56 protein-coding genes (2 of these 56 running past the window's edge) are annotated in these 57,671 nt (G+C 35.8%); 24 read left to right on the top strand and 32 right to left on the bottom strand.

Annotated elements, in window-relative coordinates; genetic code table 11:
- The 9 genes from DAY19_RS14245 to DAY19_RS14205 form a co-directional block, all read left to right on the top strand.
- Nucleotides 1-236, top strand: partial view of a Na(+)-translocating NADH-quinone reductase subunit A gene (locus tag DAY19_RS14245; protein ID WP_115363624.1) — the end only. The gene continues 1,108 nt to the left of window position 1, outside the view; only the last 236 of its 1,344 coding nucleotides appear in the window; the start codon falls outside the window, past its left edge; the stop codon is at nucleotides 234-236.
- Nucleotides 236-1,441, top strand: coding sequence for an NADH:ubiquinone reductase (Na(+)-transporting) subunit B (locus DAY19_RS14240; protein ID WP_115363622.1), 1,206 nt, complete (start codon nucleotides 236-238; stop codon nucleotides 1,439-1,441). Before DAY19_RS14245 ends, DAY19_RS14240 begins: the two co-directional genes overlap by 1 nt.
- A 10-nt stretch (nucleotides 1,442-1,451) precedes the next feature.
- Nucleotides 1,452-2,225 (top strand): Na(+)-translocating NADH-quinone reductase subunit C, encoded by a 774-nt coding sequence (locus tag DAY19_RS14235; RefSeq protein WP_199506665.1) that lies wholly within the window; start codon nucleotides 1,452-1,454, stop codon nucleotides 2,223-2,225.
- Nucleotides 2,225-2,842 (top strand): NADH:ubiquinone reductase (Na(+)-transporting) subunit D, encoded by a 618-nt coding sequence (locus DAY19_RS14230; RefSeq protein ID WP_115363618.1) that lies wholly within the window; start codon nucleotides 2,225-2,227, stop codon nucleotides 2,840-2,842. Before DAY19_RS14235 ends, DAY19_RS14230 begins: the two co-directional genes overlap by 1 nt.
- Before the next feature lie 13 nt (nucleotides 2,843-2,855).
- Nucleotides 2,856-3,467 (top strand): NADH:ubiquinone reductase (Na(+)-transporting) subunit E, encoded by a 612-nt coding sequence (gene nqrE, locus DAY19_RS14225; RefSeq protein WP_115363617.1) that lies wholly within the window; start codon nucleotides 2,856-2,858, stop codon nucleotides 3,465-3,467.
- Nucleotides 3,468-3,492: 25 nt separating this feature from the next.
- Nucleotides 3,493-4,719, top strand: a complete 1,227-nt coding sequence (gene nqrF / locus DAY19_RS14220) for an NADH:ubiquinone reductase (Na(+)-transporting) subunit F (protein WP_115363615.1) — start codon at nucleotides 3,493-3,495, stop codon at nucleotides 4,717-4,719.
- Between the two features lie 427 nt (nucleotides 4,720-5,146).
- A complete protein-coding gene (locus DAY19_RS14215) occupies nucleotides 5,147-6,427 on the top strand; it encodes a sensor histidine kinase (RefSeq protein WP_158536923.1) in 1,281 nt (426 codons plus the stop codon).
- A 53-nt stretch (nucleotides 6,428-6,480) separates the two neighbouring features.
- A complete protein-coding gene (locus tag DAY19_RS14210; RefSeq protein ID WP_115363611.1) occupies nucleotides 6,481-7,341 on the top strand; it encodes a hypothetical protein in 861 nt (286 codons plus the stop codon).
- 74 nt (nucleotides 7,342-7,415) lie between these two features.
- Nucleotides 7,416-8,810, top strand: a complete 1,395-nt coding sequence (locus DAY19_RS14205; protein ID WP_115363609.1) for a sensor histidine kinase — start codon at nucleotides 7,416-7,418, stop codon at nucleotides 8,808-8,810.
- Between the two features lie 62 nt (nucleotides 8,811-8,872).
- Here the strand turns inward: DAY19_RS14205 and DAY19_RS14200 are convergent, their stop codons facing one another.
- Both DAY19_RS14200 and DAY19_RS14195 read right to left on the bottom strand, forming a co-directional pair.
- Nucleotides 8,873-9,499, bottom strand: coding sequence for an iron-containing redox enzyme family protein (locus DAY19_RS14200; protein WP_115363607.1), 627 nt, complete (start codon nucleotides 9,497-9,499; stop codon nucleotides 8,873-8,875).
- On the bottom strand, nucleotides 9,474-10,148 hold the full coding sequence (locus DAY19_RS14195) for a calponin homology domain-containing protein (RefSeq protein ID WP_115363605.1): 675 nt from the start codon (nucleotides 10,146-10,148) through the stop codon (nucleotides 9,474-9,476). The genes DAY19_RS14200 and DAY19_RS14195 overlap by 26 nt, the downstream gene beginning before the upstream one ends.
- Before the next feature lie 187 nt (nucleotides 10,149-10,335).
- Between DAY19_RS14195 and DAY19_RS14190 the strand changes: the two genes are divergently transcribed.
- Complete coding sequence (locus DAY19_RS14190; protein WP_115363603.1) at nucleotides 10,336-11,718, top strand: sensor histidine kinase; 1,383 nt, start codon at nucleotides 10,336-10,338, stop codon at nucleotides 11,716-11,718.
- A gap of 54 nt (nucleotides 11,719-11,772) precedes the next feature.
- Complete coding sequence (locus DAY19_RS14185; protein ID WP_115363601.1) at nucleotides 11,773-13,527, top strand: DEAD/DEAH box helicase; 1,755 nt, start codon at nucleotides 11,773-11,775, stop codon at nucleotides 13,525-13,527.
- Here the strand turns inward: DAY19_RS14185 and DAY19_RS14180 are convergent.
- Entirely contained in the window at nucleotides 13,522-14,130 is a 609-nt protein-coding gene (locus tag DAY19_RS14180) for a hypothetical protein (protein ID WP_115363600.1), read from the bottom strand. The genes DAY19_RS14185 and DAY19_RS14180 overlap by 6 nt on opposite strands.
- Nucleotides 14,131-14,203: 73 nt before the next feature.
- Here DAY19_RS14180 and DAY19_RS14175 point away from each other — a divergent pair, with 73 nt between their 5' ends.
- The 4 genes from DAY19_RS14175 (at nucleotide 14,204) to DAY19_RS14160 (ending at nucleotide 19,082) form a co-directional block, all read left to right on the top strand.
- Nucleotides 14,204-16,441: a toprim domain-containing protein gene (locus tag DAY19_RS14175; RefSeq protein ID WP_115363598.1), complete on the top strand. Its 2,238-nt coding sequence runs from the start codon at nucleotides 14,204-14,206 to the stop codon at nucleotides 16,439-16,441.
- A 25-nt stretch (nucleotides 16,442-16,466) separates the two neighbouring features.
- Entirely contained in the window at nucleotides 16,467-17,933 is a 1,467-nt protein-coding gene (locus tag DAY19_RS14170; RefSeq protein WP_115363596.1) for a DNA gyrase subunit A, read from the top strand.
- Nucleotides 17,934-18,233: 300 nt separating this feature from the next.
- On the top strand, nucleotides 18,234-18,644 hold the full coding sequence (locus tag DAY19_RS15465; RefSeq protein ID WP_115363751.1) for an integration host factor subunit alpha: 411 nt from the start codon (nucleotides 18,234-18,236) through the stop codon (nucleotides 18,642-18,644).
- A gap of 3 nt (nucleotides 18,645-18,647) precedes the next feature.
- Entirely contained in the window at nucleotides 18,648-19,082 is a 435-nt protein-coding gene (locus DAY19_RS14160; RefSeq protein WP_115363594.1) for a MerR family transcriptional regulator, read from the top strand.
- Here the strand turns inward: DAY19_RS14160 and DAY19_RS14155 are convergent.
- From DAY19_RS14155 to DAY19_RS14095, 13 genes are all read right to left on the bottom strand, one after another.
- On the bottom strand, nucleotides 19,041-20,030 hold the full coding sequence (locus tag DAY19_RS14155) for a polyprenyl synthetase family protein (RefSeq protein ID WP_115363591.1): 990 nt from the start codon (nucleotides 20,028-20,030) through the stop codon (nucleotides 19,041-19,043). The two genes, DAY19_RS14160 and DAY19_RS14155, sit on opposite strands and share 42 nt — an antisense overlap.
- Before the next feature lie 48 nt (nucleotides 20,031-20,078).
- Entirely contained in the window at nucleotides 20,079-21,020 is a 942-nt protein-coding gene (gene gspN, locus DAY19_RS14150) for a type II secretion system protein GspN (RefSeq protein WP_115363590.1), read from the bottom strand.
- Nucleotides 21,020-21,637 carry a hypothetical protein gene (locus tag DAY19_RS14145; RefSeq protein ID WP_115363588.1) on the bottom strand — a complete coding sequence of 206 codons (618 nt, stop codon included), beginning with the start codon at nucleotides 21,635-21,637 and terminating at the stop codon, nucleotides 21,020-21,022. Before DAY19_RS14145 ends, gspN begins: the two co-directional genes overlap by 1 nt.
- Nucleotides 21,638-21,640: 3 nt before the next feature.
- On the bottom strand, nucleotides 21,641-23,218 hold the full coding sequence (pilM, locus tag DAY19_RS14140) for a pilus assembly protein PilM (protein WP_115363586.1): 1,578 nt from the start codon (nucleotides 23,216-23,218) through the stop codon (nucleotides 21,641-21,643).
- 77 nt (nucleotides 23,219-23,295) lie between these two features.
- The gene (locus DAY19_RS14135) at nucleotides 23,296-24,666 is read right to left on the bottom strand and encodes a type II secretion system protein GspK (protein WP_115363584.1); all 1,371 of its coding nucleotides are present in this window, start codon (nucleotides 24,664-24,666) and stop codon (nucleotides 23,296-23,298) included.
- The gene (locus DAY19_RS14130; RefSeq protein WP_115363582.1) at nucleotides 24,650-25,585 is read right to left on the bottom strand and encodes a PulJ/GspJ family protein; all 936 of its coding nucleotides are present in this window, start codon (nucleotides 25,583-25,585) and stop codon (nucleotides 24,650-24,652) included. Before DAY19_RS14130 ends, DAY19_RS14135 begins: the two co-directional genes overlap by 17 nt.
- Nucleotides 25,575-26,087 carry a type IV pilus modification PilV family protein gene (locus tag DAY19_RS14125; RefSeq protein WP_115363580.1) on the bottom strand — a complete coding sequence of 171 codons (513 nt, stop codon included), beginning with the start codon at nucleotides 26,085-26,087 and terminating at the stop codon, nucleotides 25,575-25,577. Before DAY19_RS14125 ends, DAY19_RS14130 begins: the two co-directional genes overlap by 11 nt.
- Nucleotides 26,072-26,737: a pilus assembly FimT family protein gene (locus tag DAY19_RS14120; RefSeq protein WP_115363578.1), complete on the bottom strand. Its 666-nt coding sequence runs from the start codon at nucleotides 26,735-26,737 to the stop codon at nucleotides 26,072-26,074. The genes DAY19_RS14125 and DAY19_RS14120 overlap by 16 nt, the downstream gene beginning before the upstream one ends.
- 19 nt (nucleotides 26,738-26,756) lie before the next feature.
- The gene (gspG, locus tag DAY19_RS14115; protein WP_115363576.1) at nucleotides 26,757-27,224 is read right to left on the bottom strand and encodes a type II secretion system major pseudopilin GspG; all 468 of its coding nucleotides are present in this window, start codon (nucleotides 27,222-27,224) and stop codon (nucleotides 26,757-26,759) included.
- Between the two features lie 45 nt (nucleotides 27,225-27,269).
- The gene (gspF, locus tag DAY19_RS14110) at nucleotides 27,270-28,478 is read right to left on the bottom strand and encodes a type II secretion system inner membrane protein GspF (RefSeq protein ID WP_115363574.1); all 1,209 of its coding nucleotides are present in this window, start codon (nucleotides 28,476-28,478) and stop codon (nucleotides 27,270-27,272) included.
- A 3-nt stretch (nucleotides 28,479-28,481) separates the two neighbouring features.
- A complete protein-coding gene (locus DAY19_RS14105) occupies nucleotides 28,482-30,215 on the bottom strand; it encodes a GspE/PulE family protein (protein ID WP_115363572.1) in 1,734 nt (577 codons plus the stop codon).
- 24 nt (nucleotides 30,216-30,239) lie between these two features.
- Nucleotides 30,240-32,639 carry a type II secretion system secretin GspD gene (gene gspD, locus DAY19_RS14100; protein ID WP_115363570.1) on the bottom strand — a complete coding sequence of 800 codons (2,400 nt, stop codon included), beginning with the start codon at nucleotides 32,637-32,639 and terminating at the stop codon, nucleotides 30,240-30,242.
- A 16-nt stretch (nucleotides 32,640-32,655) separates the two neighbouring features.
- The gene (locus DAY19_RS14095) at nucleotides 32,656-34,143 is read right to left on the bottom strand and encodes a type II secretion system protein N (protein WP_115363568.1); all 1,488 of its coding nucleotides are present in this window, start codon (nucleotides 34,141-34,143) and stop codon (nucleotides 32,656-32,658) included.
- A gap of 242 nt (nucleotides 34,144-34,385) precedes the next feature.
- Here DAY19_RS14095 and DAY19_RS14090 point away from each other — a divergent pair, with 242 nt between their 5' ends.
- Together DAY19_RS14090 and DAY19_RS14085 are read left to right on the top strand one after the other, a co-directional pair.
- A complete protein-coding gene (locus DAY19_RS14090; protein WP_158536922.1) occupies nucleotides 34,386-36,152 on the top strand; it encodes an acyl-CoA dehydrogenase family protein in 1,767 nt (588 codons plus the stop codon).
- A gap of 79 nt (nucleotides 36,153-36,231) precedes the next feature.
- The gene (locus DAY19_RS14085; protein WP_115363564.1) at nucleotides 36,232-37,896 is read left to right on the top strand and encodes a CRTAC1 family protein; all 1,665 of its coding nucleotides are present in this window, start codon (nucleotides 36,232-36,234) and stop codon (nucleotides 37,894-37,896) included.
- A gap of 28 nt (nucleotides 37,897-37,924) precedes the next feature.
- On the opposite strand, the gene DAY19_RS14080 is transcribed toward DAY19_RS14085, so the two are convergent.
- The 4 genes from DAY19_RS14080 to DAY19_RS14065 form a co-directional block, all read right to left on the bottom strand.
- Nucleotides 37,925-38,533 carry a transposase gene (locus DAY19_RS14080; protein ID WP_115363562.1) on the bottom strand — a complete coding sequence of 203 codons (609 nt, stop codon included), beginning with the start codon at nucleotides 38,531-38,533 and terminating at the stop codon, nucleotides 37,925-37,927.
- A gap of 160 nt (nucleotides 38,534-38,693) precedes the next feature.
- Nucleotides 38,694-39,203 carry a YtfJ family protein gene (locus tag DAY19_RS14075; RefSeq protein ID WP_115363554.1) on the bottom strand — a complete coding sequence of 170 codons (510 nt, stop codon included), beginning with the start codon at nucleotides 39,201-39,203 and terminating at the stop codon, nucleotides 38,694-38,696.
- Between the two features lie 8 nt (nucleotides 39,204-39,211).
- Nucleotides 39,212-39,562: a hypothetical protein gene (locus DAY19_RS14070; RefSeq protein WP_115363551.1), complete on the bottom strand. Its 351-nt coding sequence runs from the start codon at nucleotides 39,560-39,562 to the stop codon at nucleotides 39,212-39,214.
- Between the two features lie 3 nt (nucleotides 39,563-39,565).
- Nucleotides 39,566-40,063 carry a hypothetical protein gene (locus DAY19_RS14065; protein ID WP_115363549.1) on the bottom strand — a complete coding sequence of 166 codons (498 nt, stop codon included), beginning with the start codon at nucleotides 40,061-40,063 and terminating at the stop codon, nucleotides 39,566-39,568.
- Between the two features lie 84 nt (nucleotides 40,064-40,147).
- Between DAY19_RS14065 and DAY19_RS14060 the strand changes: the two genes are divergently transcribed.
- Together DAY19_RS14060 and DAY19_RS14055 are read left to right on the top strand one after the other, a co-directional pair.
- Nucleotides 40,148-40,825, top strand: coding sequence for a hypothetical protein (locus DAY19_RS14060; protein ID WP_133296982.1), 678 nt, complete (start codon nucleotides 40,148-40,150; stop codon nucleotides 40,823-40,825).
- A gap of 20 nt (nucleotides 40,826-40,845) precedes the next feature.
- Nucleotides 40,846-41,868, top strand: coding sequence for a CpaF family protein (locus tag DAY19_RS14055; RefSeq protein WP_115363545.1), 1,023 nt, complete (start codon nucleotides 40,846-40,848; stop codon nucleotides 41,866-41,868).
- Here DAY19_RS14055 and DAY19_RS14050 read toward each other — a convergent pair.
- The 3 genes from DAY19_RS14050 to deoC form a co-directional block, all read right to left on the bottom strand.
- The gene (locus tag DAY19_RS14050) at nucleotides 41,865-42,137 is read right to left on the bottom strand and encodes a hypothetical protein (RefSeq protein WP_115363543.1); all 273 of its coding nucleotides are present in this window, start codon (nucleotides 42,135-42,137) and stop codon (nucleotides 41,865-41,867) included. The two genes, DAY19_RS14055 and DAY19_RS14050, sit on opposite strands and share 4 nt — an antisense overlap.
- Nucleotides 42,138-42,219: 82 nt before the next feature.
- Nucleotides 42,220-42,519: a hypothetical protein gene (locus DAY19_RS14045; protein WP_133296981.1), complete on the bottom strand. Its 300-nt coding sequence runs from the start codon at nucleotides 42,517-42,519 to the stop codon at nucleotides 42,220-42,222.
- A 73-nt stretch (nucleotides 42,520-42,592) separates the two neighbouring features.
- Nucleotides 42,593-43,273 carry a deoxyribose-phosphate aldolase gene (gene deoC / locus DAY19_RS14040; RefSeq protein ID WP_115363538.1) on the bottom strand — a complete coding sequence of 227 codons (681 nt, stop codon included), beginning with the start codon at nucleotides 43,271-43,273 and terminating at the stop codon, nucleotides 42,593-42,595.
- A gap of 63 nt (nucleotides 43,274-43,336) precedes the next feature.
- On the opposite strand from deoC, the gene DAY19_RS14035 reads away from it, so the two are divergent.
- The 4 genes from DAY19_RS14035 to DAY19_RS14020 are packed head-to-tail and all read left to right on the top strand — an operon-like array spanning nucleotide 43,337 to nucleotide 46,534.
- Entirely contained in the window at nucleotides 43,337-44,290 is a 954-nt protein-coding gene (locus tag DAY19_RS14035) for a sensor histidine kinase (RefSeq protein WP_115363536.1), read from the top strand.
- Between the two features lie 3 nt (nucleotides 44,291-44,293).
- Nucleotides 44,294-44,971, top strand: coding sequence for a response regulator transcription factor (locus DAY19_RS14030; RefSeq protein ID WP_115363534.1), 678 nt, complete (start codon nucleotides 44,294-44,296; stop codon nucleotides 44,969-44,971).
- Between the two features lie 16 nt (nucleotides 44,972-44,987).
- On the top strand, nucleotides 44,988-45,755 hold the full coding sequence (locus DAY19_RS14025) for an enoyl-ACP reductase FabI (RefSeq protein ID WP_115363532.1): 768 nt from the start codon (nucleotides 44,988-44,990) through the stop codon (nucleotides 45,753-45,755).
- Nucleotides 45,756-45,757: 2 nt separating this feature from the next.
- The gene (locus DAY19_RS14020) at nucleotides 45,758-46,534 is read left to right on the top strand and encodes an exodeoxyribonuclease III (RefSeq protein ID WP_115363530.1); all 777 of its coding nucleotides are present in this window, start codon (nucleotides 45,758-45,760) and stop codon (nucleotides 46,532-46,534) included.
- Nucleotides 46,535-46,588: 54 nt separating this feature from the next.
- Here the strand turns inward: DAY19_RS14020 and DAY19_RS14015 are convergent, their stop codons facing one another.
- The 6 genes from DAY19_RS14015 to hemC all read right to left on the bottom strand — a co-directional run bounded on the left by DAY19_RS14015 (nucleotide 46,589) and on the right by hemC (nucleotide 53,439).
- Nucleotides 46,589-47,809 carry a M20/M25/M40 family metallo-hydrolase gene (locus DAY19_RS14015; protein ID WP_115363528.1) on the bottom strand — a complete coding sequence of 407 codons (1,221 nt, stop codon included), beginning with the start codon at nucleotides 47,807-47,809 and terminating at the stop codon, nucleotides 46,589-46,591.
- Nucleotides 47,810-47,957: 148 nt separating this feature from the next.
- On the bottom strand, nucleotides 47,958-48,995 hold the full coding sequence (locus DAY19_RS14010; RefSeq protein WP_115363526.1) for a uroporphyrinogen decarboxylase family protein: 1,038 nt from the start codon (nucleotides 48,993-48,995) through the stop codon (nucleotides 47,958-47,960).
- A 17-nt stretch (nucleotides 48,996-49,012) separates the two neighbouring features.
- Nucleotides 49,013-49,711 (bottom strand): response regulator transcription factor, encoded by a 699-nt coding sequence (locus DAY19_RS14005; RefSeq protein WP_158536921.1) that lies wholly within the window; start codon nucleotides 49,709-49,711, stop codon nucleotides 49,013-49,015.
- Entirely contained in the window at nucleotides 49,704-50,612 is a 909-nt protein-coding gene (locus DAY19_RS14000; RefSeq protein WP_115363522.1) for a sensor histidine kinase, read from the bottom strand. Before DAY19_RS14000 ends, DAY19_RS14005 begins: the two co-directional genes overlap by 8 nt.
- 7 nt (nucleotides 50,613-50,619) lie before the next feature.
- Nucleotides 50,620-51,891, bottom strand: coding sequence for a glutamate-1-semialdehyde 2,1-aminomutase (locus DAY19_RS13995; protein WP_115363520.1), 1,272 nt, complete (start codon nucleotides 51,889-51,891; stop codon nucleotides 50,620-50,622).
- A gap of 3 nt (nucleotides 51,892-51,894) precedes the next feature.
- The gene (gene hemC / locus DAY19_RS13990; RefSeq protein WP_158536920.1) at nucleotides 51,895-53,439 is read right to left on the bottom strand and encodes a hydroxymethylbilane synthase; all 1,545 of its coding nucleotides are present in this window, start codon (nucleotides 53,437-53,439) and stop codon (nucleotides 51,895-51,897) included.
- 227 nt (nucleotides 53,440-53,666) lie between these two features.
- Here hemC and DAY19_RS13985 point away from each other — a divergent pair, with 227 nt between their 5' ends.
- A complete protein-coding gene (locus DAY19_RS13985; RefSeq protein WP_115363516.1) occupies nucleotides 53,667-54,989 on the top strand; it encodes a S8 family peptidase in 1,323 nt (440 codons plus the stop codon).
- 41 nt (nucleotides 54,990-55,030) lie between these two features.
- On the opposite strand, the gene DAY19_RS13980 is transcribed toward DAY19_RS13985, so the two are convergent.
- The 3 genes in view from DAY19_RS13980 to DAY19_RS13970 are tightly spaced (each overlapping or abutting the next) and all read right to left on the bottom strand, a layout consistent with a single transcriptional unit that may run on beyond the window.
- Nucleotides 55,031-56,044, bottom strand: a complete 1,014-nt coding sequence (locus DAY19_RS13980; protein WP_115363514.1) for a PleD family two-component system response regulator — start codon at nucleotides 56,042-56,044, stop codon at nucleotides 55,031-55,033.
- Nucleotides 56,045-57,016, bottom strand: coding sequence for an HlyD family efflux transporter periplasmic adaptor subunit (locus tag DAY19_RS13975; protein WP_115363512.1), 972 nt, complete (start codon nucleotides 57,014-57,016; stop codon nucleotides 56,045-56,047).
- Nucleotides 56,985-57,671: the end of an ATP-binding cassette domain-containing protein gene (locus tag DAY19_RS13970; RefSeq protein WP_115363510.1), read on the bottom strand. Its footprint extends 1,479 nt past the window's final position; only the last 687 of its 2,166 coding nucleotides appear in the window; the start codon falls outside the window, past its right edge — the gene reads right to left on this strand; it ends in the stop codon at nucleotides 56,985-56,987. The genes DAY19_RS13975 and DAY19_RS13970 overlap by 32 nt, the downstream gene beginning before the upstream one ends.

Genomic DNA, 57,671 nt, shown 5'->3' with positions numbered 1-57,671 from the left:
GTTCTGATAGAGCGATGGTTCCGGTTGGATCATTTGAAAAAGTAATGCCTCTAGATATGCTTCCAACTCAACTTCTAAGAGCACTTGTAACGAAAGATAATGACTACGCTATCGAGCTTGGTTGTCTTGAACTAGACGAAGAAGATCTAGCTCTTTGTACTTTCGTAAGCCCTGGTAAAGTTGATTTCGGACCAGCTCTAAGAGAAAGTTTAACTATTATTGAGAAAGAAGGATAATTACAATGTTGCGCAAACTTCTAGATTCTCAACATGATAACTTCGCTAAAGGCGGGAAGTTCGAAAAATTTTATGCTGTATATGAAATGATCGATACATTCCTTTATACTCCAGGTGGAGTCGCTAAAGGTTCAGTTCATGTTAGAGATGCACTTGATTTAAAAAGATTAATGATCACAGTTGCTATCGCTCTTATGCCTGCGGTATTTATGGCAATGTACAACACAGGTCTTCAAGCAAACTCTGCTCTTGCAGCTGCTGGAATGACTCCTGAAGGTTGGCGTGCTGATATCATCATGGCACTTGGAGCAGGTTTCTCACCAGAGAGCTTACTAGCTAACTTATTACACGGATTCTTATACTTCTTCCCAATCTTTCTAGTAACTCAAATTGCTGGTGGTTTCTGGGAAGCATTATTTGCAATCGTTAGAGGACATGAAATTAATGAAGGTTTCCTTGTTACAGGTCTTCTTTTCCCTCTAACTCTTCCTCCAACAATTCCATTATGGCAGGTTGCTGTCGGTATCTCTTTCGGTGTTCTAATCGGTAAAGAGGTATTTGGTGGTACAGGGAAAAACTTCCTAAACCCAGCTCTTACTGCTCGTGCATTCCTTTTCTTTGCTTACCCTGCACAAATTTCAGGGGATGCGGTTTGGACTGCAGTTGACGGATTCACTGGAGCAACAGCTCTTTCACAAGCTGCTCTTGGTGGAGTTGAAGCAATCACTGTTTCAATGAAAGATGCTTTCTTAGGATTCATCCCAGGTTCAATGGGTGAGACATCAGCTCTTGCTTGTTTAATCGGTGCTGCAATTCTAATCATTGCAGGAATTGGTTCTTGGAGAATCATGCTTTCGATGACACTTGCTGCTGTTGCAACATCAGGTCTTTTAAATATTATCGGATCTGATACAAATATGATGTTCTCTGTAACTCCACTTTGGCACTTAGTGATTGGTGGTTTTGCATTTGGTACAGTATTTATGGCAACAGATCCAGTATCAGCTTCTATGACGACAAAAGGACATTGGTTCTATGGTGCTTTAATCGGTTTCATGGTTATCCTTGTTCGTGTTATTAACCCAGCTTTCCCAGAAGGTACTATGCTTGCAATCCTTTTCGGAAACTGTTTTGCACCATTAATTGATTACTTTATTATTCAAGGTAATATCAAGAAACGTGCAAATGGATACAAGACGGTATAAGGGGGCAGTGATGAGTAATGATAGTACTGCAAAAACTCTGATCGTAGCAACAATCCTATGTGTTGTATGTTCAGTTGTCGTATCTTGGTCAGCGGTTTCATTAAGACCACTTCAAGAAGAAAACAAAGCTTTAGATATTAAGAAGAACCTTCTTATGACTGCTGGGATTGTTGAATCAACAGCTCAGAAGAAAGAGATTGAGGAAGCTTATAAGCAAATCGAAGCTAAACTTGTTGATCTTAAAACTGGTGAGTACGTAACAGATATTAAGCCATCTGAATACGATGCAAACAAAGCGGCTAAAGATCCAAAAAGAAATTACAAGATTCCTTCAGACGAAGATCTTGGAAATATTAAGGTTCGTGCAAAATACGGAAAAGTATACTTTGTAAAAGACGGTGAAGAAACGAAATCAGTAGTTTTCCCAATTCACGGTAAAGGTCTTTGGTCAACAATGTACGGTTTCCTAGTTCTTGAAACAGACCTAAATACTGTAAAAGGTATTGGATTCTACGCTCACGGTGAAACTCCAGGTCTTGGTGGTGAAATTGATAATCCTCAGTGGAGAGCAGTTTGGCCAGGTAAGAAGATCTTTGGTGAAAATGGAAATCCTCAAATTCAAGTTATCAAAGGTGAAGCACGCGATGCTAGCAAATTTGATATCGACGGTCTTTCAGGTGCAACTCTTACAGCTAATGGTGTAACAGGAACTGTTCGCTACTGGATGGGGGACGACGCATACGGACCATTTATTGATAAATATACTCAAGGTGGGGGTGAATAATGAAATTAAAAGAAACAGTTCTTAACCCATTATTTGAAAATAACCCAATTGCTCTTCAGATTCTTGGTATTTGTTCGGCCCTTGCCGTAACAACTAAAATGGAATCAGTTGCAGTTATGTGTTTGGCCGTTACATTAGTTTGTGCATTTGCAAACTTATTTGTATCGCTAATTAGAAATCACGTTCCAAGTGCAATTCGTATCATCGTTATGATGACGATCATTGCTTCACTTGTAATTGTTACTGACCAGCTTTTAAAAGCTTATGTTTATGATGTTGCAAAGTCGATGTCAGTTTACATTGGTCTAATTATTACTAACTGTATCGTTATGGGACGTGCAGAAGCATATGCAATGAAGAACCCACCAATCATGTCATTCTTTGATGGTATTGGTAACGGTATTGGTTATTCAATTGTATTAGTATTTGTTGGATTCTTTAGAGAGCTTCTTGGTTCAGGAAAGCTATTTGGAGTTTCTATTTTAGCAACAACTGGAGAAGGTGGTTGGTACCAAACTAATGGTATGGCACTTCTTGCACCATCTGCGTTCTTCTTAATTGGTTTTTTCATCTGGGGTCTACGTACTTGGAAGAAAGATCAAATAGAAGAAATGTAAGGGTAGGTGAAATATGTTAGAACATTATCTTAGTCTATTTATAAAAGCAGTATTTATTGAAAACTTAGCTCTAGCTTTCTTCCTAGGTATGTGTACATTCCTAGCGGTATCAAAGAAAGTTAAGACTTCACTAGGTCTTGGTGTTGCGGTTGTTGTTGTTCAAACAATTACAATTCCAGTCAATAACTTACTTTATAATTACTTATTAAAAGACAATGCACTTGCTTGGGCAGGTATGCCAGGAACTGATTTATCATTCCTAGGACTTATCTGTTACATCGGTGTTATTGCGGCAATGGTACAAATCCTGGAAATGTTCCTTGATAAGTACATGCCTGCTCTTTATAACGCTCTTGGGATCTTCCTTCCACTTATTACTGTAAACTGTGCCATCCTTGGTGGTTCATTATTTATGGTGGAAAGAGATTACACATTTGGAGAGTCTGTTGTTTTCGGTCTAGGTTCAGGATTTGGTTGGGCCTTAGCGATTGCAGCTCTTGCAGGTATTAGAGAGAAAATGAAGTACAGTGATGTTCCAGACGGACTTAAAGGTCTAGGGATTACTTTTATCACTGTAGGTCTTATGGCCCTTGGTTTCTTAAGTTTCTCTGGGATCCAACTTTAACGGTAAGTAATAAAAAGGAAATATTATGAATGCAATTATTCTTGGTGTTTTAATGTTTACCGTTGTGGTTCTGGCCCTTGTCTTAGTTATTCTTTTTGCTAAGTCAAAGCTAGTATCAAGCGGAGATGTTAAACTAACGATCAACGGTGAGAAAGTTGTTCAAATCCCTGCTGGAGGGAAGCTACTTAATGCTCTTGCTGATCAAAAATTATTTGTTTCTTCTGCCTGTGGTGGTGGGGGAACTTGTGGCCAGTGTACAGTTCACGTTCACTCAGGTGGCGGTGAAATCCTAGAAACTGAAATGTCACATATCTCAAAGAAAGAAGCTCGTGAAGGTCTAAGACTTGCATGTCAGGTTAGTATTAAAACTGATATGGAAGTTGAAGTTGAAGAGTCTGTCTTTGGTGTTAAGAAGTGGGAATGTACGGTTAGATCAAACCACAACGTTGCTACTTTCATTAAAGAATTCGTTCTTGAACTACCTGAAGGTGAATCAGTTCCATTTAGAGCTGGTGGTTATATTCAAATTGAAAGACCTCCGGGACTTTCTATTGATTATAAAGACTTCGATATTGAAGAAGAGTACCGTGGGGATTGGGATCAATTCAACCTATGGCAATATAACTCAACAGTAAACGAAGAGACAATTAGAGCCTACTCGATGGCAAATTACCCTGAAGAGAAGGGAATCATTATGCTTAACGTGCGTATTGCTTCTCCTCCTCCAAGAGCTCCTAAAGGAACTCCTCCAGGGAAGATGTCTTCATATATCTTTAGCTGTAAGCCAGGTGATAAAGTTACTATCTCTGGTCCATTTGGTGAGTTCTTTGCTCGTGATACAGATAAAGAAATGGTTTTCGTTGGTGGTGGAGCTGGTATGGCGCCAATGCGTTCACATATCTTTGACCAACTTAAGAGAATCAAAACTGATCGTAAGATGACTTTCTGGTACGGTGCACGTTCTAAGAGAGAAATGTTCTATGTTGAAGACTTTGACGGCCTACAAGCTGAAAATGATAACTTCAAGTGGCACGTTGCTCTATCAGATGCTCTACCAGAAGATAATTGGGATGGATACACAGGCTTTATTCACCAAGTATTACATGATGAATACCTGAGCAAGCACCCAGCTCCTGAAGATTGTGAGTACTACTTATGTGGTCCTCCAATTATGAACAAGTGTGTTATCGATATGCTTCTTGACCTTGGGGTTGAGCGCGACGACATCATGCTTGATGATTTCGGGGGATAAACCTCATAAATTCGTTTTAAATGCGTCAGGCCCCCGGTGGAATTGGTCGTGTACATGAGTACACTCCCGGCTTCCCCCGGGGGCCTTCCTTTTTAAAAGCAAATTTCTGAGGTTTATCCCGGTCTTAGGTTTTTATGTCCAGGATGGACGGTATGTCCGCGAAGGCAGGAGCCGAGAGCGGACGCATGCCCAGGATGGACGGTATGTCCGCGAAGGCAGGAGCCGAGAGCGGACGCATGCCCAGGATGGACGGTATGTCCGCGAAGGCAGGAGCCGAGAGCGGACGCATGCCCAGGATGGACGGTAAAATCTTAAGTTAAGTTATCCTTTCTTAAATTGTTCATTTTTTTTAATATGCTATTTTTTAGAAATGGATAGCATGAGCTCGTTATACATAGTTTTATTATCCTTCTTACTACTATGTGTTGTGAGTGCTTACGTCATTGCATCTCTGGATCGAGAAACTAATTATTCACAGCTGAAATTGGCCTTAAATATTAACTTCTTCCTTTATGCAATTAGGTTTGTTTTTGCTGAAAGTAGAGAGATGGATATTATCCTCTTTAGTCTAAAGGTTGTTCCTCTTTATTATCTTAGTAATTTCTTTTTAGATAATCGTTTAAAGTATTATCGTAAGAGAATCTCTATCTTCTTTGTCTTAGGCCTTGTTGCCGGAGGCATCCTTTATCTCTTTAATACCAAAATAATGTACTATACTCTTCCTATTGCCTTAGGGAGTTTCTCTCCCGGTATATATGCTCTTTATTTCTATGGAAAGAGACTTACGAATTTAGAAAATATTTTCTATTTTGGAATTTTTAGTGTTGCTGCCATTGTCACTCTTTCATTTTGTTTAAGCTATGAAGTTCCTGGCTCTGCTGTTTGGGGTTGGAGTGCTGGAGTATTAACTTTTATCTCCATTATGATGGGAGTGTTAGTTAAAACATTATCTAAGAAAGTAGAAGGTGATCACAAACTTCAAGAAGAACTAAAGCTTATTAATGCTATTTATAAGTCAGTAATTCACGATACTTCAAATGATTTAAACTTCCTCTCCTTAAGCCTTGCTAGAGCATTGCGAGATGAGAGTTTAAGCTATGTTAAACGGGCCTACGATCGACTTAGAGAGCTTATTAAGTTTAAAGAAGAAATGAGAAAGCAGTTTGATGGACAAGATAATTATTATGAACTCAATCCTGTCGATGTATTTAAGTGCGCTATCTCACGTTACGAAGAAGGTTTTCATGAGAAGAATGTGCAATTCATTACCACTGCACCAATAAAGAAAGAAGAAATATCCCTACCCATAAGCAAGGAGAGTCTTGTTAATTCTGTTCTGGGCAATTTATTATCTAATGCTCTTAAGTTTACTGACTCTGGTCTTAAGGTTTATTTTTCTATGGTGATAGACCATCATTTCATCTACTTCAGTATTATCGACTCCGGACAGGGGATACCTGAGGATATCGTAAAGTCAGTTCAAAGTTTTTCAAAAGTTCGCTCTAGTGCAGGGACAAATAAGGAGACGGGCAGTGGGATGGGGCTGAGTATAATATGCTACATCGTTAATCGAATTGGTGGTGAAGTTCAATTTTATAGATTGGAGCGCGGAACTAAAGTTGTGGTTAAGATTCCTTATACAAAAAGTCTTTCAAATCGACCAATTGATGACTTGGAGCAGGGTGATTTTATAAGTGCTCGCTATTAAGCCCTGATATCTTCTTACAGTAATAGTAATTTTAAGTTTTTCAAGGTGTAATTATGGATATGAAAGCACTACTTACTCTACTTATTACAACTTATGTGTTGGCCGCAAGTCCAGCTACGATTTCCCAATTTTCAAATTCTCTAGAAAAGAGCCATGGATTAAAACTTGGTCGGCTAGATGATGTTGCTCAAAAGGTGCGTATTCGTAAACCTAACTTCTTTGAAAAGTGGATGATGAATAAATCAGGGGCCGAAGCTACTTATAATGATAAGACCAATACAATTGTTCTAAGAGAGAAGAATTGGCGCGGTAGTCGAATTGTGGGGCTTTCAGACTTTCCAATGGGACAAAAGTATCAATTTACAATCTTAGCATCAACTGTCTTTCATGAAATGATGCATGCGGATTTTGATGTTTTAATTAAAAACTCAAATAGTCGTTCAGCAATTGCTCTTAAGAATGTTGAGAATTGGTTTCGTAAAAATATTAGAGGGGTAAACGCCCACGTTGCAGCCCACGAGTTCTTTGGTTATACGGCATCTGATATCATCACTGGTTTAAATATGGATATTCAGGATATTCTTATGAATCATGGTATCAATTATCAACAAGAAAGATGCTTTGGTAAAAAGGGCCTAAAGAGAATTAAAGATAGGCTATTTCCAAGTGGAGACATTCGTTTTGTTGATACAAAAAATGTTTCTCAATATTCATTAAAGCTTACTCCTCGTTCCGTTTTTATCAAAGGAAAGGGAATCGATCTTAAAGGCACGACTTTTCCAGACTCATATCGAGCAGGGATTTATGAGCATTTCATTGCTGAATATGGTGCTCCTAAATCATCAAAAGATCTATTAGACTTCTTAGAGAGAGAGTATGGTGATTTATTACGCCGCTGTTATCAAGATATTTAATTTGTTAAATGTAAGTTGCACGATCCGTTTTTTCAATGGAAAATATCTCTAAGTATTTTTGGAGAGTTTTTTAATTGGAAGTCAGTAATAAAGCGTTAAATGCATACTTTGATGGGATCAAGTCCATGGGGGATTCGGTTGACGAATTTCTGTGTGAAATTTCTATGCAGGATAAAAGCCTCACAGATGAAAAAGGACGAATCTCTTGGGAGGATTTCAAGCTAATTACAATTGCTTTTGCAAATCGTTACGAAAATTATACCGAGATTATTAACGAAACAGGTGTCGCAAATAAAGTTATCAAGCCTATTTTTGATACTATAACTTATTTTGTTAGCTATAGCTTATTATTTAATTTCTTCTTGAAGCTTTCATTTAAAATCTTTTATTCAAATGTTAAAGTGTCCTCAAGAAAAATCAGTTCAGACACCTTTCATTTAATATTTACTTTTGATCATTCTGATCAGATCTTTCATGAGTTTATCAATATGTATGTTGATCTATTTCGAACGGTTCCAATGAACTTCTTAGGAGCAAAAAGTCCTTCTAGAGTAAAGTTTAGAACTCTTGATAATAAAGTCATCTATACTGTTTCTAATCCAGTATTTGCTAAGTTTAGCTTACCAAATTTCTTTTATAATCTCTTCTTTACTAAGAGGAAGTATAAAGAGTTAATCTTGCAAAATATTGAATACTCTAATCAGTTGGAAGAACAAAATCTTGAATTGGAAAATTATCGAAAAAAATTAGAATCTTTAAATGCGGATCTAAATTTAAGTAATAGAACGTTAAATCATGATATAGCCAATAAGTTATTAAGTCTTGAGTTTGCAAAGAAAAAGATAAAAAGAGGGGATTATGAACAGGCCATAGATCGAATCGATCGTTTTTCAAAATCTGTTCTAGGTATAATTAATAATTCAAAAGGTCGAAGTTTTAAACATGATCAAATCTACGAATTTTCTGAGATTAATTTATACTCTCTCTTGTTAGACTCTGTTACTGAGTATGAAGATCTTGCTCATCAAAAAGGTATACGAATTATTCATGACTTTAAAATTGATGATAATTTAAAAATTTATACGAATAAAATAGCTCTTCAAAATAATCTAATCTCAAATATTATGTATAATGCAATTAAGTTTTCCAAAAAATATGGGAGTATAGTATTTTCAGCGGAAGTTCTTGAAGACCAATTATATCTAAGAATCATCGATTTTGGTGTTGGAATCCCACAAGAAAAAATTGATCTTATAAAGATGAATAGCGGTGCTATTGATTCAACAAAGGGGACTGAAGGGGAAGCTGGAACAGGACATGGTATGAGTATTATTATGGATACTGCTGCTGCACTTGGTTTTAAAGTAAATATTTCTTCAAGTTTAGATAATGGTACATCTGTTGAGTTATCTAAAAATATTGCTCATGAGGATAATGATTATTCAAATATTCTTTTTTTAAAGAATTAGCTCTATATAGGCCATTCTTAAGTGTTTTTCTCGAAAGAATGACCTAGGTGTTTCTTGTATTTTTATGCTGCTTTTTCAAATCCAATATTTTTAGCTTCATTGCATTTTTTTAACATTGATAAATACCTCGTTTTTGTCATTTTTATATTCTCAATAATTAAATCTAAATTATCTAATTTCTCTACCGCTTGATATGCTTTTTCTACATGTTCAACATCTTCGTTCGAATGAATAAACATAAATCGCGTAGCAGGTTTTCCATGTATGGAGATGAGCTTATCAATGTATTCTTTAGGAACAGAAGCAGCAAAAGCTTCAAGAATAAGAACCCATCCAAGGACACTTTCTCCAGAATACTTTTGTGCAAGAAAAAACTGTGATTGATAAAAAAGCTTTGTTTCTTCAAATTCAATGAAGTTTTCTATTTTGAACCCAAGTCGTTTTAAATCACCCAATGCTAAATTCTCATGGCCAGCTTCTTCATCAGCATGTTCTAGCCATCTTTTTGCCATATCTGATTTTTTACTCTTTTCTGCACAAAAAAGAAGGATATCCTCAGAGCTTGAAGTATAAAAATATGTTTGTGCCAGCCAGTTTGCATATACTTCACGAGATTCTAAGTTCGCTGCCATAAAGAAATCGATCATTTCAGCAACTTCATTATCAACTAATTTTTTTAGCTTGCTCATAAATTTTCTCCTTGTCAGATAAACTCTTAATTTTTTCTTTGAAAGGTTGATAGAGGCTATTAATTGCTTTTGCTAGCTTTTCATCTTCTATATCTGGAACAGTTTTGTAGTTCATATGTAAAAAATCACAAAATAAACTTTTATATATAATATTTTGAATAATGATTTCACCATGGACCCGACCTTTTAAACTTGCTTGGTTTGTTTTTACAATAGGTGCGATCACATGTTCTGCTTGAAGATCACGAATGATATTCATAAGTACTTGCTTTAGGCCTTCATAAACATCAATTTCGAAATGGCCTTGTCTAAAATTAGGGTGGACAGTTAAAAGCTCAACACTCCATGTTTTTTGAAGTTCTAGTTGCGTAAGTGTCTCTAATACTTCATTTGGCATATTAGTGAAAAAAGAATGATGTCGGTAAGCTAACAAAGTATAATCGTACTTGCTCATTGCACAATATCCAATAGGCTTCATTTCGTGATAAAGCAAAATATGTATATCTTGTCTTAATAGTGAATCAGAGGGGAATACCTCGTACTCTGTGAATATATTTTTCCATACATCCATATAAAGCTTAAAGGCCTCATTTATGGAAAATGAGTTTACAGATGAGTTCATTATTTCATCTTTTAAAATAATATTCATTGATATATTCATAAATTTTATTTTAGTAAGGAAAGGCTGGCCATAGGGATAATTATATTAGATCTTGAGTTTTCAATACTTTATATACAAAGTAAACTTGTTTTGTTTACTTTGGTGTGCCACTATTTTATGTGTATGTTTTACACATCAAACTGTCTATACTTACTTATATGGTAGATAAGAACATATGATGAACGATTTACAAATCTCAAGTGTCGTTGCAAATATTCTCATGGGCTCTCTTAAGAAATTCAATATTGAGAGAGACGAGTTCAACGAGCTCTACAGAGAACATTTTGGTAACAAACAAAAATATAGCAGTGTAAGTTTTCTTAATGAATACTTCGCAAAGCTACGCAAGAGTTATTCTGATGAAGAAATCGTTCACATTATTGCTATAGAGGGAATTCATTCAGAAGAAATCGCATTATTTAAAAATCTCGTTTTTAGCTTCATTTCACATAAGAACCTATATCGTTTTCAATCGAGGCTAGTTCTTCCTTATCTATATAAGGGAATAAAGTTAAAGGTAGAGTTTCGAGATCGAAAGATCATATTAGAGCAAATAAATGAAACTCAAGAAAAAATTGATCCAATATTTTTTAAAGTATATCTCGAGGTTTATCGCAATTTTCCTGTAATCATTGGAAGAAAATCAGCAGTTATTTTATTTGAAGAAATTACATCTAATTCTTTAAAATTAGTTTTAAAGCCTGCATTAGGAAGTAATATCTTCTCTTCTTTTTTCCTATATATTCGTACTAGAAGTGCTCATTTTGGTGCAAGATCAAAGTACTTAAAATTAATTAATGAGCTAAAGGATGAAACAGACAGAAAAAACGAAGAGTTAAAGCGCTTAAACATGATGTTGGATCAATCTTTAAAAGAAAAGTCCGTTCTAGTTAGAGCGATGGGCCACGATGTAAATAACTCTATTTATGCCTCTCAGCTATTATGTCAAAGACTTGAGAAGAAGCTAGAAAATACAAAAGAACTAGAGTTAGTTAAGAAGCTTACAAACCATATTAATATTATTCAAACCATCTCAGCTAATACTTTAAAAAATGAAATGGATGAGGACCACATCTTAAATGAATATAGTTATGAAAAGGTTTCTGCCATTGTTCATGAATTAGAAGAGATCTATCAAGAGCAATTGACTAGAAAACAAATTCAGGTGAATTTTAAAATTGATGTGGAAGAAGAGATTATTCAAATCAATAAATCAGTCTTTTTATATAATATCTTATGTAACTACTTCTTTAATGCCATCAAATATTCTTCTGTTTATTCAGAAATTGATGTCGAAGTAAAGCAAGTAGGAGATTGTTTTTCTTTCAGCATTATTGATTATGGAAAAGGAATGAATGTTGAAACTGTGCAACAGATAGAAGGAACTTTAGGTGAAAAGGGATATGGCCAGGGGATGATCATTGCTAAGAACCTTCTTGCAAAAATGTATGGTGAAGTAAAAATTTCAAGTGAAGTAGGAAAGGGAACAACGATTACTTGTGTAGTCCCTCGTCTGCTATCAAAAAGCTCAATTTCTGGAGTTTCATTAAATCACTAAAGTAACTATCAATTGTAAATATGCATCGTCTTATTTCTTTGCTAAACTTAATTTATGAAATTTAAGCTCAGGGATTATCAGGTTGAAGCTGTAGAGCGTGTTATTTCACACTTTCGAAAAACCAAGGATCCATCTCTCATTGTACTTCCTACTGGTGCCGGAAAAAGTCTGGTGATTGCTGAACTTGCAAGAGTTGCTAAGGGAAGAGTCCTTGTATTGGCCCACGTAAAAGAGCTTGTTGAACAAAATCATGCTAAGTATGAATCCTATGATTTAAAAGCGGGGATCTTCTCTGCTTCAATGAAGAGAAAAGATTATAACGATAAAGTAATCTTTGGTTCAATTCAATCAGTGGCCAGAGCGGACGATAAATTTTTTAAAGACTTTTCTTTGATAATTATAGATGAATGTCATCGCATCTCTCTTGAGAAAGAAACTCAATACCAACAAGTTTTTGAAAAGATAAAGAAGGCCAATGAGAAGGTTTTCTTCTTGGGCCTAACTGCGACACCATATCGCTTGGGAATGGGGTGGATTTATAATTATCATTACCATGAAATCCTTCGAACAAATGAAGAACGATTCTTTAAGTTTTGCCTCTATGAGCTACCATTAAGTTATATGATTAAAAATGGTTATCTAACGAGGCCGATTAAGATTGATTCTCCTGTTGCTTGTTATGACTTTTCTAAGTTAGAAGTAAATGGAGATAATGGACGCTTTCTAACTCAAGAAATCGAGAAGATTTTAGAAGATTCCGCTCGAGTGACTCCTGGAATTGTGAAACATATTGTACAAGAAGCAAAAGATCGTCGTGGTGTTATGCTTTTTACCTCTACTGTAAAACATGCCAATGAAGTTCTTTCTCATTTACCTGAAAATGAAAGTGCTATCGTGACAGGAGAGACTCCTCAGGAAGATCGAGACTTATTAATTACTCATTTTAAAAATCAAGAAATTAAGTACCTGGTGAATGTCTCTGTTCTAACCACAGGCTTTGATGCCCCTCATGTGGATCTTATTGCAATTCTTCGTCCAACAGAGTCAATCAGTCTCTATCAACAAATCGTTGGAAGGGGCCTAAGACTTTTTGAAGGCAAGCAAGATTGCTTAATTTTAGACTATACAGGATTGGATCACGATATTTTCAAACCAGAAGTTGGGGAAGTAAAACCGAGTGGTGATACACAAGAGGTTCAAGTGATGTGTCCGGATTGTGGGCATGCAAATATCTTCTGGGGAAAAATGGATAGTGAGGGAAATATCACTGAACATTACGGCCGAAAATGTCAGGGAATACATCTTGATGAAGTAACAATGGACGTTCAAGAGTGTGGCTTTCTCTTTCGCTTTAAAAGCTGTGATAATTGCGGGCAAAGTAATGATATTAGTGCTCATATTTGTGTCCATTGTGAACATGAGTTGCGTGATGCAGATAAGAAGTTAAAAGAGGCCATGCAGCTTAAAGATGCTCATATAATGCGAGTAGAGGAGATGTTCTTTAAGCAATACCAAGGTAAGAAAGGACGATCTCTAGAAGTTAGTTATTTTGATGTAAATGGAGAGTCTTTAAAAGAGTATTTTCAGTTAAATACTCAGTCACAACGCATGGCCTTCTATCATGCTTTTGTGAAAAAACACCTCAAGCGAAGTGATTTGAAATATAAAGTTGATGATATTGAAAAAGTTATTCAAGATCGTATGTTCTTTAGAAAGCCCAAATTTGTAATTGCTCGTAAGAAGCAACGATTCTGGCAAGTTAGAGAAAAGATATTTTTAGAAGAAATAAATAGTAAACGCTATTTATAATCTGCGGGAAATACGAAATAGCTTCTGCATTGCTAGCTCTCCTAAAGTTTCGGAAAACATTTCAAAGAGTGTATCTGGTATTGATGACTTTTCTCCTTTCCAAAAACTTTTAGAAAAGAAGAGGCAACGTCCATCGCTTAATTGTCTAACATTTATTTCACCACGTAATCCTTTTAAGAATCCTTTATCAAAAGTGAAGGGATAGACACCCGGTTTTTTTATACGTGGAATCTTAAAAGTTAGAGACATTGGAAATGGCATTAATGTGTGATCAAGATAGAGATAGATTTGTTTTTTCTTCTCTGAATAGCCAGATAATTTAACCAGATCAATATATTCATTGAATTTCTCATAACGAGAAAGTTTTCGCAGTGCAGTCTTGCACTTGTTTGGATGGATGCCATATATTTGGTAATCTAAACTTTGTTTATTTCCTTCGGTCTTTACGATGGATTTACGATAAATTCTTTTTTTATCTACTAATATTTCCTTAATATCAGGGTTAATCCCTTTGAAATCAGAGGCATAGGCCTGATTTGAAAATACTAATAATTGGCAAAAAAGCGCTGTAATTATAAATGGTTGACGCGTTGTAACTTTCAAGGCCTTTAAGTTTCCCTTATTCTTTATACTGATTACATTATAGCACGAAGCTAAGATAGGGGAAAAGTTAAGGATGGGACGCAGCATTGAGTCAGTTAAAAGAAAAGGGAAGACGAAAGACGCAGTCATTGAGAGTAAAGATCAAAGATGGCACTGTCGAAATCGTATCACTCTCGTTTTCGGATCCAACGATATTGAAGACTTAGAGACTTATGTCTATGGTGATAAATCTGTTGATTTTCAGACAGTTAAGTTTCACCAGGCCAAGTCTAAAGCAATAGAAGAGTTACTAGATAATTGTATCGATGAGTATTATCGTGGCCACGTTACAGAGGTTCACACTTCATTAAGTGAAGATGGAAAGACGGTAACTGTTGCAGATAATGGAATCGGTTTTCCACTGGATAAGGTTAAACAGGTTTATTCTGAATTTAGAACAGGTTCTAAGTTTAAAGATGAAGAAACTGACGAAAAAGGTTTTCTTCACAGAACATTGGGACAAAATGGTCTTGGTGCAGCTGCTACATGTTTAACGGCCGATGAGTTCAATGTAACAATTAAACACTATAACTCTAAAAAAGAGCAGACAACGAAGTTTATCGATGGTGCTCTGAAGATAACACAAACAAAGCCTAAAAAGTTTAAAGGTGCTTCTGGGGTATCGATTCAGGTTACTCTTGCCAAGGAAGTTTATAAAGATAATAAAATTGATGAGGACCTTTTAAGAAAGCGTATTATCGACCTTGCTTATAATAATCCAGGTCTTGCTTTTTACTTTAACGGTGAAAAGTATCACTTCACTAAAGGACTATTTGAGCTTTCACAACGTATTGACGAAGAAAATGCTCATGACTTTGGTGTTCATTCATATGTTTATGAAACAGTAAATACAAAGAAGAAAAAGGTAAAGGGACGTATCGACATGTCTCTTTCATTCTGTATTGATAAAAGTAGTGAAGAGCGTGAAAGGTTTATTTCATTTGTAAACTCTACACCTACTTATGATGGTGGTTTCCACCATGATCGAGTTCGTCGTATCTTTATCAATGCCATAAAAGATAAGTTAGAGAGACAAGCTAAGAAAGAAAAAATCAAGCTAGTTGATAACGATGTTCTCTCAGGTCTTACTTTTGTCCTTGGTATTACAATGCCAAACCCAAGGTTTGAGTCGCAAACAAAGCGTAAGCTTGTACGTGATACACATCTTGAAAAGGCCCTTGAAGAATTCATGGGTAAGAATATTGATAAATTTATGAGAAAGAATAAGGACTATCTAGAAGTTGTTCTTGAAAGAGGTAAGTCTCGTCATAAGTACCAAGTTCTAAAAGAAGCCGCTAAGAAGGCCCGTAAGCAAAAAAGGCAAAGAGTTGAAAAACTTCTTGATGCCAACGAGAGAAAGAAGCGCGATCTTTGTACTCTTTTCATTTGTGAGGGAGATTCAGCAATTGGTGGTTTAAGATCTGCTCGTAATAAGCTTTATCAAGGAGGGATTGCCCTTCGAGGTAAGCCAATGAACGTTGCACAAGCAGGTATTAAAGATATTCTAAATAACCAAGAATTTTCAGATATTATGGCCTCAATTGGCCTGGCCCTAGGTCAAGAAGTTGAACCAAAGAAACTTCGTTATTCTAGTATTGTCTTCCTGGCCGACTCAGATGTTGATGGTGGCCATATTAATACACTCTTAACGAATTTCTTCTACCAATTTTGGCCGGAGTTATTCGAGATGGGTGCTATTCAGATTGCAAAGGCACCTCTTTTTGAGGTTATCACTGATAAGAAGACACTTTATTTTGAGTCAGAGAAAGAATTAGATCAATTTAGAGATTCAGGTGAAGCTAAGATTAAAATGATTCACCGAAATAAAGGGCTAGGGGAGATGTCTCCTGAAGCTTGGAAGTACGTTCTCTCAAAAGATGAGTACACAAAGATAACAATTGATAATAATGCTAAAGCTAAAGAAATGTTAAATATCTGCTTTGGTAAAGACACAAACTTAAGAAAGGACCTTCTATTAGATGAAGCCGAGTCTGAGATCATGTCTGAAGTTATCGAAGAGCAAGAAAAGGCCCCTGCTAAGAAAAAGCCTGCTAAAAAAGCAGCAAAGAAAGTTGCCAAAAAAGCAGCAAAGAAAGTAGCGAAGAAGACGGCAAAAAAGACGGCAAAGAAGAAAACTGCAAAAAAAGCAGCAAAGAAAACTGCAAAAAAAGCAGCAAAGAAAACTGCTAAAAAGGCCAAGAAGAAAGCAAAGAAAGCAGTTGGTAAAAAAGCGGGCTCAAGCCTAGCAGATATGATTGATTATCTTGATTAAAAAAGTATTAGGAAGGAAATAAATAATGCAAGAAACTTATCTTCACTCACTTGAGTCTATTAATTTAGAAGATATTGTAAGAGATGAATACCGCACATATCAGATCTATACCTTAATGGATCGTGCCATCCCTTATCTACAAGACGGCCTAAAACCAGGACAGAGAAGGATTTTATATACTCTTTGGAAAAATCAATCAAAGGGGCTTTTAAAAGTATCAGCTGCAACGGGATTAGTTCTAACTCTTCACCCACACGGACCTGCATCGATTGAATCTGCCATTGTTAACATGGCACAAGATTATACGTTCTCAAATAATTACCCTCTTATCGATAAGAAAGGGTACTTCGGAGAACGTATGGAAACCGATCCAGCGGCCGGAAGGTATATTGAGTGTAAGTTAGGAAAGTTTTCTGAAATTCTTTTATTTGATGATATGAACCAAGTTGAAATGGTTCCTAATTATGATGAGAGAACAATGGAGCCAGTAGGGCTTCTACCAAAGCTTCCAATTATGCTACTTAATGGAGCAGAGGGGATTGGAACTGGTTTTTCTTCAATGATTCCAAGTTTTCACCATAAGGATGTTATCCGATCGATGATCCATTGTGTAGAAAAAGGAAAACCTCGTAAGATGAAGCCTTATGTGCACAATTATTCACTTCCAATTCATGAAGATAAGAAAACTGGAAAGCTAACCTTTGATATGTCTATCGAAGAAAAAGGCGGAAAGTTTTTTATTACTGAATTGCCACGTGGTTATGATGCAAAAAAGATCTATCGTCACTTAACGAAGTTTATCGATAGTGGTTTTATAAAAGACTTCGTTGATGCATCAGTTGATAACGAAATTAATATTGAATTACTTTTCAAAAAAGGCCAGGAAGTAACGCTAAAAGAAGTTACTGACACAATTGGAGTAACATCTTCACTATCTCCAAACTATACTCTTATTTCTGAAAGAGGAGTTAAGATCTTTGAGCGTGCTGAAGAGATTATTGAGATCTTTACGCAAGAAAGACTTAAGGTCGTTAAGCGTCGATATGAACTTCTTTGTGAAGATCTTAAAGATTCAATTACAAAAAATAATGAGATCATCAAATTTATTAAGAATAAAGAATACGAAAAGGCGACAAAGTCAAAAAACAGAAAGTCATTTGTTGAGTATCTAGAGAAGAAGAAATATGTCTACTCTGATTACCTTGCAGATATGCCTATTTATCGTATGACAAAAGATGAAGTAGAAAAGCGTAAGCTCATGGTTAAAGATGAAACGAAGAAGCTGGCCGAGTATACAAAAATCGCAAAGTCTCCAAAATTAATTGCCAAGAAGTTAATCGAAGAGCTAAACGATGTTGATACTAAGTTGACTGATTGGATCAAGAAAAAAGATCAAGAGAAGCAGAAGGTTCTAAAGAAAATTGCTAAGGATCAAGAAAAGCTTGGAAAGAAGAAGGCAAAGAAAAAGGCCGTTAAAAAGAAGTCTAAGTAATCATCTCGAAAATGAATAAAAAAAATCCCCAGCAAGAGTGCGGAACCTATGCTGGGGATTGTTCATGTCAATACGCCAATTTGACAAGAAGAAGTTGATATATACATATTACATAATAGTTGTTTAGTAAGACAACTTAAGAAATTCTTAAAGTAGGGAAATGATCGCTTTACTCTAAAAATGTCTAAGTTATTAAAATGAAATATATTTCCCATAAAATTTTTTTTGTGAAATATTCATAATTCTGCTAACCTATTAATATATATAGGTTCTTTTGATTCATGGAGGAATGCAATGAGCTTGACCAAAGCTGATATAGTTGAACGAGTTTACAAGGAAGCAGGGTTTTCTAAAAAGGAAGCTTCTGACCTAGTTGATCTAGTGTTTAAGGTAATTAAAGACACTTTAGCACGTGGTGAAAAGGTGAAAATTTCTGGTTTTGGAAATTTCTCAATTCGCGATAAGGCGTCTCGTGTGGGGCGAAACCCTCAGACAGGTGAGGCGATGGAGATTTCTGCTAGACGTGTTCTTACGTTCAAACCATCTCAAGTACTAAAAGAAGACATCACTGGACGTTATGCTCATCGTATTGATGAAAAGGGTAAGGAAGATACTTCTATTGCTCCTAAGGAAGGTAAGCCACAAGCGCTTAGCTCTTTCTTAAATAATGATGATAGTAAAGATGATGAAAATGAATTCAATGGATTTTAATCAATGTTAGAGAACTTAGATATCCCACAAAAATCACTTTTTAAATTAGATGAAGTTTGTACGATCGTCGGTGTAAAGCCGTATGTATTAAGATTCTGGGAAAGTGAATTTGAAGAAGTTTCACCCCTTGTTTCATCGACTGGACAAAAGTTATTTGAACAAAAAGATATCCAAATTCTTGCAAAGATTAAGTCATTGCTTTTTGATAATAAATTATCAATTGATAAGGCCAAGCTAGTCCTAAATGGAAAGCTTGATCTAGAAAAAGCAACTAAGCCTAAGAAAGTTGTAGCAAGATCAAATAAGCCAATTAAAGCTGTAAAGTCTAAAATGGCAAACTTTGATATTGATCTCGATAAGCTTGAACAGGCACGTGGCATTCTGAAAGAATTGAACCTAAAGAGTCAAAGTATTCAACAAAGAAATAATTGGATCTAATGAGGCGGCTTGGGCCGTCTCTACATCCTCTTCATTCTTGAGTTGCGATAGATGAGAGATGATCGTCTCTTTACTATTTTCTATTATTGAGAGTATCTTCCCTAAGTATTGTCCATAGACAAATCTTAAGTTTTCACAGCCATATTTTTCGAAGAAATGTTTTTGATATTCTAAATTACGTTTTAACTCATTAAAGCATTGAGTTTGTCTTGTAAGCCATGGGTTTACTACTGATTCATGCTCACTAAGTTTTTCATCTTCTAGCTCACATAAATCATCTAGAAGTTGAAATGCAACTCCCATATGATGACCTAGTCGGTGAAGTGCTTTGGCCTGTTGAAATGTCGTATTCTCTGTTTGGAGATATGCTCCAACAATGGCCAGTTGAATGAGTCTGGCCGTTTTAAGTTTATGCGTAAGAACGAGATTCTCAAAACTTTCAGTCATTTGGTGATCAAGGTCTAGGGCCTGGCCAAGGATTAGTCCTTTTGCTCCTAGACACCAGTGAGCATAATTTAATATTTCATATTTATTATTACATTTAATTTTATTAATAAGATTAAAGCTTAATCCGTGGAGTGCATCTCCGGCCAATAAGGCCTGCCACTGACCAAATTTTGCGTGTGTCGAAAGTCTACCGCGACGATATTGGTCGTCATCCATGCATGGCATGTCATCATGAATAAGTGTATATGTGTGATGGATTTCTAATGCGCACGAGAAGCTCTTAATTGAATTATGTGCATCTTTATTGTCTAAATTGATACCAAAGTCCATGGCCGTTGCATATGCCAGGAGAGGGCGAAATAACTTACCAGCAGGAAGAAGAGAATAGTCATAAATTTCATGGAAAAAATTTTGATAACTATGTTTTTCTATTAGCTCTTTTAGGTCAGCTTCGATATGCTGCCTTGCGTTTTTTATATCCAGATTATTCGTCGTTTGCATCGATTAAAGATGCTCTAATTTGTCTTAGTAGTCAACTAGAACTATGGACTATGGCTTTACGATAATTGGTGTTCCAGGGTTTCCAAGAGTACCGTTAATTCTCATATGATAGAAGCCTTGTTCGTCTGGTTGACCGTTTCCTAAAATAAGATTCAAAATAGCAAATTGTTCAATAAATTCTGGAGAGAACTTAACTTGTGCTTCAATCTCTAACTTCGATCTTTTAATATTGATTTTATCCAGGTCAATAATCCCACTGGCCTTAGCACGGATAGGTGAGTCTTGAGTTCCAAGAATAAGCTCTTTTATCTCAATTGGTCCACCATCAGATGATGCTTTTAAAGATAGGTTATTAATTGCTAAAGTTGGAATTTCAAAACTTTGAATGATCTGTGATGGTATAACTAAGTCTTTTGAACGTAGATATATATCGAGATCTTTAAGTGCTTTTAAATCAGTGCTAACAAGGGCCTCTATATCGATATTTCCATTGATTGAAACTGGACCCAGCATTGGTCTAAGTGATTCCAGATTAATTCTTGTCTCTTCTAATTTTAGATACTGAGTAGAGAAGTTATGAATTGATTTAATATTCAATGTACTATCAAAACCATTGATTTTATCGATTTTAGAAGAAAAGCTAATTCCAATAGGAGCGACACTTGGAAGACCAAGTGATACGTTAGCAGATTTTATCGTTAGAGCATCTGGTGTACGTAAGCAGCGTCCAGAAACTTCAAGCCCTGACAACTCTAGGCCAGGTAAGAAGTAACTTAATTGTGCTTTCTTATAGAATATTGGACACTGGCGATTCTTTTTTAGGCCACTTTGTAATAGCCCATATATTTTATCTTCAAAAGAGAAGTTTGCTAAAAATCCTATAATGACTGAAGAGAAGGAAAGGACAATAATAAGAAATATTGTTTTCTTATTAAGCTTATAAGTTTCTTCTTGTATATTATTTTCGTTCTTACTCATCGTTTCTTGCATTAATCGGCCTTCGTATAAAACTCAAAAGTAAACTTACCTGAGACAAATTTTGTGTCTTTCGTACGTTCTAATTCTACTTCTGTAATAATTACTTTGAAGCGTCTATGTAATTCATTGAGTAGACCTACGAGGGCCTTATTTGTAAATTTGTTAATCATAAGATTTGTTTCAATTCTACTAATAGAGCCACCAAGGTTTGAACGACTAAAACCATCAACAGAGACTTGATTAGATTCGATATCAAAACGAGTTAGAGAGTTACTTAACATTTGTACAAAGTCCGGCTTTTCATAGATCTTTGCATCAGATATTATTCCACCTTCTTGAGTTTTAAGTTGAACATTTCCTTCCTTAAAACTAATGATTGAATCTTTAAGCTCCAGTCTTGTCGTTAATTCATTTTTTTGAATCGTTCTAAAAATAAAGACACCGGCCAAAAGTAGAATAGGGATAATAAGAGTTACAGCAGAAAAGAATTGATTGATAATTCTTTGTTCTGTTTCGGAAAATGCTCTTAATTGATCAGCTGTTGATTGAAAGAAGTTAGATGATCTTGCTTCTTCAATTTGCTTATCAATTGCAATATCAATTTCTTTAAATAAACTTTTATCACTCATATTCTATTTGCCTTTAAAGCTAATGATTACGCTACTTTGTTTTGACTCGTCTATATTTGCTTCGTTAACATTTAATTTTTTTAGAACCTTAATGAGTTGGTCGCGATCTCGTTGCGTCTTTGTGTTGAATTCAGCATAACCGCTAGTGAGGTCACCACGATACTTTGTTAATGAAACTTGAGTATTTCTTTTAATTGCTTCAGTTACTGTGTGAAGGTTTTTAAGTGCACTTGAAGTAGGGACACTTTCTAATACTTCTAAATCGATATTAATTGCCTTGTTCTTACGCTCAACAATCTTTTGAAGTCTTTCTGGTCTTTTTCTTAAGTAAGCAGTTTGTTTTCTTGTTAAATTTAGATCACTTGTTTTAATAAGTTGTCTTATTTCACGGTTAGTTGTCTTTATGTCATTGTTTATGAAATAGAATGATTCAACGAGAAGGCCTGCAATTATAATGAGACAAACAATTGCAACACGATAAAAAGAAAAAATTGTATTTTCTAGTTTGATTCCATCTTTTAGGGCCGAGGCAAATTCTTTAGTAAAGAAATTCTTTGCTGGTTCTTTGAAAGCATTAGTCGCACCCATTGTGTAACCAAGCGTGAGGGCATTGTACTCGTGTGTTGATACCATCTTCTCAAGACCCGGTGACATAAATTGAGAAACACTAACTTTTAATCTTTCAGTAATATAATTATCAATATTTTTAATATTTGCACTTCCACCAGTAAGGTAAATATGCTCAATACTTTGACCCGTCTTTACTCGATGGCCTAGAAGCCAACGATCAATTTGTGACAGTAGATCCTTAAATGTTTGATGCATCATCAGTGCGAAATCTTGTTGCTCTTTTGTAACACTATCAAGCTGAGACTTTGTTAAAAAGAAGCTATTTTCATGCTTGAAGATACGCGCTTCACTTGGCCCAATGTCATAAGTTTTAGAGATCGCCTCATCAATTGCGGCACCTGCAACGTATGAAATATGGTGTGTATAAATAATTCCATTATAAACAAGATACGCCTTAGTTGTTTCGTGACCGATATCTAAGATACATACATTTGATTCGATTTTCTTTTCTTCAACGAAACTTTGATAAACACTTAACTCGGAAGTTAGGTTAGAAGGTACTGTATGATAGGCTTGTAGGAAATTGCGATATGTTGCAAAAACATTCTTTTCTGCAATTTGTACAATAGCAGAAAATTGCCCATTAATTTTCTTATAGAGATTCACAATATAGTGAGTATCAATAATATTAAAAGGAAGATCCTCTTCAAGTTGAAAAGGGATCATAAGCTCAGCATCTTTTTTATTCTTTGCTGGCAAATCAAGATAGCGATTTGTTAAGAACTCATTTGGTAATTGAGTGATAATTCTTCCATGGAAGTTTTGATCCTGGAGGTATCCAGAAATAATTCTTTGTTGTAACTCATGAATAGAGATATCAATTTCATTTGGCCCTCTAACATCTTCAAGTAGAATCTCTTCTAACTCTTCAACGATGAATTTCTTCTTTTGAACTCGGCCTTCAATAAATTTGATACTGTACGTACCACAGTCAATAACTAAAATGCTCATAAATTTATTTTACCAAATTTCAATAACTTTGCTGTTACTTTTTATAATGAAAATTTTGCCATGCAAAAGGAGGGAAGTTAGTATGTACGGATTTCTACAACTCTTGGCCTTAGAAGATAGTATTTACTTTCTTCATTTTGTTGCTGCTGACCTTGAGTAGTCTGGTTTGTTCCTTGGTTATTTACTTGGCCATTATTAGAGCCTTGATTGAGTGAACCAGTTTGTCCTTGTGAGTTTGTTGAAGGTGATTGAGGCTTGATTGGTAAGTCGATAAAAGCAGTCAACTTATAGGTAGAGTTTCCATAAGTGCCGATGGACTCAAGTTTAAATAATTTTCCACCAGTTCCAATAACAATGTCAGCATCTGCAAACTCTTTAATTCTCTTATCATATTCACTTGCATCGATGGCACCAATTCGCCCCGTGAGAAGAGCTTTAAAGTCCTTTTCTGTTTTAAAAGGTGTTGCCGTAATACCTGACTCTTCATCTCCGTCACGGTATTTAAAAAACTCTTCAAGTGCCACATCTGACATTTCTGGAAAGAGAACTTTTAATTGATTAAGAGTGATTTCATTGACGTTAATTACAGATACGTTGTGAATGCTAATACGGTCTTTAATTAAGTTTACGATTTCATCATCCCAGCCAGCTAGAGAGTAGAGCTCGTCTGTTGTCTCAAATGCTGCATGTTTTGCTTCAATTCCCTCATTTTGATAAGTTCTTTGAATATCGGCCTTCTCAGGCTCATCGTAATCATTTTCTCCAGATACGTAATATTTCAATTCTTTTACTAGTAACCTGGGATCTAAATTCGAGTAGTGTAGAGCGAATGTTTCACTATTTTCAATCTCTTCTCTAAAAGTTTTCTCAAGCATTTCAATAAAAGTTTTTTCCATAAACTCATGTGGCTTTAGTGACTGGCCACTTCCTTGTTGTGATGAGCTGCTCTGAGAAAAGCTATTGGCATTTTGATTGATTGGCTTAATAACTCTTAGTGTATTAGGGTTTAGAAATCCTGTAATCGATTTTAAGCTAACTGAAAGAGTCCCCTGAATGAATGATTCATCTTCAAACTCAGCAATCGCATTCTTTTGTAGGGCCGACATCTCTCCAGTTGTCGGAATTGGAATCATAAATGGCTGTGTCGCAATCGCTTCAATATCACTTTTTGAAATAGTATTTTGAAGTGAAGTATTATCTTCTAATTTATTCCATGCTTCACGATACACTTTTAGAATTGAAAGAGCATATTGTAGACCTGCTTCAGCATTTAGCTTTGCTTGGGCCTTATCAACTTGGTGCTCAATGCGAATTTTGTTAAGCTTTGTCTCATAAGTAAATTGTGCCAAGAGAACAGTCAAGATAGCAACCGCCGTTGTTACCATGATAATAGCAATACCGGAATTGTTCTTTAATATAATGTTAAAAGTGCTATTTTTTGACTTCATATTTCTCTTTTAAATCTTCAGTTGTATCAAACGTAGGCCATAGGACTCTTACTGTTCTTTCTATCTCAAATTCATCGCCATTTTTTGAAACGTAGTCTAGGTTCAGTTTTATTAGTCTTGGCGTATTTCTTAACTTATTTAATTCTTTTAATGATGCAACAAACTTTTCTTTTTCTGGGCTATAAAACTCAAAGTAAAAATCCCTTAAGTTATTAATGACAGCGTACTCTTTTGCATCTTCCCAATCTAGCTCTGTATCATAGAGGTTTTGTGAAATTACTGTTCTAGTTAATGAGTAAGGAGCTTCTTTATTCTTTTCTTCTTCATCAACTCCTGATGTTTCAGTTGTTACAACGCGATATCGAACCCAAATCAAATTAGACTGCTTTGAGTTTTTTATAAGTCTTCGGTTTGCAGAAGTCATAAAAATTAGCGAGCCTTTCTCTTCATTGATAAGAATAGGGATCGGAATATTACTAGATGATAAATTATCAAAGTTCTTATTTTGATAGAGGTGAGAAGTCATCACTGGAGGATTCGTGTTCTGAGTTTGAGACTGACTCTGGCCTTGTGTTTGTGAACCAGGTTGTCCACTTCCAAGTTGTGAGCCTGAAGTACTTGAGCGCTGGCTTTGCTGATATGTCTTAGCAAATAATTTATTATCTTCTGACTTTTGTGATTCAAAATATAGAGGAGAGTGGATTAACTCGAGGTCTCTTTGAATTCGCATAAGACCAATTTCTAATTGAAGTCTTTCTCTGTCTTCTGAAGTTATTCGATCGTTTGTTGTGGCACTACTATCGACAATTTGATAAATGGCCGTCATGAGAAATGAAAGAATAGCAATAGCAATTAAGACTTCGATTAATGTGAAGCCAGCTTTATTTGCTAATATCTTTTCATCTCTTTTATAAACCATTTATTTGAACTTTGTATTTTTCGTTTGAGATCCAAGTACTTAATGAAAATGACTCTTCAGTCGTTTCGTCTTTTACTGTTACACGAACCTGCCAAATTAGTTTTTCTAAATTATCTTTAACAACTGAAAAAATTTGTTTTTGAATAGAGTTGTTACTGTCATCTCCATCTTCAGGAGTTTCTTGACCTGTAATTTTTTCGTAATCGGGAACAATAAACTTATTCCATTCTACGCTGTAGCTAATATTTTCGTTTTCTTCAAACTTTCCTGTTTCAGCTTTTAAAGTTAGGCTTTCTTTAAGCTCTGGTGGGTAGGCCACTATTTCATTGACCTTTTTAACAGCGTATTCACGCAGAGTGATCTCTGAGCGCATCTCTATTGAGTCTGTAATATTTAGACCTTGTGCTGTAATATATGCAGTAATGAATACTGCAAATATAGCAAGTCCTATAAGAACTTCAATTAATGTGAAACCAGAGTTGTTTTTTAGTTGCTTAACCATTCGTCATACAATTCGTTTGCTTTTTCAATTAACTTCTCAACATAGTCTTCGTTTCCAAAGTTGACACCTTCAAGTGCTACGTACTCTCTATTAATTACTTGAGAGTAAGGCTCGGTTGAAAGAGCAACCATTTCTTCTTCTGTTGCTAAGATAATTATAACAGAATCTTTTTCACCTGTCGGGTAAAAGTAGACGAAAGGTTTTCCCGTTGTATGGAGTTTTTGTGTCAGGGTGCTTCCAACGGCGACAATTTTAACTGCACCACTAGGCGTAAAGTCATCGGCGTTAAACTCTGGTAGAGGTGTGAAGCGTCCAGATGACTTCATCTCTTCTTGTTCTTCTTCAGTTAAATCATCAAAGTTTCTTGTACCCTCAATATCGATAACAAAGTCATTACTTTGGGCAATTTCAAGAGTTGGTCTTTGATCAAGTTCTTCTAAAGGAAAACCAAGGCGAATAAACTTATTTTGAAGGCTTGCTTCATCACTAGAGAAGCGAATAATGCGTTCAATATTATTGATTGTTTCATCGAGATTGCGGCGACTTGAAAAAGAGGTTCCCACAACCATGTAGAGCAGTAAAGATGCTAAGGCCATGGATACCAGAATTTCAATTAATGTAAAACCTGATTGTCCATGGCCTCTATGCATGATTACCTTTAATCTTTAATTACTTTCTATCTCTTAGGTATAGATCTTTAGCGAAACCTTCTCCGCCTTCTTCATTATCATTACCATAAGACATAATATTGTACGTCTTACCATCAGAAGTATAAACGTATTCCATATCCCATGGATCTAGAGGAATTTGATCTGCATCAATAAATCCATTTGGTGGATAGTTACGACACTCACGTCCTCCTGAAGGCTTTGATAGAAGTGCTTCTAGACCTTGTTCTGTAGTAGGGTAGAAGTTACACTTTCTTCTAAAGTCTTTTAGAAGTGATTCAAGTGACTTCATCTGAATGTTAGCTGATTTAACACGACCTTCTTCTAATGAATCAAAAACTTTACCTGCAATAAATGTCCCCATTAATGAGATAAGTGTTAATGCAATTAGAATTTCAATTAGCGTCATACCTGCTTGGTTTTTTAAAGCCTGAACCTTAAAAAAGTTTTTAAAATTGTAATCTTTCAAAATAAATCTCCTTAAATATCTTCTCTTCCTAAAATCAAGTTAAGCTTAGTTGATTGAGTTCAGCTCCATCATTGGAACAACTACCGACATTACAATAAATGCAACGGCACCACCCATTCCCACCATCATAATCGGTTCTAAAACAGATGTTAACCCACTTAGCTTAGATTCTACCTGATCTTCGTAGTTTTCCGCAATAATGTTAAGCATTGGCTCAAGTTCCCCTGACTTCTCTCCTAGGCTGATCATGTGTGTCACCATAATAGGAAAGTGTCCAGATTGAGCCAAAGGCGCTGCCATTGAAGAACCTTCAGATATATTAACACGTGCACTCTCAATTGCATCCTGCATGTGGACATTGCCGATTAGATTTTTGACAATTTTCATGGCAGCAAGAATTGGAACACCCGAATTCAATAGAGTTGATAGAGTTGAGGCAAAACGTGAAACGTTTACCATTGTTATAAGTTGACCAAAGATTGGTAGCTTTAAAGTTAATGAGTCCCAACGTGAACGGCCTTTCTTTGTATTGATATAGCGTTTAAATAACCAGAAGGCACCGAAGAGACCAACGATAACGGCCCACCAGTATTGTTGAAGAAAGCTTGAGAGCCAAATTGAAATCTGTGTTGGTAGGGGAAGCTCTTTTTTCATTGAGACAAAGATTTTTGTAATCTTTGGAATAACGAGAACTAGAATAACACCCATAACGGTTGCACCAACAATAAGCATAATTATTGGGTACATCATGGCACCCTTCACTTTATTTTTTAATTTAACTTGCGCTTCTGTAAATTCAGCAAGACGTAGTAGAACGATGTCTAAAGTTCCTGATTGTTCACCGGCTTCAACCATGTTGACATAGATATGGTCAAAAACTTTTGGGTAATCAGCAAGGGCGGCAGCAAGGGAAGAACCCTCGTTAACCTTTTGTCTTATTTCTGAAAGTATAACCTTAAGTTTTGGGTTTTCACATTGCTCGATTAAAGCATTAAATGATTCAACAATTTGAATTCTTGCCTTAATAAGCGTTGCTAATTGTCTTGTCATTAATGAGAGATCATTAATTGAGATTGTGCTACCAAAGTTGATTTCAAAAGATGCTTTTGATCCCGATTTATGCTCTTTTATTGATGTGAGCATAATACCTTGAGCGCGAATTTTTGCCTTTGCGGCCAATTCATTTTCGGCCGTAATATTGCCTTTCTTCTCGCTACCTGTACGATCAATACCTTTATAATCAAAAATGGCCATGTATTACTCTTTTGTTTCTTCTTCTGTTTCAATATTAATGGCACGATTCATTTCAGAGATAGAAGTGATACCTCTAAGAACCTTCTCAATGGCATCATCGCGAAGTGTCTTCATTCCAGCTCTTTGTGCCGCACGTTTAATCTTTCCAGAAGGTGCAGAGTTAATAATCATCGTTCTGATCTCGTCGTTAATCATAAGAAGTTCTGCAACTACTGTCATTCCAGAGTATCCTTTGTTATCACAACTTGGACAACCTACGGATTCATAAACAGTATGACCTTCTGGTATTGCTTTAATTCCTAAAACTTCTAGATCAAATTTAGATATATCTTTTGGCCTTTTGCACTCACTACAAAGTGTACGGATTAGTCTTTGTGCTAGTGCGCCAGATAGGGAAGAGGCAATCATAAATGGCTGCACACCCATGTCAATTAGACGGTTTGGAACAGAGGATGCATCGTTGGTGTGAATTGTTGATAGAACAAAGTGACCTGTAATCGATGCTTGAATTGCCATTTCCGCTGTTTCATAATCCCTCGTTTCCCCAACCATGATAACATCAGGGTTTTGACGAAGAATAGCTCGAAGTGCTTTCGCAAATGATAATTCAATTTTGTGGTTTACCTGAATTTGTGAAATACCTGGTACTTCATATTCCACCGGGTCTTCAACTGTAATGATCATACGATCAGGAGTGTTGATACGACTTAGCATTGCAAAGAGAGTCGTTGACTTACCGTGACCAGTTGGCCCTGATACGTAAACAATTCCATCTTTTCTTTGTGATAGGGCATCGAGATCATTTAGAACCTTCCCATGGAAGCCTAAGTGATCCAGTTGAAGGATATTATTATCCTTTTCTAGAATCCTCATAACAATACGTTCACCATTTTGAACTGGTACTGTTGAAAGACGAATATCAATATCTTTTCCGGCCATCTTAATTGGAATTCGGCCATCTTGTGGCATACGCTTTTCTGCAATATCTAGTTTTGCCATAACCTTAATACGTGAGGCAACAGCAGAGTGAGTTTTTAGAGGTTGTCTTAAAACTTCCGTCATAACTCGGTTGATACGAAAACGATAAATCGACTCTTTTTCATAAGGTTCAATATGAATATCTGTTGCACGCTCTTTAACAGCTCTAAAGATAATAGAGTTAACAAAGCGTATAACAGGAGCCTCGTCAGCTCCAGCATCAAGGATATCAATTGGCCCATCTAGGTCGAGAGTTTCATCAAACTCGTCCTCAAGAGATTGAACCATATTCTTATTAGCTTTCTCGTAAACTCTGTTGATTGCATCATTAACTTTTAAAGGCTGAGCAACTGAGACATGAATATCTTTTTTAAAGATTTCTCTTAAATCATTGATGGCATCAAAGTTAAAAGGGTCGGTGATAATAATTGAAACAAAGCGTGGTGTTTCTAGTACTGGAATTAACTCCTGACTTTTAGCATAGTTAATCGGAATATTAGTAATGAGTTCAGGGTCAATCGTATCAACATCAATTTCAGTTTCATAAGGAATATCAATTTGATGACAGATTACTTTTGTGATGTCATGCGGATGAATGTAATTCTTCTTTAAGAGAATTTCTCCAATTAGCATTCCCGATTCTTGTTGAATATCCAGGGCCTCGTCAAGTTGTTCACGAGTGAGGGAAGTGTGCTTAATTAAAAGCTCACCAATTTTCTCTTTTCCCTGTTCAAATGTTTCTAGCACTTGGTTTCTCATATACTGTGTATGCCTTTATAACTCTTACTTACTAATGATAACGTCTTTATTACTTGTTTTAATTCTTACTTCATTGTCTTTTTTTGAAGCAGCTTTTTTAGACTTTACCTTCTGAACGATATCTTCATACTTTGGTTTATCAACAGGAGCGCTACTGTTTAAGTCCATCTCCTGATTTTGAACACCTTTCTTATTCTGATCTTTGTAGTAACGGTTACGACTTTCATCATAAAGTGGACCGTCTTGTTGTTTCTTGGCCTTATTGTAAAGTCCTTTGGCCGTTGATTTAAACGGATCGTTTTCACCATGGTATTTCTTCAGGTGAGAGGCACGACGATTTAAATTCTCTTTAACAGTTTCAGCAACATCTTGCTGGTAGTTATCTAAAATACTTGGTGTTAAGAAAAATAACATATTAAGTTTTTCAGTCTGTGTACTTGTATTCTTAAATAGCCAGCCTAGGACAGGGATATCACCAAGTAGTGGAACTTTTGAAACAGAGTCAACTGTCTTGTCTCGCATTAAACCACTCATGGCAATTGTGTCACGATCTCTTACTGTAACTGTTGTAACTGCACTTCTAACAACTGTACCAACACCGACGTTTTGAACACCTGATGGAAGGGCACGGCTAGAGAAGTCTTCTAGGTTCTGATCAATCTTAAGTTTGATATAACGAGTAACCTTATTAATTTGTGGTGTAATCTTAAGTTTAAGAGTTACGTTTTGTGTTTCAAGTGATGTCGTTGTCGACCCATTTGAAGCTTGTGTCTCTTTAGGCACAGGAATCTTCTCACCAACTTCAAATACACCTTCTGTATTATCTTGAACGAGTAGTTGAGGAGTCGAGAGAACATTTGTGTCACCGTGACTTGCAATCGCTGAGATCAGTGCGTTCACTGAATCGATCTTAACAGTTTGCCCACCAACATCAACTTCAACTTCGTTTCCGATACCAATACCTGCAAATAGTCCACCGATTGATTGCCATGAACCTGAAAGTAGTTGAGTTAGTGTACTTCCTGAAGAACCTTGCAGTGAACCAGCTCTATCAGCAGCACCTGTACCGTAGGCTCCAACAATTGATACACCTAAGTCTCTTGACTTAGAAATATTTGTTTCCATAATTAGACCTTCAACAAAGACTTGGTCTTTAGGTTGGTCTAGTTTCTTGATTACTTTTTCAAGTGTTAGCCAATCAGTAGGAGAGGCAGTAACAACAAGAGCGTTATTTGATTTGTCTGCTGTAATTCTAACTTCAGCATTGAATAATTCGTTTTCATCATCGTTACTTGCTGCTCTCGAGAAGCGTGATCGTCTCGTCGTTCTCGATGTTCTAGAGCTTCCTGAGCTACTAACTAGTTCAGAAAGTGTCTTAGACATATCCTCGGCATCACCGTGGTAGAGGTAGTAAACATGGATTTGCTCATTATTTGAAGCGACTAGCTCAACATCAAGTTTATTAATTAACTCTTTTAATCTCTTTGCACCACTTGAGTTGGCCATGGCGATAATAGAATTTGTTCTTGGCTCAGCAGTAAGTTTTGAAATACTTTGTCCTCCGCCATCATTACTACGACGTGCGGTCTTCTTTGATGTGTCATCCTTGAGGATTTTATCGAGAAGCTTTGCAATTTCTGAGGCAGAAGTATTTTTAACAGGTATAATTTGAAGCGTTTCTTCGTGTCCTGGAACATCGATGAACTTAATTAAGCTCATAAGACGATTAATATTAGAACCTGTATCTTGAATGATAATTGTATTTGTTTGTTTAATTTCAATAATACGCCCATAACGAGACATAAATGGTCTAAATGAACGAGAGACCTCTGTCGAGTCAATATTCTTTAGGGCAATAATCTTCATTAAGTAATTTTCAGTTTCTGGAACGTAGTTTCCCGTGTAGATCTTTGTTGGGATATAACGAATATCTCTTGCTTGAACAATCTTATAGAATGCACCTGATTTAACCATTGTTAAACCATTCATATTAAGAGCTGCTAGGTATGCCTTCCATGCATCTCCAACTGTAATTGGAGTAGGTGCAGAGATTGAAATCTTTCCTTTAAGGTCTTTGTCGATAATAAGATTGAGACCAGTAAGCTTTTGCATATGTTTTGTCAGATCTTGTAGGGATGTATCTTCAAAGTCAAAGCTAGTAACAATTTCAGGACCAAAAGCTGTTTCTGGATTTAGGTTTACATAGGCATCATCAGTTTTCTTTGGTTGATTTGCAGTTCTTCCAAAAGCATCACTCCCTGAAGTCGCTGTACTTGTGTTAAGTAAGTTTGCTGCAGATGGTCTGTCGCTGCTATCGCGATTAACTTTCGTCTTTGACTTAAACTGTCTAAACTGCGCTTCTGCATATGGTGTAGACAGGCAGAGTAGTGAAAGTGCTGAAAGATTTAAAAATAGTTTCTTCATCCGTGATCCCTATGATTTAATCAACAAAGTTATAATTAAAGCTTTGGTGAACGCCATTGCGTTTGATACCTAATTCGTAATAGTCCGTAGACTTAATTTTTCCAAACATTCCCATAATCTGGTTCATGTTATTTATTTTTGCGCCGTTGATTTCGCAAATAATGTCATCATTTTGAACATTCAGGTAAGAGTAGATTGACCCTGGCTTTACCTGTGTCATTTTAAAACAAAGTGAACCATCAGGATTCTTAATTGTAATGGCCTTAGCTTGAGTCAAAACATCACCAATATTACTTAGTAGTTGATCTCTTAATTGCTTCTTGATCTTAAAGTTATTACCTTCAACTTTAATATCTTTATTGAATTCAGGCATCACATCCTTTGCTCGACTAGGAGGAAGGATCTTTGTTTTTGTTTTACGTGCAAAACGTCTCGCACGATCATCTACATTTTCAATATATTCACATTCACCTGAGCGAAGGTTTTTAAAGATAACCTTTTGACGTGAAATATTTCCAATCTCTGCAATATTATCAATCTTACTTCCAATCCTAACGTTTAAACGCTTTCCTCGGTTTGTGATACTTGCAACAGACTTTTTATTATTTTGTAGAACAACTGTGTTAATTAGTTTCAAGCCAAGCTTTGATTCCGCTTCGGCGCTACGACAAACTTTTATAATATTGCGTGGCTTCTTAGGCTTATCTTCAACTTTTTCGTTCTTATCCTCTTGGATATTGAAAGGATTATAATTTCTTATATTAGCAATAGGACGATTATACTCATATGTTTGTGGACGACTAAATGTTGTCTGAATTGAAGAGCCTTCACCTTTATCTTTTAAATAGAGAGCGGCCATCTTTCCAACTTGATAGAGTAGGACGAAGCTAATGGCCAAGATAAAGTAACGATGTACTTGTGGACGATTCTCTGAACTAAGTAAGTTTGGTAGAAAGTATTGTGGCCCACTTAGTTGTTGCTTGCCTTTCTTTCCTGTTACATTAGCTGTTGAGAGCTCATCTCTTTTTGATTTGATACGATCAAGCATACGTTGCATTACGTTGTACTTATTTGCATCTTCATCTTCTTCTATTTCATCTTCTTCTATTTCATCAACTTCAAGCTCATCGTCGTCTTCAGAGTCATGAGAATCATTATTCTTTTTTAATTTATTTTTTAATTTGCTTAAGAAGCCAGCGCTTTGCTCATCATCTGCTGATAGGTCATCAATATAGACTTCTAACGTTGGATCTTCCACCGCTGGGGGAGTTGGAGGAGTATCCTCTTCTTCGACTTCTAGATGATCTTCACCATCAAGTTCCTCATACACTTCTTCGTACTCTTCATTATCGAAGTCTGCTTCTACTTCTTCCTCATCTTCATATTCTTCGTATTCATCAGATGGAGGTGTCTCAGGAAGATTTTCACTAGTGTACTCAGCATCATCCTGATCCTTCGACAGTTTCGATTTAATTTTTGAAAAGAATCCTTTCTTTTTCGTCATTCAATTTCTTCTTGAAAGTTTTTATATTTTAATACCTTATAGTATTTTAAGGTTGTTTACCCAAAGCATCAACCATTGATATATCTGGTAAGATTTTTCTTAAGGAAAGCAGAGCGTTGTGCTCGGATAATCATAATATCTGTTTACTTTGCGTATTTGACAATTGTCGTGCTAAAATGTCAGGGAATTCTAGTCAATCAATACTCTAATATAGTTAGAAGGATTTAAAAAAGGACTTAATGATGAGTGAAGAGAAACAAATGATGGACTCCATTGTTGGAGACCTGTTCTTTGGTGAAGTTAAAGAAGAAAACGTTTTTCCATTTCCAGGTTTTACTGAAGAGCAGCAAGACTTTGGTCGCGAAATGGTTAACGCTGTTAGTAAATTCTGTGAAGATGCACTAGACTGCGAAAAAATGGATGAAGAGTCCGTTATTCCTGATGAAGTTATGAAAGGGCTAGCTGAACTAGGTCTTTTTGGTATGGGTGTTAACGAAGATCTAGGTGGTCTTGGTTTAGATTACACTCTATATAGTCGTGTTTTTGCTGAAGTTGCTGCATTTGACGGCGCTGTTGCAACAATGATTGGTGCACACCAGTCAATTGGTTATCGCGCACTTCTTAACGAAGGAACAGAAGAGCAAAAAGCAAAGTGGCTTCCACAACTTGCTACAGGTGAAAAGTTAGCATCATTTTGTCTAACTGAGCCAGGGTCTGGTTCTGATGCTTATTCTATTAAGACTAAGGCCGTTGATAATGGTGATGGTACTTATACATTAACTGGACAAAAACTTTGGATTACGAATGCTGGAACAGCAGAGTTCTACTCAGTATTTGCTAAAACTGATCATGAAATTGATGGAGAAACAAAAGAGAAAATCTCTTGTTTCATCGTTGAAAAAGGTATGGAAGGTGTCTCTTTTGGAGAAAAAGAGAAGAAGATGGGGATCAGGGCCTCTGAAACTCGCGCCGTATACTTTGATAAAGTAATTGTTCCAAAAGAAAATATCATTGGTGAGCTTGGAAAAGGTTTCAAGATTGCTATGAACGTTCTTAACTCTGGACGTCTATCACTTGGTGCTGGTTGTGTCGGTGGTATGAAGACTCTACTAAAGATGGCAACTGAGCACGCTAAAGGGCGTAAGCAATTTGGTGCACCAATTGCTGAGTTTGGTTTAATCCAAGATAAACTTGCTCTTATGGCAGCAAGAATTTATGCAACTGAATCAATCGTTTACATGACGACTGGAAATATGTGTAAAGGTCTTAAAGATTATTACTTAGAGACAGCTGTTTGTAAGGTTTATGGTTCTGAAGCACTATGGGAAGTATGTGATCAAGCAATGCAAATTGCGGCCGGTAACGGTTATATGAAAGAGTATCCTTATGAAAGATATATGCGTGACTCACGTATTAATATGATTTTTGAAGGAACAAATGAAATTCTTAGAATCTTCCTTGCTCTTTCTGGTATTAGAAATCCTTCTGAAAGTATGAAAGAGTTAGGTAAAGCGGCAGACGTTTCTAAAGCACTACAAGATCCAATTAAATCAGTTGGTGTACTAACAAACTTTGCACGTGGTCGTTTCTCTAAAATGATTGGTCAACGTCTTATTACTAAGCAACATGAAAAGCTAGATAAAGAAGCAGGGAAGTTTAACTCTCTTCTTGGTCAATTTGCGATTCAAGTTGAAAATACACTAATGAAGTACGGTAAGAATATTATTGGAAATGAGCTTCCACAAAAGAGAATTGCTGAAATGGCAATGAATCTTTATGTAATGCTTGCAGTAATTTCACGTACAACTTCTATTTTAAACAGTGAAAAAGTTGATCAGGCCAAGAAGGACTATTGTCTTAACCTTGCTCGTGTAGCACTAAAAGATGCTAGAGCAGTAGTTGTAACAAATCTTAAGTCAATGACAAATCACGATGATAAGATTGTTAAAGCAACTTCAGATATGGTTTGTGATAATGATGGTTACGGATTAGACATTATTAACTTCTAATTTCTCTAAAAAAATATTTTTCACAAATATTGGCCCTAGTTATTTGCTAGGGCCTTCTTTTTTCTATTATCATATAGGTATGAAAATTCACTACTTATTAGTCTTCGCTTTATTATTTAGTGCTTGCTCTTCTTTTAATAAGAAGAAAAAAGAAGTCAAAAGAAAGCGTGCAAAAATTAATTACGGCCCACAGAAGAAATCATCTGCATTTATTGATGTGACTCAGAAGGTTGGCCTTGCAAATATCGAAGCTTCTCGTGTTTATATTTATGATATCAATAGTGATGGGCTTGAAGATTTAGTTTTTCTAAGTGGGAATTATTCAACAGCTCAGTTCTATTTGGCCACAAAGAGTGGAGAATTTGTTAAGGCGAAGAATATTTACTTTGAGGATGATGTTCAAGCAACGTTTTTTCAGTTTTCTGATTTTGATAAAGATGGAACGACAGATGTATTAGTTGGGCTTCACAATCAAAAATCGGCCTTAACGAAAAAACCAATCTCTATTTATTTGGGAAATAAGTCTCGCGGAAATAGTATTATTTTTAGAAAGGCACATGAATTTAAATTTGATTTCATCGCACCTATTACTAATGTAAACGTCTTTGATTACGATAATGATGGTGAATTAGATATGTTTGTTGCAAGTTGGTTTGACCGTCGTAACAAGGGGAAACCTGTTGCAAACCGACTATTTACGGCCAAGAAGAAAAAAGTCTATGAAATATCAGGGGCCTTAACTTCTGAACTGGCAATGCGAGGTGATGAAGAGTATAACGTCGCACCTACATTCTCATCTAGTATCTGTGATATCAATAATGACGGATATCCGGATATTCTAACTAGTAATACCGCCGGCTATCCTAATAAACTTTGGCTTTCAACTGAGCAGAATAAAGTTTTAAAATATGTGGATTATGGACCTCAATCTGGTTATGCCATGGATAGTATTACCAGTGGTGGACGTTTTAATGGTGGTAATTCAACCTTTGCTATTTGTGGTGATTACAATAATGATGGTTATTATGATATTGCCATGGGAGAGGTCTCAAAGTCTCTTGATCTCGACTATCGTGACCGTTCAAGTATCCTGACAAATAGAGGTCTTAAAAAGATTTCATTTTTAAGAACAGAATATACAAATGATGGTGCACTTACTAATTGGAACCAAGGTGATATGCGCGGACTTTGGAGTGATCTTAATAATGATGGCCTCATTGACCTAATTGTTGATAATTCGGGGTTTCCCCCGCACACAAGACTCGTTAGCTTTGTACAAGAAAATGATCACGAATTAGTAAACCGCTCAAAAGATTACGGTATTGATATTGTAAACCCAAGCTCAACTGTAGTCTTTGACTACAATGGTGATGGAAGAAATGATCTTTTAACAATTCAAGTTAATACCAGAGATGCACGCATTAAGCCGCGTGTTTATCTTTTTGAAAATAATTTACCACAGAAGAACTTTATTAAGTTGAAGCTTGAAGGTAAGAGGTCTAACTATGATGCAATCGGTGCAAAGATTATTGTTGTCACAGATAAAGGTCGTACACTAACGCGTCAACATTATTTTTCATATGGACAATTCCAACCACAAAACTCATCGATTGTTCATATCGGCCTTGGAGATGAAAAGGTTAGTGAAGTCATCATTGAATGGCCTTATCGCTTAAAAAGTGGAAAGAAGCTTCGAAGAAGTTATCCTGTTATAATGAATGATTTAACATTGATTAAAGAATAGGTGCCATGCACCTTTTGTTTCGCAACTGCTAAAGAATTCTCCTTGAAGATTGGTTTACTATCGGTTTATAGACTGGTTTTTGCAGCGACTGTCTTGTTTGGTCTGTCGCTTTTTTATCTTCAAGGTTTACCCATTTTAAAAAAGACGTTTTATCTCCATATATCGGGTCTTTCAATTTGAAACCAAGATTTTGGTTGTTTATATAATGGTAGAGTGAAGAAAACTCATATTCTTCACAAAGGCTTGAAAGGTCTTTCCTCAACGGATTTTGATATATATAGCGTAGAACATTTAAGTAATATTTTTGATCTTTTATTAATGACCACTTATATCGATCACCAAAGATACGGTTTATTCTTCCTGTATATTTTCTGATAAGTTTGCTTAGGTGAGAGTTAAAAAAGAACATAAACTTATCAAGATCACTATTTGGGGTCCATATCATTAAATGATAGTGATTTGACATTAGGACGAATGATTGAATTTCTACTGGATGATGAAGATTTGCATAATTTATTGATTTCATACAAAAAGACCAGACAATAGGCATGGGAATATCAAACCATTCCTTATTATTAGTTCTTATTGTTACATGATAAGGACAAGTATTCGTTCTTATTAAAGATTTTCTTGGCATAAAATGATTAATAGTGCCCAATGAAAATGTTGTATATATGTTTTATGAAGGTAGTTGAAGTTTTTCAGTATTGAAACATAAGTATTAAGAAAAAAAATAAAAAAAGACTTCTGAAGAGAAGTCTTTTAGCAGTTGCGAAACAAAAGGTGCATGGCACCCTTTAGAGATTATTTTTGATTAAAGAGATCATCTCTTTTACTTGCTTATCACTGGCCTTTCCATTGATTTTATAAATGATATTTCCGGCCTTATCAAAAACAATAATATTAGAATCATCATCTTTTACAATTCCGTCCCATTTTTTTACGACGACTTTTTCTAGGTCTTTAACATATAATGTATTAGGGTACTTCTTTTGCTTATCTTCAAGAGCACCTTCTAGGATTGAGTTAGGTAGCCAAGTTGCATCCATATTGATTACGGCAACTGAAGCGTATTTTTTTAGGTCAAATTTTTCAGCGGCCAGTGCTTCAGAAGCATGGTTATTTAAGTCTTTCTCATCTGGATCAACATAGAATAGTACGTGTACTTTGCCTTTTAGCTCTTTTGAAGACCAAGCATTCCCATTTAAGCGTCCGCCATTATCTCCTGAAATTTCTACTACTGGTGGTCTAATTGCAAATGATGCCACACTTGAAAATAGTAGTGCCCCTAAAATCAACTTCTTCATAACCTCTCCTAATCGATAAATGTTTTATTGAATATTTGCTTAATATTCTTATTAAATTTTGAATCTTTCTTTAGCGTATGCTTAAGTATTTTCGTTCTTAAAGTATCGTTATATTCAACTAATTCCTGCATCAACTCGTCAAACTGATTTAATTCAATCACATTTGGGATACGTGTTTGAAAGAAGTCCTTTAGTTGTTTGATTCGATTTTTTTCAATGTCCAAAAAATTCGTCAGCTTATGTCCTTCTTGTCCATTATCGCTTCTCTTTTGAACCGGCGCAAACTCTTCTCCTAACACTTTTCGGATATGTTGATCAATTTTCTTAGCATCGTTATTATCATTATTGTCGTCGTTCATACTTTATCCCTTGGCCTCTTCTTCAAGAATTTTTAGAATCTTTTCAAGTTTACTTCCTTCCTTGGCCAATGATTTAATAATTCTTTGAGATGAGATTGTGCGAGAGAACTCGTCTAAGCATAGCTGAACATCTTCATTTCTTATGTTAGATGCTGAGATATCGATGAAGTCCAGTATTTTTTGTTCCTTAGTCGTAGGTCTCGTTGCTTCAAATTGATAATAGCTTGGGAGCTCTTCTATACTTTTGAAGATTGGAAACTTAGTCCAAATATCTTCGATATCGGAAATAATATAAAAAGGGTAAGGAAACTTAGGTGATAAGTTTTCCTCTTCCATAACATTGGAGAGAAGGCCAAGTAACTTGATAAGACGATCTCTTTTAAGGCGAGAAGCATCAAGGTAAACCGGTTGATGGCCAACACGATAATGTTTTAAATTTGCCTTGATTTCCACTTTATCAATGGACTTCAATTTGAATTCTTCAAGAATAGGAGTTTTCATTTAATTATTATAACAGTTTCTTGTGTTATTGATAAAGCGAATATAAGTCTGGAAAGTGATGGAAATCTCATTTATCATAGGTATATGGAATTGGATTACATAGAACTTCCCGAGGCATTTTGTCAGTTACTCATCAGTAACGTATCAAGCTCAAGTCAGACCTCTGTGGATCTTCAAAAATATATTTATCAATCACCGGCCATGGCAAGAATTCTCTATCGAGTTTTAAATGCTGGTGAAGAGACAGACCTCACTTCACTTATTAAGAAGTTTGGATGGCATGGGATTCGTGATCGTTTATTGGCCTATTATATAAACTTCTTAGAAAATAGTAATCATCCTCATTCAGTTTTAGTTGATAGTGTTGATGATATTACAAATCTAGAAGCTAGGTTTCGTGATAAAACAGTAAGTGGATATTCTAGACTAATATCTCTTGGCTTTTATTTAAAAGTCTCTTGTTATGAACAAGACTTAAAGTCATTGGATGAGCATCCTTATTTTCCATCTCGTAAAATCGATCAATTAATGGCCTCTGTTACAAATCGAAATATAAGAATTGATATTCTGATTTTGATGCTTGTGCATTTCTTAAAGTTTCTAGGTGAAGAAAAGCTTTTTGGATTAATAAAGGCCAAATCAAGCTTTGATATGATTGAGACTATGCTCGAACCAAATCAGAAACAATTACTACAAAAGAATTTAATAAATTATGCGCTTAGTATTGGGGATCTCGAACTAGTTGCGGCTAAGACTGTTTAGGATTCATTTAAAGGAAATATATGACTGAAAATAGTATTTGGAAAATGTTAGATGATCTATCAACAAAACGAGGGATCTCTGAAATTGTCATTAATGGACCAAATAGTGTTTTTGTTGAAAGGGCCGGAGAGTTCATTGGCCTAAATGTGAATATTAATAAAAAAGATATTCTCGACTTTGCTACAGAAGTTGCAATTTTTAATAAGAAAGAATTCTCAAATAATGATCCTATCTTAGATGGCCGTCTACCAGATGGCTCACGTGTTAATATTATTAGTGAACCATTTGCCTCAAGTGGTACATCCATAACAATTAGAAAATACCTCTCAAATAACTTTGAGCTCGAAAAACACGGAGCTCTCTTTAATATTCCTGAAAATGTCGTTCCATTTCTTATGGCCTTAATGCGCTCAAGAAAGAATATTCTAATCTCTGGTGGAACAGGTTCTGGAAAGACGACTTTTATGAATATGCTTTTAAAAGAAGTTGATCAAGGAGAGAGAATTATTACCATTGAGGATACTATTGAGCTTGTTTTAAAACAGCCAAACTCTGTTCGTCTTGAGGCGGGGCTTGATAAGAATATCTCAATGAGTGAGCTCGTTAAAAATACTCTACGAATGAGACCTGATCGAATTATTGTTGGTGAGGTTAGGGGAGCTGAGACTTTTGATATGATTCAGGCGATGAATACTGGCCACGATGGAAGTATGACTTCAATCCATGCGAACTCACCTGTCGAGTGTCTACAAAGAGTTGAGTCTCTCTTTCTAATGTCAGGCTTTGATCTGCCATATCATGTAGTTAGACGTTATATCTCCACGGCCGTTGATTATATTATTCAATTAGGACGCGGTGAGAATGGAAGACGTAAGGTTACTCAGATCATGGAAGTAAATTCTATGGAAGGTAATCACATTCTAACAACTTCAGTTTTTGAGACTGAAAATGATGAATTAATCTTCAGTGGAGCAGTTCCTTCAAGTGCTAATGATCTCCAGCATAAAGGGGATTTAGAAATCAATTATTGGAATACTCTTTAATTCACTATCATTGTCGCATCAATCTTAGTGAAAATATTCTCATTCATCTCATCGGAGTGAATTGCCGTGATGAGACAATGATGGTCGATATCTAAAATAAAAGCAGCGATGGGAGTAATGATCAAGGACTCATGAGAGCCTTTGGCCTTTAGTTTCATTGCGGCTTCGCTGAGTTTAAATAAGTCCCTATCATTTAATTCAATCTGACGCTGAGACATTCTCTTTTGTGCATGTTTTGAAATTGATAATTGATTAATGACTCTTTCCATACAAACCTTCCATGGTTATTGTTAAAGTCATTTTGCCACCTTGCCCATTATTAGCGGTAGGTGGGAAGCGGTAAAGAAAAGCTTATAATTTCTTTAGCTCTTTTAATTCCATGAGAATTCCAAGCTGTTGATGACGTAAGCTTAGACATTTTGATTGAAAGTAGTAATTTCTCGTTTGATTAAAAAGTGAATTGATTTGTTTTTTAAGGTCCTTACCAACCTTCTTGGTTCCAACCTCATTAACAACTTTCTTAATTCTTATGAACTCTCTTGTGTTCTTATAAGCAATATTCTGATCTTGTTGTTCGCAACTTGCGAGGCTCTGTAATGAAAAGATTGTTGTAACTAAGGTAAGCGTGGTGAAAAGGAAAGCTTTAAACATTCGATCTCCGGCTAGATTGAGTAGCATCTTGCTACTTATCTATCAATACCATAAGAACGCGTCTACTTACACCTTAGTAAGAAGATGTTGTGTTTTTTTCACCATTCATAATCGCAATTCCAGAACTTGTTCCAAGTCTTGTCACACCCATTTCGATGTATTTTATTGCGTCTTCGTAACTTCTAACACCACCAGATGCCTTTACCTCACAGCGTTTCTGGGCCTCTTCTAACATAATTTCAACAACTTCTGGTGTTGCCCCTGAGGAAGAGAAACCAGTTGATGTTTTTATAAATTTTGCACCAGCATCGATGGCCGCATTTGTGGCCAAACGGATTTCCTTTTCATTCAATAGGCATGTTTCAAATATAACTTTTACTGTCTTCTCTCCAGCTTGTGCAAGAACTGCTGCAATATCACTTTTTATATAGTCAATTTCGCCTTCTTTAAGCTTTCCAATATTTAAGACCATATCAATTTCACTGGCACCTTTTGCGATGGCATCTTTTGTTTCAAACGCCTTTGCCTCAGTTGTCATGGCGCCTAATGGAAAACCAATAACAGTACAAATCATGGATCTTTGCGGGTCAAGATGCTTCTTTGCTTCTTCAATACGAGAAGGGTTAATACAAATTGACTTAAACCCATATTCATTGGCTTCAGTACATAACTTCTTTATCTGAGCAGCACTTGCTTCTGGCTTTAAAAGAGTGTGGTCAATATACTTTGCAAGATTTTGGATTTTTGATTCCATTTTGTCCTCATTATTAAACATTTTTCCTTAACTTATAGTGCCAATAATTGCTAAAATTTGCAAATGGCACGTCAAATTAGGGGACCTGTATTTTTACATCCCGTCTTTATTTTTATTTCATCCCTTGTAGCTCTTGGGGTTTCATTATACCTCTATATTTCTTCATATTTAGAAGTTAACGAGAAGCTAACGATATTTGTTGAAAAGTCTGGGATTCAACTCGTACAATTTCAGCAAACTCAGACCTGGGTTATGATCCTGGTCTTATCAATTCTTGTTACTTTGATTATCTTAGGCTTTAGTTTAGTTTTTTATTACTATCAAAAATTACGTCAGCTCTATCGTATGCAACAAAACTTTATTAACGGTTTCACGCATGAACTAAAGACACCTGTTGCTTCTATAGGGATATTTATCGATACCTTAAAGAAACATGAATTTCCTCGCGAAAAACAAATGGAGTACTTAGATGTTATGCGCCAAGATACGGAGAGACTAGGCGATAATATCGAACAAATCCTTCAGCTTGGACGAATTGAAGAGAAGAAGGTCGAGCCAGACGTGAGACTGATTGGGGTTCGTACGGCCATTGAAGAATTTCTTGATAGAAATAAGCATAATTTTAAAGATCTTCAGGTTAGTTATCTTCATCTTGAAGAGGATGCTTTTATTGATTTTGATCCGAAGCTCTTTGATATTTTACTGATGAATATTTTTACCAATGCGATTCGATATAATAGTAAAGCTCAGAAGAAAGTTGAGGTTATTTTTCAAAAATCTAAAAACTTTGGAGAGTTATTCTTTGTCGATAATGGTGATGGTGTTGAAGAAAAAGAATTAAAGAATATATTTAAAAAGTTTTATCAAGTTGGTAGATCCTCTAAGGGCAGTGGTGTTGGTCTTTATATGGCCACTCAGATTATGAAAATTCACTCTGGTAGAATCACTGCTTCTAGTGAAGGTAAAGGCAAGGGTCTAACTTTGAAATTGTCATTAAAACTACATAAGAAGGATTAGATTATGAGTCATATTTTACTTATTGAAGATGAGGAGAATATTGCAAAGGGAATCATCCTAAATTTAGAACTAGAAGGATTTGAAGTTACTCATGCTGCCCGTGGTGATGAGGCCATTGAGATCTATGAGCAAAAGAATTTTGATTTGGTGGTTCTTGATCTAATGTTGCCTGGACTAAGTGGTGAGGATATTCTTGTCAAAATTCGCGATGTAAATGAGAAGACACCTGTTTTAGTGCTATCTGCTAAAGATAGTAGTAAATCTAAAGTACGCTGTTTTAATTTGGGGACAGATGATTATCTGGCAAAACCATTTAACCTCGATGAGTTTATTTTAAGGGTTAAAAGGCTTCTCAAACGATCAAGTTGGACAAAGAAAGAAGTCGAAGTTTATAAGTTTGGAAATAATGAGATTAACTTCTCAGACTTTAAAGCCTATTCAAATGAACAGGAATATTCACTGACTGAGCAAGAGGCTAAGATTTTGACACTTTTAACTCAAAATGAAGGAGAAGTGGTAACGCGCGGTGAGTTACTTGAGTTATTGGGCTACAAAAAGGATTCAAATACTCGTACAATTGACAACTTCATTGTACGTTTTAGAAAATACTTTGAAGAAAATCCAAAGGAACCTAAACATATTATTAGTATCCGCTCTGTCGGCTACAAGTTTGTTAAATAAAGTAATGGAGATATAAATGGGAATTTTAGAAGGAAAGAAAGTTCTAGTCCTAGGCCTTGCAAATGATAAGTCAATTGCATGGGGAATTTCAAAACAAATGAAAGAGCAAGGAGCACGTCTTGCATTTTCATACTTAAACGAAGCTCTACAAAAAAGAGTTGAACCACTGAGCGAAGAAATTGGTGGAGAGTTTACATTTGAGTTAGATGTTCAAAATGAAGAGCATATGACTAAGATGGCAGAAATCGTAAAAGAGAAATGGGGTGATGTTGATGTTATCGTTCACTCACTAGCATTTGCAGATAAAACAGATCTTAAGGATCGTTTCCATAAAACAAGCCGTGAAGGTTTTAAAATGGCACAAGATATCTCAGCTTACTCACTTTTAGGTGTGTGTAATGTTCTTAAGCCACTTATGGCAAAAGATTGCTCTGTTATCGCTCTTACTTACCATGGATCAGTAAAAGTTCTTAATGGTTATAACGTAATGGGTGTTGCAAAAGCATCTCTTGAATCAACAATGAGATATCTTGCTGATGATTTAGGCCCAGAAGGGATTCGAGTAAATTGTATCTCTGCAGGTCCAATTAGAACTCTTGCAGCATCTGGTGTACCAGGGCTAAAAGGATTCTTAAATGACGTTGAAGAGAAGTCGCCACTTCGTCGCAATGTAACTCAAGAAGATGTTGGTGGAGCTGCTGTGTTCTTAGGTTCACGCCTTGCAAATGGTGTAACAGGACAAGTTCTTTACGTTGATTCTGGTATCTCGATTTTAGGAGCCTAGTTTTGACTAAGATTTCAAGTTGGAACGTTGCAGGTCTTAGGGCCTGTGAGAAAAAAGGTTTTTACGATTGGTATTTAGAAGATGATTCAGATGTAATTTGTCTCCAAGAGACAAAGGCACTACCTGAGCAATTAAGTGATCGCCTAAATAATCCTGATAATCACGAAGTGTTAATAGCACCTGCGGAAAGAAAGGGATATTCAGGTGTGGCCACTTGGGTACGCAAAGGAATCAATGTTAAGCACACGGTTGGACTTGGAATACCTGAGTTTGATTGTGAAGGACGTACCATCATTTCAGAATTTGATGATTATATCCTCTTTAATTGTTACTTCCCAAATGGACAAAGAGATCACGCAAGAGTTCCATATAAGATGGACTTCTGTCGTGCTGTTGCAGATAAAGCTTTAAAGCTTAAGAAGAAGACAAAGAAAGAAGTTGTGATCTGTGGTGACTACAACACTGCTCATACTGAAAATGATCTTGCTAATCCAAAAACAAATAAGAAGACGACAGGTTTTCTTCCTATTGAGCGTGAATGGATGGATGAGTTTAAGGCCCAAGGCTTTACTGATCTTTTCCGTGAATTCACTTCTCCAGAAGAAAATGGCCACTATACTTGGTGGACTTATCGAAGCAATTGTCGTGAACGAAATGTTGGTTGGCGTATTGATTACTTTTGGTCAACTGATGAATTTGTTTCAAGAGTAGAGAATTGTTGGCATCAGCCAGATGTAATGGGAAGTGATCACTGTCCATTATCGATTGAATTTAAGTAATAAAAAAGCCAGCTAATGCTGGCTTTTTTTATATTAAAGTTGAGAGATCTGAAATTATCTATCAAGTTCAATGACAAATGATAGGGCAAGCTTAGCAAATTTAAGTGCATGATCTGCTGTTCCACCCATGTAATCTAGAGTATCACGTGATGTGTGAATTCTTCCATTCATTTCACGCTTACGAGTTTCAAATGGTGTCGAAGCTGGAAATCCTTGAGCTGTCCACGAAGCATGGTCTGAACAAGCATATCCACAAGTATCACGTCCCCAAGTTAATTCTGGAAGATATGTATCAATCAGAGATCCTAGGAAGTTATTTTGTGCTTCATTAGTATAGTCAGTAATAATCGTAATATCGTCGTTAGAGTTATTGAAGTTTGTCATATCAAGTTGCATGACACCAACAACACTTTTTCCTTCACGCTTGTGAGTTTGTGCAATATCTTTAGATCCAAGAAGTCCAACTTCTTCTGCTGCATAGGCCATGAATTTAATTGTCTTCTCTGGTTGATAACCACTTTGAGCTAAAACCTTTAAAACCTCTGTTACAGTTGCTGTTCCTGAAGCGTTATCATCTGCACCTGGTGCGTGAGCATTTGTACGTCCCCACCAACCAGCAATAGAGTCAGCATGTCCACCAATTACGATAATATCATCTGATTTACCTTTAATTGTTGCAATTACTGATGGTTGAGGGAATCCTGAATGATTAAAGAATTCAACACTGATGTCATTTCTGTGTGCCGTTAGGCTCGTCCAGTGATCCTTAAGCCATTGTTGTGATTGAACACCTGTTTCTGACTTATAATAACGATTATGGAAGCTAGACATCTTTTCAATAACACCTCTAATTGAGCTTTCCTGTGCTTTTGAAATAGTATCTCTTACAAGATCTTCTTGGTTAAGAGTGTAGTCGGCAACAAGTGAACTATAGTCTTGCTGTCCTTTCATATTTTCTTGAGATTCTTTAACGAATTTTAATGCTTCTTCTTTTGTTTGAAATGCGAAGTATCCACCACATCTTTTATGTTCTTCGTGGGCAAGGTGAGAAATTTCAGCTCGCTCTTCCATTCTTTTTGTTTTTGCAATAACAAGATCTTTTTCAACTTTAATAACATCAAGTTGCATTTCAGAGTGTAGACTCTGAGTTGATGTGAATAGGTCTTTTCCTGTTACAATGTAATTATGCTCGTGATTCCCGTTTAGATCTTGGGCAAAAGAATTAATTGTTAAAAGAGACAGTCCTGCTACTAATACCTTTTGTGTAAATTTCATTCAACCTTCCTTGGTCAATTTTATCTATTAACTAAACAAGTTTATGGCCAAACAACTGATTAAAATAGCGATAGATTCTATTATATTCTTACATAGAAGCTGTAAGGGCCTTGTATTAGGAGAGTTTGGGCGCTATGCGCCCAAACAATTAGTATTGAAACTTACTTTGAATTAATTCGACACTTTTTCTCACGTTTTCTTGGTCAATCCACTGAAGACAACCGTGTCCAAGTCCACAAATCCATTTATTCATCGGAGCATTGGCCGTTTGGAGTGACTCGTAAAGCCCCATCCATTTCTTTTCTAGAGTTTCCCATGGAAGCCCTAAGTATGCTGGTTCAAGGTTTCCTTGAATATAGTAGTCGTTACCTAGAGTGTTTAGAACATGACCAAGATCATGTCTCCAATCAACACCAAGAACATCAATATTATCGTCCTCGATTGCTTGTAGATAACGAAGGTGAGTCATTTTAGAATAGTAGATGACTTTTTTATTTGGGAATTCTTTTTTGAATTCTGCTGTAACTCTCTTGAGTACAGGAAGAACGATCTGAGTATAATCTTCGTAGTTTAACTCACCAGAAGCAGTGTCAAATAAGCACATAGCATCTGCTCCACCTAGGGCCTGAGCACGCATCTCACCAAGAAGTTCTGGGATAAGTAACTCGACAAATGCATCCCAACGACCATCATAAAGACCTAGCTTTGAGCTATAAAGTGATCCAGCATGAGATCCTTCAACAGCATAAGTGTATAGAGTGAAAGGAGCACCAACAAATCCTAGAAGAGTCGTTGTATTTGGTAGAGTCTCTTTTAAAAGTGTACAGGCTTCACCTTGGAATTTATAAAAGTTCTCTGCTGTATCAAGAAATTTTAGCCCTTTAATATCAGCTACAGTTTCTAGTTTCTTTTCTAATTTAGGTCCTGGTGCATATTTTAGTCCCATTCCCATTTGCTCAAGAGGGAAAAGTAGATCTGAAAATAAGATGGCCGCATCAAATTTAAAGTCATTGATAGGACCCATTGTTACTTCACATGCTAGCTCTGGTTGCTTGCATAATTCCATAAAAGTATTCTTCTTTTTCATTCCTTGGTAATGATCGTGGTAGCGTCCAGCTTGACGCATAAACCATACAGGTACAAATTCTTTTCCGTTTTCACTTTTGCGATCGTTAAATAATCCCATCTCTTAATCCTTTTTGATTATTTATTAATAATCAATTTATAGCCAATTCCACGAACACTTTGAATCTCTAGGGAGTTCTTGGAGTCGCTCTCGGCCCACTTTCTAAGTTTAACAATATAATTATCCACTGTTCGTTGAGAAGGGAACTTGTCTTCACCCCAGACTTTCTCAATAATAAGATCCCTCTCTACAGCTTCGTTCTTTTTCTTTAATAAAATCTCAAGAATTGCGCATTCTTTTTGCGTTAAATTAATTATTTTTCCTTCACCATCTTGAACTTCAAATCTTTTTGGCCAAATCTTTAAGTCACCAATAATAATTTCATCATCTAATGAATCAATTGTAGTTTTAAAGCTAAGAAGACGATCAAGCCTAATTGTTAGCTCTTTTAAAGCAAATGGCTTTGTTATATAGTCTTCTCCACCTGCTTCAAATCCTTCAACCTTCGTTTGAGGATCATTAAGGGCAGACAAGAAAAGAAGTATGAAGTCTCTTCTTTCTTTTCTAAATTCTTTTGCTAATTCGATTCCATTACCATCAGGTAGACCAATATCCATAAGAATGATATTTGGGCCAAATTGTTCAAAATAATATCTCGCATCTTTGACATTTTTTGCAAGTTTACATTGATGACCAACATCTTCTAAGTACTCACTAAGAGTATCACCAAGGTTATTATCGTCTTCTACGACTAGTATCTTTCCGAAGTTACTCATTTTCTTCCTCGGCTTTTGAAAGTGGTAGAGATATCTTAAAGATAAGCCCATTCTCCTTCGTAATATCTAAACTTCCATGCATACGACTTATTAACTTTCTTGATAGATAAAGCCCTATTCCAGAGCCTTTTGTTGACTCATGTTTATAAAAGAGATTTCCAAGTTTGTTAATTTCACCATTAAAAGTACCTTTGTCTTGGTATGTAATAATGGCCTTATCTTCAAGGGTAGTAATTGTTATGGAAACATCTTTCGAGTTCGTATGTGAAATCGTATTTTCTAAAAGATTTTTGAATATAATACTTAGGGCAAACTCATCAGCACTTACACTAACTTCCTCAGCACCGTCTTCTAGTTCAACATTAAGTTTTGAAGAGTAATCTGACTTTACAATATTAGCGATAAAGTGAGTGATGTCCACATCAACAAAGTTAAGATTTCCACCTCTTTCTAATCTCGAAAGTTGAAGGATTTTATCCATTTGATTCTCAAGTCGAATGGTATCCTCAATTAGGCGATTCGTTAATTTTTCTAATCTTTGGTTTTCTATTCCATCAACTTCGTCTTTAATGACTTCCGATTGAAGCTTGATACTAGCAAGTGGCGTTTTAAGCTCATGTGTAAGACCTGCAAAAAAAGCCGTAATAGATCGATTCTTTCTTTGGTCGCGTATAAATAGGAGAGTATGTGAAACTACTAGAACTAGAATTAGCACTAGAAAGGTTGTCCCTTCCCATTTTATAAGTGAGCCAATATTTAGGTCTTCTGTAACATTTAAGCTACTGAGGCGGTCACTAAGCTTAAAAATTAAATAAAGCCACCAAACTCCAAAAAGAAAGATTAGGCCACTTGTGATGGCCGATACAATGAAAAATGGTGATGATGACTTCTTAAGTTCCAAGGTCTAACTAGCTCCAAAGTCTCTTTTCGAGGTCTTTTGCAACATCTTCGTCGTGAGCAAGTGAGCCAAAACCAACTTCATATGCATTAGGTGAGAGATAAATCCCTTTTTCTAATAGTAGTTCAAATAATGGAACAAAGTCTTCACCGATATTTCCTGGAATATTACCAACTGACTTTATCTTATCTCCTGGAACAATCCAAAATAGAGAAGAGTGGTGGATAATATTATAATTTGAAAACTGTCCATCGTTATACTCAGCTAGCCATTTCTTAAAGATATTTACAATTCTTAGAGTGTTTTGTTCTAGCTTTTCGTAATTTTCCTTTGTCATCTGCTTAAGCGTCTCAAGCCCTCCAACCATTGCAAGTGGGTTGGCACTTAAAGTACCTGCTTGATAAACACCACCAACTGGAGCAAGGTGTTCCATTATCTCTGTTTTCGCTGCTAGAGCACCAACTGGAAGACCACCACCGATAACTTTTCCGTAAGTTACGATATCTGGTGTGATTCCTGTAAGCTCGGCCATTCCACCAAAGGCAACACGGAAACCAGAAATAACTTCATCAAAGATTAAAAGAGCATCATTTGCTTTTGTGATATCGCGAAGTCCTTGTAGGAATTCTTGATCTTGAATAAGAAGTCCATTATTAGCTGGTAGAGGCTCAACGATAATTGCTGCAATTTCATCTTTGTGGTCTTCAAAACATTTTTTTACACCATCAAGATCTTCTAGTTCTAGAATTAGAGTATCGTCAGCTACACCTTTTGGTACACCTAATGAAGATGACTCTGCTGCTCCAGCAAGACCTGAACCTGCTTTAATTAACATGGCATCAACGTGTCCGTGGTAACAACCGTTAAATTTAATGATTTTATTTTTCTTTGTTACACCTCGAGCAAGTCTTAAAGCTGTCATAACCGCTTCAGTACCAGAGTTCACAAATCTGATTTGATCAACGTGTGGTAGACGAGAAAGTAGGTATTCAGCAAGGTCAACTGAGTATGGCTCACAAGCTCCGTAGCTCCAACCACGACCAAGGGCCTGGGTCAATTTTTCTTTTACTGCTGGATTTTGGTGTCCAAGAACGAGGGGACCAAAGCTCATGCAAAAGTCGATATAGTCTTTACCCTCAATATCAGTAAAGTATGCACCATTTGCGCTCTTGAAAAACTTAGGAGTTGACTCCATTCCCTTGAAAGATCGAACAGGTGAGTGAACTCCTCCTGGAACCATCTTCTTACTCTTTTCAAAAATCTCTGTGTGTAAATTACTCATTATTTATTCCTTTTCTTTTTTTTGCTTCATCCAGTTTTTAAATTCTTCCATTGATGTGAATGGACGAACTGTAATATCTTCTTTTGATAATTGTTCAAAAGTCTTTCCAAGCCCACAAGCATGGAACTTATTCTTTATTTCTGGAATATGTTGTGTATAAGTTTTATATTGTGAGAAGCTTGTCCAAAAGAAGACATCACATTGTCTTAATTCGTCCATAAATCCTTCACGAACGTCATTCGTACTTTTTTCGTAAGCTTCCATAATCTGGCCGTAGTCAGAATATGAGTCCTTATGAGTTAGAATGGTTAATTCTTCTTTTGGCCCATTCATCACTTCAATTGCTTTGGAATCACGAATTTTATCTAGATATGCTTCACCTAAACTGTCACAGCTTCCATGAACCCATTGACCATTCCTAGCAAGTAGTCTCCAAGTTGAAAGTCCTGCCGTATAAACTGCCTTACCGTGGTTTTTGAATAGGTTTGCACCGTAACGAGCAGAAACAAGAAGATCATTATTAGGAATAATTGCTTTCTTAAGCGATTCCTTATTTATTAATTCACAATAAATATATTCATCTTCTCTGTGATCAGCGTGAGGAAGACCGATGAAGGCGCGCTCTTTCTTTTCTGGAGAAGGAAAGCTTCCTTCAAGATGTCTCTCAAAGATAACTTTGTCATCTACTTTACCTTTATGAGTATGAACGTAGTAGTCGCCTTTTTTAGTAACGTTAATTCCAACTGCTAAGTGACAACCTCCACCATAGCTTGCAAAGGCCTGGCGTTCACGACTTACTTCACTAACTGTATCTTTATCTTGAAGCTGTTTTAACTTTGCTTCTAATTCACCATTATCATCACGTCCTTCAAGGCATTCAATTCCTAGAGCACCTTGAGATGCCGCTGCTGGGAATTGGCTATGAGGCATAACCATAAAAGTCATATCTTTTAAAAGTGGCTCGAGCTCTTTTCTCGATGACTCAGTGATTGCAAGTCTTTCAATCCCAGGCATCGCAAGAACGATGGCATGATAATTACCATCTCTTAATTTTTGTAGGCGTGAGTTTACATTTCCTCTAAGCATCTTTGTCGTAACTTTTACGTTCTCTCCATATGGAAGATATTCAGCAAGTGAGCTTTCGATATTTGTAATTCGTCTTGGTGATGATGTTCCAACAACAAATTCTTTAATTTCTTTGCACATTAATTGGCTTACAGTTTCCTCTTTAATAAAGAGAATATCGTGAGCGTAATCTCTTTTTGTAATGGCCGCTAATTTAATACCTTCAGGCCTATCACTTCCAAGGTCTTTATAAGAGTGAACCACCATATCAATTTCTTTATTTAAAAGGGCCGCATCAAGTTCTTTAGTAAAAAAGTCTTTACCTTCAAGTTGCCAAAGAGGCTTGTCTGTAACCTGATCTCCTTGAGTTTTGATAACCTTTAGCTCGAACTGATCTCCAGTTAATTCTTCTAATTGATCTTTAACTTGATTACATTGTGTAAGTGCTAAAAGAGAACCGCGTGTTCCAATGATGTACTTCAAAATATATCCTTGTGTTTAGATGTGAGTCTGTAAATTACAATACTTAACTTACTTTTTTGTCATGAATTTGTCATTAAAAGTGGGGTAAAAACAACGTGTGCGCTATGTGTTAAGAGGTGGTAGTGGTCCCATATCCGATGAAAAATGTAAGAAAAAGATATTTTCTTTATTGATTTTATATGGCTACACTTAAGTTGTTGAAATTTAATTAGCAAAAGGAATTGCAAATGAATCGTTCGATCTTGATTGGGACAATCTTAATTGTTCTGGGTTTTTTTCTGAATATATCAGCTAAGGCCACATCAATACACGCCAACTCGAAACGAATTGTTATCAAAGTAAAGAAAGGGAAGTCGCTGCCACAATTTTCTGGTGTTCAAAAGATTAAACATTTCTTTGGTGAAAACTATGTCGCTTACACAAATGGTGATGAATCATTAATAGATCTCTATCTTGATCATGAAAATGTTAAAAGAGCATACTTCGATACATATGCGGACTCTGAGAAGTTACCTCGTCCAACTGATGTGGAAAAAGTAGCGCCTCAATTTAATAAGTCTCGTGCAACTCTTTTTAATGATCCAAAGATATCAAGGCTATGGGCATTCGATTCAGCTTCTGAATATGGTATGGGCGTAACAAGAGCGTATGAAGAGTTTGGATTCTCTACTGGAGCTCCTGTTATTGTAGCAGTTGTTGATACTGGAGTTGATTATAATCACGAAGATCTTAAAGATGTGATGTGGATCAATGAAGATGAAATTCCAGGTAATGGAATTGATGATGATGGAAATGGGTATATTGATGATATTCATGGAATCAATACTCTTGAGCGTGACTCTAGTGGAGAGGCGACAAGTGATATTATGGATAAGCATTCTCATGGGACACATGTTTCAGGAACAATTGCAGCAAAACAAAATAATGGAAAGGGAATTGCTGGGGTAGCTTCAAATGTTAGAATCATGGGGCTTCGTACTGTTCCTAGTCGTGGTGATGAAACTGATGTCGATGTTGCAGAAAGTTTTCTTTATGCTGCAAGAAATGGCGCGCGTATTATTAATTGCTCATTTGGAAAGTCTCATAATGAAGGTGGAGACCTTGTTAAAGAGACAATTGATCATATTGCAAAAGTTTATAATGTTCTAGTTGTTACTAGTGCTGGTAATAGCTCTAAAGATATTGATCGCTATCTTACATATCCTGCATCTTTTGATAGTGAGGGGATGATTGTAATAGCCTCATCAACTAAGTATGGGCGTTTTTCGTATTTTTCTAATTATGGAGTTCAAAATGTTGATCTCTCATCTCCTGGTTCATCGATCTACTCGACAACACCTGGGAATCGTTACGGAAATATGTCTGGAACATCAATGGCCGCACCAAATGCTTCTGGTGTTGCAGCAGAAGTTCTCTCTCGTAACCCAAGCTTAACAGCGGTGGAGCTAAAGAAATTGTTAATGGATAATGTCGTAAAGAATTCATCAATGGATGGCGATATTCTTACGGGTGGAATTATTAACCTTAATTCAGTATTACAAGCACTTTAAAAAATAAATAGTGCCCTATTCAGGGCACACTTTCCTTTTAGTTAGTGCCAAAGTTTATATCTTTCCTTATGATTTACTTTCAACTGAGTTATATTTCCTACGTCATTATAACTTAGATTAATTCCTTTAGTGTTATTTGCGATATAAATGCCTTTTTCTGACTCATTAGCAGATTCACTTGAGTTGGTTTGTAAATACTTCTCATAATTAAAACCATCACCGCCATCGATGATGTTGATTAAATAATATTGATCACACTTTTCAAAAGTAATAATGATGGGTTCTTTATTTCGATTTGTTAATATCTCTAGATAACTTTCATACTCACCGCTTTCTTTGGTTCTAAGTCTTTCTTTTTTATTAATTTTGAGTTGGCCATGTTCGAGAGAGTTTAGAATCAATTCAAAGAAGGCCCTTTCTTGATTTAGTGTAGCATTGGTTATCTGTTTTAAGGTTCTTGCACAGCCTGCTACATCGGCCAACGTTCTTACTTGCATATGTGCTAATGAGATAACATCAAGTCCACTTTTATGATCAATAGAGTAGTTTATAATTGAATTAATCCGAGACTGTATTTTGATTTTAGACTTAACCATTTGTTGTATAAGAGGGAAGCTCTGCATGTCAATGAAGTCACTTATGTCATTTTCAAGAAAATGTACTTTTCTTTTTTCGTTAATCTCTTCTGCTAACACAATAACTGGAACGTTGGTAAAGCGAGGGTATTTCTTCATCATTGAAATTAGTGAGAGATCTTTTTGGGGATCACTATCATAGTAAATAACAACATCAATATGTTCTCTTTTTACACTTGCAAATAATTGAAAGATCATTGATAAGTTCTCTCTTTCAATTATTCTAAAATTATCTCCAAGTAGAAGCCTGAGCCTATTTGAAATTTTTTTATTATTTGAAACGATAAGAATACTAGGCTTTTGCTCCTTTATTAGGATATGTTGTTTGTTTTTTTTGTTTTCAGGTAAGTTGGTGCTACTTCTTTCGAAGTCTGATGAGTCTGGAGTATTCCCAATGGCCTGTAAGATTTTTTTTAACATTTATTGCTCCGTTAATGTGTAGAAAAATGGTTTTCGAGTTACTTCTTCCAGTGGTCCAATTAGATATTTTAAGATGCTTTTTCTAGCGGTGAGAATATCCGCATGTATTTTCATACCTGGTAAAATTAAATTTTGAATATCATCATTTCCCATGTAGTTTTTTGATAGCCTAACAACCCCACGATAGTAACTCTCATTCTCGTCTGAGTAATATGTGTAAGGTGAAATTGATGTGATGATTCCTTCAACTGAGCCATATATTCTGTAGTTATATGAGTTCACTTTAATATCAACAGGCATGTTGACTTGAACAAAGCCAATATCATTTGGGCTGATTCTAATAATTGCATTTGTCGTACTCTCAATGGGAACTATTTCCATAATCTTTTCATTTGCTACAATTGTATCTCCAATGTTCTGTGCTTTTATAGCTCTAGCGATACCTGCACTTTCGGACCTAATATTTAATGTTTCGATTTTATTTGTAATTTTACTTAACTCATCCTTTAAGGATATGAGTTTTTTGTTAATAAGAGAGACTTTTGATGTTTTTGTGGAACTATTTCCAAGTTGTAGGTTCTTGAATTGAATCTTTAACGATTCGATCTCATTTCGAATAGAGTTTTCTCGACTTCTTAAACCCTTATCTTCTAGAGTGAATAAAATATCTCCTTCTGCAACAATTTGACCCTCGTTAACATATATATTCACAATTGTTCCTCCATGCATATGTTTGATAGAGTGAACCTTTGTAGAAGGCCTTATTTCACCTTCACTTTTAACGATTTCTTTTACTGTTGTTGTCGATGCCCAAAGTATTAATCCGCTAAAGCCTAGTAGGAGAGTTAATATAATAGATTTCGTTAGTAAGGGAACTCTAGCTTCTGCCAGTAAAATATCCTGTCCTATATAATCGACTTGTCTAGAGTATTCGATATCATCAACTATTGATGTAAATTTTCTTTTGATCATTTAAATCTCCATTTTGGACAACTTTAATATATGACTCCTTAAGAAGCGTAGCTTTGTTTTTTGTGATTATTTTAGCGTCTCTTGTTAGATATAAAACTTCATCACATTCTTTAAGTATTTCAAAATGGTCACTTTTAAAAATAACAGTGAAGTTATTGCGAGCTATATTGATAAATTTCCTTAACATTGGCAGACTTTCGTTGATTATTGATGATGGTATCTCTTCGATTAAAACAATTTTTGCCCTTGTTGTAAAAGGGATAAGTAATACAGTCGCGGCATATAGTTCTTTTGAAATCTTGTAATTATGTGGTCCATTCAGTGGTGTATCGATAGTCAAATCACTGTCTTTAAGCATTTTGTTTAATCCAAATATTTCCATACTAATTAGTAATTCTTTTTTTGTTATTAGTGGATTTATGTATTTTATATTCTCAAAGATGCTAAGGTTTTTTAGTAAGGACTTTGTTAAATTAAGAGTTATCAATCGTTGTCTTAGATACATTGTGTCAGCTTGGCGGTGATCAACATTTCCAATTGTTATAGTCCCAGTGTGAGGCATGTATGTTTTATTAATAAGTTTTATTAGTATATCTTTTCCTGTGTTGTGATCACCATCAATACCAAATATCTTTCCATGTCTTAAGCATAAGTT

It is taken from the genome of Halobacteriovorax vibrionivorans (genome assembly GCF_003346865.1).
Taxonomy (GTDB): Bacteria; Bdellovibrionota; Bacteriovoracia; order Bacteriovoracales; family Bacteriovoracaceae; genus Halobacteriovorax_A; species Halobacteriovorax_A vibrionivorans.
Note: the sequence above shows the minus strand (reverse complement) of the source record. Positions and strands in the feature narration are given on the sequence as shown.

Coding starts and splice junctions, on each gene's coding strand:
- DAY19_RS13985 (WP_115363516.1), top strand. CDS start 53,667: ATGAATCGTTCGATCTTGATTGGGACAATCTTAATTGTTCTGGGTTTT.
- DAY19_RS14065 (WP_115363549.1), bottom strand. CDS start 40,063: ATGAAAACTCCTATTCTTGAAGAATTCAAATTGAAGTCCATTGATAAA.
- DAY19_RS14090 (WP_158536922.1), top strand. CDS start 34,386: ATGAGTGAAGAGAAACAAATGATGGACTCCATTGTTGGAGACCTGTTC.
- nqrE (WP_115363617.1), top strand. CDS start 2,856: ATGTTAGAACATTATCTTAGTCTATTTATAAAAGCAGTATTTATTGAA.
- DAY19_RS14105 (WP_115363572.1), bottom strand. CDS start 30,215: ATGAGAAACCAAGTGCTAGAAACATTTGAACAGGGAAAAGAGAAAATT.
- gspD (WP_115363570.1), bottom strand. CDS start 32,639: ATGAAGAAACTATTTTTAAATCTTTCAGCACTTTCACTACTCTGCCTG.
- nqrF (WP_115363615.1), top strand. CDS start 3,493: ATGAATGCAATTATTCTTGGTGTTTTAATGTTTACCGTTGTGGTTCTG.
- DAY19_RS14125 (WP_115363580.1), bottom strand. CDS start 26,087: ATGGTTAAGCAACTAAAAAACAACTCTGGTTTCACATTAATTGAAGTT.
- pilM (WP_115363586.1), bottom strand. CDS start 23,218: ATGAGCATTTTAGTTATTGACTGTGGTACGTACAGTATCAAATTTATT.
- DAY19_RS14160 (WP_115363594.1), top strand. CDS start 18,648: ATGTTAGAGAACTTAGATATCCCACAAAAATCACTTTTTAAATTAGAT.
- DAY19_RS14045 (WP_133296981.1), bottom strand. CDS start 42,519: ATGTTTAAAGCTTTCCTTTTCACCACGCTTACCTTAGTTACAACAATC.
- DAY19_RS14175 (WP_115363598.1), top strand. CDS start 14,204: ATGGGACGCAGCATTGAGTCAGTTAAAAGAAAAGGGAAGACGAAAGAC.
- DAY19_RS14010 (WP_115363526.1), bottom strand. CDS start 48,995: ATGGGATTATTTAACGATCGCAAAAGTGAAAACGGAAAAGAATTTGTA.
- DAY19_RS14075 (WP_115363554.1), bottom strand. CDS start 39,203: ATGAAGAAGTTGATTTTAGGGGCACTACTATTTTCAAGTGTGGCATCA.
- DAY19_RS14070 (WP_115363551.1), bottom strand. CDS start 39,562: ATGAACGACGACAATAATGATAATAACGATGCTAAGAAAATTGATCAA.
- DAY19_RS14015 (WP_115363528.1), bottom strand. CDS start 47,809: ATGAAATTTACACAAAAGGTATTAGTAGCAGGACTGTCTCTTTTAACA.
- DAY19_RS13995 (WP_115363520.1), bottom strand. CDS start 51,891: ATGAGTAATTTACACACAGAGATTTTTGAAAAGAGTAAGAAGATGGTT.
- deoC (WP_115363538.1), bottom strand. CDS start 43,273: ATGGAATCAAAAATCCAAAATCTTGCAAAGTATATTGACCACACTCTT.
- DAY19_RS14005 (WP_158536921.1), bottom strand. CDS start 49,711: ATGAGTAACTTCGGAAAGATACTAGTCGTAGAAGACGATAATAACCTT.
- DAY19_RS14030 (WP_115363534.1), top strand. CDS start 44,294: ATGAGTCATATTTTACTTATTGAAGATGAGGAGAATATTGCAAAGGGA.
- DAY19_RS14145 (WP_115363588.1), bottom strand. CDS start 21,637: ATGAGTGATAAAAGTTTATTTAAAGAAATTGATATTGCAATTGATAAG.
- DAY19_RS14185 (WP_115363601.1), top strand. CDS start 11,773: ATGAAATTTAAGCTCAGGGATTATCAGGTTGAAGCTGTAGAGCGTGTT.
- DAY19_RS14050 (WP_115363543.1), bottom strand. CDS start 42,137: ATGGAAAGAGTCATTAATCAATTATCAATTTCAAAACATGCACAAAAG.
- DAY19_RS14035 (WP_115363536.1), top strand. CDS start 43,337: ATGGCACGTCAAATTAGGGGACCTGTATTTTTACATCCCGTCTTTATT.
- DAY19_RS14130 (WP_115363582.1), bottom strand. CDS start 25,585: ATGGTTTATAAAAGAGATGAAAAGATATTAGCAAATAAAGCTGGCTTC.
- DAY19_RS14120 (WP_115363578.1), bottom strand. CDS start 26,737: ATGCATAGAGGCCATGGACAATCAGGTTTTACATTAATTGAAATTCTG.
- DAY19_RS14235 (WP_199506665.1), top strand. CDS start 1,452: ATGAGTAATGATAGTACTGCAAAAACTCTGATCGTAGCAACAATCCTA.
- DAY19_RS14200 (WP_115363607.1), bottom strand. CDS start 9,499: ATGAGCAAGCTAAAAAAATTAGTTGATAATGAAGTTGCTGAAATGATC.
- DAY19_RS14210 (WP_115363611.1), top strand. CDS start 6,481: ATGGATATGAAAGCACTACTTACTCTACTTATTACAACTTATGTGTTG.
- DAY19_RS14080 (WP_115363562.1), bottom strand. CDS start 38,533: ATGCCAAGAAAATCTTTAATAAGAACGAATACTTGTCCTTATCATGTA.
- DAY19_RS14155 (WP_115363591.1), bottom strand. CDS start 20,030: ATGCAAACGACGAATAATCTGGATATAAAAAACGCAAGGCAGCATATC.
- DAY19_RS13980 (WP_115363514.1), bottom strand. CDS start 56,044: ATGTTAAAAAAAATCTTACAGGCCATTGGGAATACTCCAGACTCATCA.
- gspF (WP_115363574.1), bottom strand. CDS start 28,478: ATGGCCATTTTTGATTATAAAGGTATTGATCGTACAGGTAGCGAGAAG.
- DAY19_RS14170 (WP_115363596.1), top strand. CDS start 16,467: ATGCAAGAAACTTATCTTCACTCACTTGAGTCTATTAATTTAGAAGAT.
- DAY19_RS13975 (WP_115363512.1), bottom strand. CDS start 57,016: ATGATCAAAAGAAAATTTACATCAATAGTTGATGATATCGAATACTCT.
- gspN (WP_115363590.1), bottom strand. CDS start 21,020: ATGCAAGAAACGATGAGTAAGAACGAAAATAATATACAAGAAGAAACT.
- DAY19_RS14060 (WP_133296982.1), top strand. CDS start 40,148: ATGGAATTGGATTACATAGAACTTCCCGAGGCATTTTGTCAGTTACTC.
- DAY19_RS14195 (WP_115363605.1), bottom strand. CDS start 10,148: ATGAATATTATTTTAAAAGATGAAATAATGAACTCATCTGTAAACTCA.
- DAY19_RS14230 (WP_115363618.1), top strand. CDS start 2,225: ATGAAATTAAAAGAAACAGTTCTTAACCCATTATTTGAAAATAACCCA.
- DAY19_RS14095 (WP_115363568.1), bottom strand. CDS start 34,143: ATGACGAAAAAGAAAGGATTCTTTTCAAAAATTAAATCGAAACTGTCG.
- DAY19_RS14055 (WP_115363545.1), top strand. CDS start 40,846: ATGACTGAAAATAGTATTTGGAAAATGTTAGATGATCTATCAACAAAA.
- DAY19_RS14085 (WP_115363564.1), top strand. CDS start 36,232: ATGAAAATTCACTACTTATTAGTCTTCGCTTTATTATTTAGTGCTTGC.
- DAY19_RS14190 (WP_115363603.1), top strand. CDS start 10,336: ATGATGAACGATTTACAAATCTCAAGTGTCGTTGCAAATATTCTCATG.
- DAY19_RS14025 (WP_115363532.1), top strand. CDS start 44,988: ATGGGAATTTTAGAAGGAAAGAAAGTTCTAGTCCTAGGCCTTGCAAAT.
- DAY19_RS14135 (WP_115363584.1), bottom strand. CDS start 24,666: ATGAAGTCAAAAAATAGCACTTTTAACATTATATTAAAGAACAATTCC.